The sequence below is a fragment of the Streptomyces sp. SYSU D01066-1 genome, from assembly GCF_054956795.1.
Genome location: NZ_JBUDHV010000011.1, coordinates 140,729 through 197,179, shown reverse-complemented (window position 1 = coordinate 197,179; position 56,451 = coordinate 140,729). Strand labels below are relative to the sequence as shown.

Below are 56,451 nucleotides of genomic sequence, written 5' to 3'. Positions count from 1 at the left end.
TCCACTCGCTCCGCGAGCAGATCCGCGAGCACATCCTGGAAGGGATCATCAGCGGGCGCTGGCAGCCGGGCGAGCGGATCGTGGAGCGGCGGATCGCCACCGAGCTGGAGGTCAGCCAGACGCCGGTGCGGGAGGCGCTGCGGGAGCTGGAGTCACTGCGGCTGATCGAGTCCGCGCCGAACAAGGGCGTACGGGTGCGGAACCTGACGGCGGCCGACCTGGAGGAGAGCTACCCGGTCCGCGCCGGTCTGGAGGCGATCGCGGCGGAGCTGGCGGCGGTGCGGCTGGCGGAGGACTGCTCGGCGCTGGAACCGCACGTCAGCGCGTTGTACGAGGCGGACCGCATCGCCGACGGGACGGCCCAGGTCCGGCACACGGTCGGCTTCCACCGGGAGCTGGTGCGGGCGGCCGGCAACTCGGTGCTGCTGCACACCTGGGAGGGGCTGGGGATCGAGGTGTTCACGGCGCTGTCGATACGGTGGCTGGGCACGGTGCAGCAGTCCTACGCGGAGGAGCACGAGGAGCTGGTCGCCGCCTTCAAGCGGCGCGACCCGCGCATCGCCGAACTGGTCAAGTCGCACGTCCTGGGGTGCGCCCCGCGCCCCTGACCCCCGGGTCCCGCGCGCCCCCGGCCCCCGGGTCCCGCGCGCCCCCGGCCCCCGGGTTCCGCGCGCCCCGGCCCCTGGGGGCCGCGCCCGTGATGTGCCCGCCGGGCACGGAAGGGCGAGCCCGCGCCCCCGGCCCCACGGGGCCCTGGCCTGGGTCCCGAGCTCCCGGCCCCCACGGGTCCCTGGCCCGGGTCCCGCGCCCCCGGCCCCCGGTCCCCGCGCGCCCCTGACCCCTGAGGCGCGCGCCCCCAGGCCCCGATCGGCACAGCCCCGCTCCCCTCCAGGGACACGGGGAACGGCGCGGACGGCCCCCTCCGCCCGCGGCCGCCGCACCCCCGGTCCACCCGAGCTCCACCGCGCTCACCTGCACGTATCCCCCGACGGGACCGTCACCCCGTGCCACCGCCGAAGGCACCCCGTGCCGACTTTCTCGTGATCAAGAGGTTTTGCCCCTCAACCCTTTGATCGATCATCGATCACGGGGTTACAGTCACCGATGGGCGCGCGGCGGAAGCCGCACAGTGTTACCGCACCGGAGCCCACGCCCTGTCCTGCCAAAGACCAAGGGCACCCCGAACCCTTACCGATGAGGGAACCCCCTTCGACTGAGGAAGGCGGCGACATGACCGACCCCCACGCCATCCAGCCGAGCGCGCTCGACCAGCTCCCGGACCGGGACCCTGAGGAGACCGCCGAATGGCAGGCGTCCCTGGACGCCGTCGCGAAGGCGGCCGGCCCCCACCGGGCCGCCTACCTGATGCGGCGCACGCTGGAGCGTGCCGAGGGAGCCGGCGTCGCACTGCCGAAGCTCCTCGAGACGGACTACATCAACACCATCCCCACCTCCGCCGAGCCCGCCGTGGACGGCGACGAGGAGATGGAGCGGCGGATCACCGCCTGGAACCGCTGGAACGCGGCGGCGATGGTGACCCGCGGCAGCAAATACGGCGTCGGCGGCCACATCGCCACCTTCGCCTCCGCGGCCTGGCTGTACGAGACCGGCTTCAACCACTTCTTCAAGGGCAAGGAGGGTGACGGCTCCGGCGACCAGCTCTACATCCAGGGCCACGCCTCCCCCGGCATCTACGCCCGGGCCTTCCTCGACGGCCGCCTGAGCGAGGACCACCTCGACAACTTCCGCCGCGAGTCCGGCGGCAACGGCCTGCCGTCCTACCCGCACCCGCGGCGCCTGCCCTGGCTGTGGGAGTTCCCCACCGTCTCCATGGGCCTGGGCCCGATCTCCGCGATCTACCAGGCGCGGTTCAACCGCTACCTGACCAGCCGCGGCATCAAGGACGTCTCCGAGTCGCACGTGTGGGCGTTCCTCGGCGACGGCGAGATGGACGAGCCGGAGTCGACCACCGCGCTCACCCTCGCCGCCCGTGAGGGCCTGGACAACCTGACCTTCGTCATCAACTGCAACCTGCAGCGCCTCGACGGCCCGGTCCGCGCCAACTTCAAGATCGTGCAGGAGCTGGAGGCCCTCTTCCGCGGCTCCGGCTGGAACGTCGTCAAGACCCTGTGGGGCACCGCCTGGGACGAGCTGTTCGCGCTCGACACCACGGGCGCGCTCGTACGCCGGCTGCGCGAGGTGCCCGACGCGCAGGTCCAGACGTACCAGACCCGCGACGCCGCCTACATCCGCCAGGACTTCTTCGGCAAGGACCCGGCGCTCGTCGAGATGGCGAAGCTGCTGAGCGACGACCAGATCCTGGAGTGCTTCCACTTCTCGCGCGGCGGTCACGAGGCCCGCAAGGTCTACGCCGCCTACCGGGCCGCGCTCGCCCACAAGGGCGCGCCGACCGTGGTCCTGGCCCAGACGGTCAAGGGCCACACCCTGGGCAAGGGCTTCGCCTCCAAGAACGCCAACCACCAGATGAAGAAGCTGTCGGTGGACGAGTTCAAGGAGATGCGCGACCTGCTCGGGCTGCCGATCAAGGACAGCGACTTCGTCGACGGCGTGGTCCCCTACGGCCACCCGGGCGCCGACTCCCCCGAGGTCCGCTACCTCCAGGAGCGCCGCGCGGCCCTCGGCGGTCCGGCCCCGGCCCGCCGCACGCACGCCCTGGCCCCGCTGCCCGCGCCCGCCGAGAAGGCGTTCACCGCCTTCGACAAGGGCTCCGGCTCGCAGTCCGTCGCCACCACCATGGCCTTCGTCCGGCTGGTCAAGGACCTGGTCCGCGACAAGGAGACCGGCAAGCGATGGGTGCCGATCGTCCCCGACGAGGCGCGCACCTTCGGCATGGAGAGCCTCTTCCCGTCGCTCGGGATCTACTCCCCCAAGGGCCAGACGTACGAGCCGGTCGACCGCGACCAGCTGATGTACTACAAGGAGGCCGAGAACGGGCAGATCCTCAACGAGGGGATCACCGAGGCCGGTTCCATGGCCGACTTCATCGCCGCGTCCACCGCGTACGCCACGCACGGCGAGGCGATGATCCCGTTCTACATCTTCTACTCGATGTTCGGCTGGCAGCGCACGGCCGACCAGATGTGGCAGCTCGGCGACCAGCTCGGCCGCGGCTTCCTGATCGGCGCCACCGCCGGCCGCACCACGCTGACCGGTGAGGGCCTGCAGCACGCCGACGGCCACACCCCGGTGATCGCCGCGACCAACCCGGCGTCCCTCACGTACGACCCGGCGTTCGCCTACGAGATCGCCGTCATCGTCAAGGAGGGCCTGCGCCGGATGTACGGCGAGGCCAAGCCGGGTGAGGACCAGAACGTCTTCTACTACCTCACCGTCTACAACGAGCCGATGCCGCAGCCCGCCAAGCCGCAGGGCCTGGGCATCGACGAGGGCATCGTCAAGGGCCTGTACCGCTTCAACACGGCGGAGTCGGCGGGCCTGGCCCCGGCGGCGAACGCCCCGCGCATCCAGCTGCTCGCCTCCGGTACGGCGATCCACTGGACGCTGAAGGCACAGAAGACGCTGGCCGAGGAGTGGGGCGTGGCCGCCGACGTGTGGTCCGCGACCTCCTGGACGGAGCTGCGCCGGGACGCCATGGACGCCGACGCGGCGCTGCTGCGCGGCGAGGAGCGCACGCCGTACGTCCGGCAGGCGCTGCAGGGCGCCGAGGGCCCGGTGCTGGCGGTCTCCGACTACATGCGCCAGGTCCCCGACCAGATCGCGCAGTGGGTCGAGCAGGACTGGTCCTCGCTGGGCGCCGACGGCTTCGGTCTGTCGGACACCCGTGAGGGCGCCCGCCGCCACTTCGGCGTGGACGCCGAGTCCGTCGTCGTCGCGGCGCTGGCCCAGCTGGCCCGGCGCGGCGAGGTCAAGGCGACGGCCGTGAAGGAGGCGCGCGAGCGCTACGGCCTGTAGGCCGGATGTCCCAGGAGGCCCCCGCCGCCGGCGGGGGCCTCCTGCATGATGGGGGCCATGCGTGCCGCCCGCCTGATCAAGATGGTCCTGCTGCTCCAGTCCCGCACGTCGATGACCGCCGCCGAACTGGCCCGGGAGCTGGAGGTGTCCGAGCGGACGGTCGCCCGGGACGCGCAGGCCCTGTCCGAGGCGGGCGTGCCGGTGTACGCGGACCGGGGCCGGGCCGGCGGCTACCGGCTGATCGGCGGCTACCGCACCCGTCTGACGGGGCTGCACCGCGGCGAGGCGGAGGCGCTGTTCCTGTCCGGGGTGCCCGGGGCGCTGCGCGAGATGGGCCTGGAGGACGCGGCCTCGGCGGCCCGCCTGAAGGTCTCGGCGGCGCTGCTGCCGTCCCTGCGCGACGCCTCCCGCACGGCCGCGCAGCGCTTCCACCTGGACGCCCCGAACTGGTTCACCGAGCCGCGCCCGCCCGAACTGCTGCCGGCGGTGGCGGACGCGGTGTGGGACGACCGCCGGATCACGGCGCGCTACCGGCGCGGCGAGGACGAGGCCGAGGTCGGCCGGGAGCTGGAGCCGTACGGGCTGGTCCTGAAGGCGGGGGTCTGGTACCTGTGCGCCCGGGTGACGGACGCGGCGGGCGACGGGGACCCGCGGGCCTACCGGGTCTACCGGATCGACCGGTTCACCTCGGTCGAGCCGGGCGGGGAGCGGTTCGCGCGGGACGAGGGGTTCGACCTGCCCGCCTTCTGGGCGGAGCGGGCTCAGGGGTTCGCGCGGTCGATCCTGCGGGCCGAGGTGGTGGTACGGCTCTCCCCGGCCGGTGCGCGGCGGCTGCCGTACGCCGTGGACCCGGCGGCCGCCCGGCAGGCCCTGGCCGCCGCCGGGCCCCCGGACGGGGAGGGACTGCTCACGGTGGCGCTGCCGGTGGAGTCGGAGGAGGTCGCCCACGCCCAGCTCGGGTCGCTCGGCCCGGAGGCGGAGGTGCTGGCCCCCCGGTCGCTGCGCGAGCGCTTCGCGGCGGACGCCCGGCGGCTCGCCGCCCTGTACGGGCAGGCCGACGACGTCCGGACGGCGATCCGCCGCCCGGACGTGCGCCCCGGCCCGCCGGGGCCGATGCTGGACGCGTGATGGACGAGACGGAGTTCTGGGAGCTGGTCGACACCGCTCGCCGGGACGCCGAGGGCGATCCCGAGGACCAGGCCGGCCTGCTGGTGGAGCTGCTGTGCCGGCTGGACCCGGACGCGGTCCTGGACTTCGCCCGCCACTTCGAGACCCGCTGCGACCGCGCCTGCACCTGGGAGCTGCGGGGCGCCGCCCGGATCCTGCTGGGCGACGCGGGCGACGACGCGTTCGACCGCTTCCGGTGCTGGCTGATCGGCCAGGGCCGGAAGGTCTACGAGGGCGCCGTGCACGACGCGGACGCGCTGGCCGATCTCCTCGACGGCTTCGACGAGGAGGCCGACGGCGACGGCGAGGGCCTCGGCTGCGCGGCCGACGAGGCCTACGAGCAGCTCACCGGCGTGGTCGCCCCGGAGCTGGACATCCCCCCGCCGCCCGCCGGACCGGCGGGCGCCCCGGTCGACCTGGCGGACGACCGGGCCCTGGCGCGGCGGCTGCCCCGGCTGTGGGAGCGGTTCGGCGCCTGAGGACCCGTTCGGCGGGTGAGCGGGCCGGCGCGGATCAGGCGGTGCGGCGGCGGGTCGTGTCCGTCGGGAGGTACGCCTGGGTCTGCTCGGCCTTCAGGGTGCCCGCGTGGTGCTGCGGGGCCGCGTTGGCCTGGTCCAGGGCGGAGGCGGTGACGGCGGCCGGGCCCAGGACCACGGCCGCGGCGGCGGCCAGCGCGGTCCAGGGGCGGCGCAGCGCCTCGGCCCAGGTGCTGGTGCTGGTGCTGTGGTCCTGGCTGTTCTTCATGGTCCCCACCTCCGGTCGGCTTGTGTCACCGACGGTAGGGGCCCCGGCTCTGAGGAGCCTGCGTGACCGCTGTGGCCGTCCTGTGAGGTGCGGGGCGGCCCTGGAGCCGGGCCGCGCGCTCCCGGATCTCGGGGAGCCGGGCGCTGAGCGCGGCGCCGGGGCAGCTGGTCCGGTAGCCGTCGTCGTGCCCGGCGACGGCGGGCAGCGCGGCGGTGGTGCCGGCGGCGTACCGGCTGAGGCCGTTGCTGGAGACCAGGCGGACCCGGCCGCGCGGGTCGGTGCCGGCGGGGCCCAGTTTCCAGGCGGCCAGCGCGGCGATCGCGTCGGTCAGCGCCCGGGGCACCGGCACGCCCTCGGTGTAGGTGCCCAGGGCGGCGATGCCGGCGGTGCGGTGGTTGAAGCCCTGGGTGTGGGCGCCGGTCACGGCCCGGTCGACGCCTCCGGCGCGGCCCTCGTAGACGGTGCCGCAGCGGTCGACGACGAAGTTGTAGCCGAGGTCGTCCCACTCCCGGGCGCCGGTCTGGCCGGTGTAGATGCCGCGCAGGATGCGGGGCGTGTCGGCGCAGTCGTAGCCGTTGGGGCTGTCGGTGTGGTGGACGAAGACGGCGACGACCTGGTCGTCGTAGCGCGGGGGCGGCTGCCGGCGGGCGGCGTCGCCCAGCCAGGACGAGCGGGGGACGATGTCCGGCCGGGGCGCGGTGTACCGGCTCTCCGGCCGGGTGGTGGCGCGGGTGTGCGGGCCGGCCGGCCGGTCCGTGCCGGTCAGGAACAGCGCCAGTCCGACGGCGACGGCGAGGACGGGCAGACAGCCCAGCAGCAGGACGGGGAGCGGGACACGGAGCAGGGCACGGAACGGGACGCGGGCCGGGGCACGGAGCGGGACGCGGGCCGGGGCACGGAGCGGGAGGCGTCCCGCGCGTCGTCCCGCCGCTTTCCGCAGCCCTCGCAGCACACGCATGACACCCACTGTCGGCCCGTCGCGGCCGGTCCGCGACGTGCGCTGTGCCACCCGGTGGAACCATCGTCCCGGTCCGCGGCGTTTCCCCGGACGGCCGCACCTGTGGACGATCACCGACCGCAGGTACGGCACCGGTTGACCGCCGGGCCCTTGCGGCACGTACCGAGGGGGGCCGGGGTCCGAGGGGAGGGCGGCTCGTGTGGATCTGCTCGACATCGTGCCGGCGCTGGTGGTGCCGGCGTACGCGGCCTGCGGGTACCGGCGCGGGCTGGTGGCGGGCTGTGTCGCGCTGGCCGGGTTCGTCGGCGGCGCGGTCGTCGGCGTGTGGGTCCTGCCGTGGGTGCCGGGACATCTACAGCGAGGTCGAGGTCACCCGGGAGATCTACTCGATACGCTCCACGGTCCGTCCGGGCAACTCCGGCGGGCCGCTGCTGACCACCGGGGGCCGGGTGTACGGCGTGGTCTTCGCCCGCTCCACCTCCGACGCCGCCACCGGGTACGTGCTGACGGCCGGCGAGGTGTCCGGCGAGGCCCGGCGCGCGGCGACGGCCACGGCGGCCGTGGACACGGGGGCGCCGGTGACGTCGTAGCGCGGGGCCGCGGGGTCAGCGCAGGAACTTGCCCATCAGCACGTCGTCGACGTACGCGCCGTCCAGGAGGAACTCCTCGGGCTGCACCCCTTCGACGACGAAGCCCTCGGACGCGTAGAGCTTCCGGGCGGGCGTGTTGGGGCCGAGGACGCGCAGCGTGAGGCGGCGGGCGCCCAGGCGGCGGGCCTCCTCGGCGGCGGCGCGGAGCAGACGGCGGCCGATGCCGCGGCCGCGGGCCTCCTCGGCGACGGCGAGGCCGTGGACGGCCCGCACGTGCCGGTTGGAGGCGAGGCCGGTGGGGCGTCCGAGGCGGAGGTAGCCGACGAGGCGGCCGTCGAGTTCGGCGACGAGGTGGGCGTCGGGGCCCGCGTGCGCCTGGAAGAAGGGGGCGCCCGGTTCCGGGCGGGGCGCGACCGCGTGCAGCGGGGACCAGGTCTCCCGGTCGAGCAGGCCCAGCGCCTCTTCGTCGTCGGGCCGAGCGGGCCGTATGCGCGCTTCGGACATGGCGGTCACTCTACGGCAGGGCACCGGCGGCGTCCGCTGCGCCGCTTCCCCGGCGGCGGCAGGATGTCCCCATGGAACCTTCCCGCATCGCGGTGGCCGGCGCGTCCGGTCTGATCGGCAGCGCGCTGGCGCGGTCCCTGACGGCGGACGGGCACGAGGTGGTGCGCCTGGTGCGGCACGCGCCCCGGGGACCGGGCGAGGTCCGCTGGGACCCCGAGCGCGGCCGGGTGGACACGGCCGGGCTGGCCGGCTGCGACGCCGTGGTCAACCTGGCCGGGGCCGGCGTCGGCGACCGGCGCTGGACGGCGGCGTACAAGGCGCGGATCCGGGACAGCCGGGTCCGCGGCACGGCGGCGCTGGCCCGTGCCGTCGCCTCCCTGGACCGGCCGCCGGAGGTCTTCGTGAACGGCAGCGCGATCGGCTTCTACGGGGAGACCGGGGAGCGCGCGGTGGACGAGAGCGCCCCCGCGGGCCGGGGCTTCCTGCCCGAACTGTGCGTCGAGTGGGAGGCCGCCGCCGCACCCGCCCGAAAGGCCGGGGTGCGGACGGTGTTCACCCGCACCGGGCTGGTCGTCGCGCGCGGCGGCGGGGCCTGGGGGCGGCTGTTCCCGCTGTTCAGGGCGGGGCTCGGCGGGCGCCTGGGCGACGGGCGGCAGTACTGGTCGTTCATCGCGCTGCACGACGAGGTGGCCGCGATCCGCCATCTGCTGGCCCGCGGGGACCTGTCCGGCCCGTTCAACCTGACCGCGCCGCGGCCGCGCACCAACCGGGAGATCACCGAGGCGATGGGCCGGGTCCTGCGCCGGCCCGCCCTCCTCGCGGTCCCCGCCCCGGTGCTGCGGACGGTGCTCGGCGAGATGGCCGGGGACGTGCTGGGCAGCGCGCGGGTGGTGCCGGGGCGGCTGCTGGAGTCGGGGTTCCGGTTCGCGTTCCCGGAGATCGACGGTGCGATCCGCGCGGCGCTGTGATCCGCGGTGGCGCGGCGGGGGACGCCGGGCCGGACGGACCCGGCCGTGTGCGACCTGCGTGCGACCGTGCCCTGTCCCCGTGCGACTGTCACCGCCCGGCCGCGTCCCTAGTCTCGATCTGAACTCGGTTGTTCCGAAAGCCAGTTGGGGGCCTTACGCCTCCAGTGGCCGCGTGATCGCGAGGAGGGGCACGTGTGTGAGCCCATGTACCAGGCGGACGTCGTCGTCGTGGGGGCCGGGGTCGCCGGGCTCGCGGCGGCACACCGGCTGACCAGCCAGGGAGTGTCGACCGTGGTCCTGGAGGCGGCCCCCGTGACGGGCGGCCGGACGGCGACCGAGAAGGTCGACGGCTTCCGGCTCGACCGGATCGGGCAGTCGCTGCCGACGTCCTGTCCCGAACTGAGGCTCGTCCCCGGCCTGGACGGACTCGTGCTGCGGCCCTTCGCGCCGGGGGCGCTGGTCCACAGCGAAGGTCTGCACCACCGCGTGGCCGCTCCCTACGGTGCCGGGGGCGCACGGGGCGCACTGCACACCGTACGCGCCCTGGCGAGCGCTCCACGGCCGGTGCCGGGGGCGCGGGGGCCGGTGCCGGGAGCGGGCCGGGCCGGGGCCGTCGCCCGGGCGGCCGGGCGGCAGGCGGTGGCCCGCCGGGTGCGGGCCGGGTCCCCGCTGGGCACCGCCGTCGACCAGGCCCGGCTGACCGCCGCGCTCACCCGGCTCGCGACCACGCCGGTCGAACGGCTGCTGGCCCGCCCGGAGCTGCCCGCGCGGCAGGCGCTCGCCGTCCGCGGGCTGCCCGCCCGCACCGTCGACGGCTTCCTGCGCCCGCTGCTCGCCGCGCTGCTGTGCGACCCGGAGCTGACCACCTCCAGCCGGTGCGCCGACCTGGCGCTGCGCGCCTTCGCGACCGGGCGGCTGGGGCTGCCGGAGGGCGGCGCCGAGGCCCTGCCGGACCTGCTGGCCGGGGCGCTGCCGCCGGGCACCGTGCGCACCGGCGTACGGGTCACCTCGATCGCCGCCAACGCGGTGACCACCGCCGGGCACGGTGTCCTGCGCTGCCGGGCGGTGCTGCTGGCCACCGACGCCCGGGCCGCCGCCGAGCTGCTGCCCGGGCTGCGGGTCCCGGACTTCCACCCGGTGACGGTGGTGCACCACACCACCGACGAGCCCCCGGCGACCGGCACGGCCCTGCTGCTCGACGCCGACCGGGGCGGGCCGGTCGCCCACACGGCCGTGATCAGCGAGGTGGACCCGTCCCGCGCACCGGCCGGCCGCGCCCTGGTGTCGTCCACCGTCCTGGGCCCGCCCCCGCCCGACGTCGACACCGCCGTACGCGCCCACCTGTCCCGCCTCTACGGCACCTCGACCGCGCGCTGGGAGACCCTGGCGGTGCACCACACGCCCGAGGCGGTGCCGGCCATGCGCCCGCCGCACGACCCGCGCCGCCCGGTGCGCCTGCTGGCGGGCCTGTACGTGTGCGGCGACCACCGCGACGCCGGCACCGTCCAGGGCGCCCTCCGCTCGGCGCACCGGGCGGCGACGGCCGTCCTGGCGGACCTGGGCACGCGGGGCTCCCCGCACCGGGCGGAACCCGGCCCGGCTGCCCGGGCGGCGTGACGCTCCGCGCCCCCGGAAGGGGTGCGGAGCCGGATGGGGCGCGAGGCCGGATGGGGCGCGGAGCCGGATGGGGCGCGGAGCCGGATGGGACGCGAAGCCGCATGGGGCGCGAGCGACCACGACGCGCCCGCACCCGGCGGACAGCCCCCGGGGCTACCCCAGGGCCGCGACCTTGTCCCGGTAGCCCCGGACGGGCGCGGCGTCGCGGTACGGCTCCAGCCTCCGCTCGAACTCCCGCACGTACTCCACCGCCCGCACCGACCGCATCTCCGCCGCCTGCCCGGCCGCCTCGGCCCCCAGCTGGCACGCCGCGTCCAGCTCGCCCAGGCCCAGCCGGGCGGTGGCCAGGACCACCCGGCAGAACAGCCGGCCGCGGGCCTGGGCCGCGGGCCGCAGCTGCAGGGACCGCTCGGCCTGCTGGGCGGCGACCCGGAACTGCTGGAGGTCCCGGTGGCAGTGGGCCAGCTCGTCGGCGAGCTGCGCCTCGTCGAAGAACCGCGCCCAGTGCGGCACCTCGTCGCCGGGCCGGGCGGCCTCCATGGCCCGCTCGGCCCGCACCAGGGCCGCGGTGCAGGCCCGCACCTCGCCGAGGACTCCGTACCCGCGCGCCTCGCAGACGTGCAGCAGCGCCTGCACCACGGGCGGCGCGGTGCTGCCGACGCCCTGCTGGGCGACGCGGGCGAGCTGCACCGCCTCGCGCCCGTGCCCGAGGTAGACGGCCTGCCAGCTCATGGTGGCCAGCACGTAGGACCCGTACGGCCGGTCCCCGGCCGCCTGCGCGAGCCGCAGGGCCTGCACGAAGTAGCGCTGCGCGAGCCCGTGCGCGGCGATGTCGTACGAGGTCCAGCCGGCGAGCCGGGTGAGGTCGGCGGCGGCGGCGAACAGCCGGCGGCCGGTCTGCTCGCCGTAGCTGCCGCGCAGCATCGGCTCCAGTTCGTGTTCGAGGTAGCGCACCAGGGCCTGCCGGGCGTGGCCGCCGCCGTAGCGGTCGTCCAGGCTGCGGAAGAGTTCGCCCACCGAGCGCAGCGCGGCGAGGTCGCCGGCGCCGACCCGCACCCCGGGGCCGCGGTCGACCGGGGAGCGCCGCCGGCTGCCGGACTCCGGCCGGGCCGGGTGGCCGGGGACCCCCGGACGGCCCTGGGCGGGGACGCGGACCGGCGGCTCGGCGCGGGCCACCTTGTCGTCGGCGCGGCCGATCAGCCAGTCCCGGCTGGGCACGACGAGGCCCGCCGGGGTGAAGGCGATCTTGCGGAGTTCGGCGTGGCTGCCGGAGTCCTTGCGCCACAGGCCGCTGACGATGTCGACGGCCTCCTCGGGGGTCGCGGCGAACTCCAGGCCCGCGTAGACGGGGGCACAGGCGTCCAGGCCGAGGTCCTGGGCGGTGAGCCGGCGGCCCAGGCGCCGGGTGAAGACCTCGGCGATCAGGGCGGGGGTGGTGCCTCGCGGCTGCTGACCGCGCAGCCACCGGGTGACGGACGTCTTGTCGTATCTGAGGTCCAGGCCGTGTTCGAGGCCGAGCTGGTCGACGCGACGCGCGAGACCCGCGTTGGAGAAGCCGGCTTCGGCGATGAGCGCGGCGAGCTGGCGGTTGGGGGTGCGCTGCGCGGGTCGTTCCGTCATGGTGCGGTGCGGTCTCCTGCCTTCCGGGGCGTTCGAAGTGCCCGGATTGCCTGTGAGCAGCCCTTATGGCCTCGTGATCGGCGCGAATGTAGCGGAGAGTAAGCACCTCATCGCACCCTTCGGCATCCATTCATCCGATCGTGTGAGGATCGGCCGTCCGGCTGACGGCTCCGGGTCCCCGGCGGCACCCCAGGGGGCGGACGTACAGTGGCGGGGGCACCAGCCGTGCCTTACTACGTCCAGGGAGGCGCTTGCCGTGAGTGGGTTGCGGTTCGTCCGTATGGGGTTCGGCGCACAGGCCGTCGAGTACCAGGAGGCGTGGGACGAGCAGCGCCGGGTGCACGCGGCGCGGTTCGCCGACGAGGTCCCGGACACCGTGCTGCTGCTGGAGCACCCGCCGGTCTACACGGCCGGCCGGCGCACGGCGGACAGCGAGCGCCCGCTGGACGGCACCCCCGTCATCGACGTGGACCGCGGCGGCAAGATCACCTGGCACGGCCCCGGCCAGCTGGTGGGCTACCCGATCCAGAAGCTCCCGCGCCCGGTGGACGTCGTCGCGCACGTCCGGCGGCTGGAGGAGGCCCTGATCCGCACCTGCGCCGAGTTCGGCCTGGAGACCAGCCGGGTCGAGGGCCGCAGCGGGGTCTGGGTCCTGGGCGACCCGGTGGAGCGGCGCCCGTCGCTCGGCGGGCTGTCGCTGGACTTCGACCCCCGGCTCACCGACGAGGAGTTCGACCCCCGGCTCAACGGCCCGGAGTACGCGCCCTCCAACGCCGGACAGCGCCGCGAGGACCGCAAGATCGCCGCGATCGGCATCCGGGTCGCCAAGGGCGTCACCATGCACGGCTTCGCGCTCAACGTGCACCCGGACAACAAGTGGTTCGACAGGATCATCCCGTGCGGCATCCGGGACGCCGGCGTCGCCTCCCTGGCGGACGAACTGGGCCGGGACGTCACGATCGGGGAGGTGCTGCCGGTGGTGGAGCGGCACCTGCGGGACGTACTGGAGAACGCGGAGCTCAAGCCGCGCGTGATCGAGAAGACACCGGCCGCCTGAGACGGGAGGCGGGCTTTCGATTGCACGGGCGTACTCTGAAGGCGCCGAAGAATCGAACGCTAGGGAGCCGGTCGTGTCCGCAGTCGCACCCGACGGACGCAAGATGCTGCGCCTGGAGGTCCGCAACAGCCAGACCCCCATCGAGCGCAAGCCCGAGTGGATCAAGACCCGGGCGAAAATGGGTCCCGAGTACACGAAGATGCAGAACCTGGTGAAGGGCGAGGGCCTGCACACGGTCTGCCAGGAAGCCGGCTGCCCCAACATCTACGAGTGCTGGGAGGACCGCGAGGCGACCTTCCTCATCGGCGGCGACCAGTGCACCCGGCGCTGCGACTTCTGCCAGATCGACACCGGCAAGCCCGAGGCGCTCGACCGCGACGAGCCCCGCCGCGTCGGCGAGTCCGTGGTCACCATGGACCTGAACTACGCCACCATCACCGGCGTGGCCCGCGACGACCTGGCGGACGGCGGCGCCTGGCTGTACGCCGAGACCGTGCGCCAGATCCACCAGCAGACCGCCGGGCGCGACGGGGGCCGCACCAAGGTCGAACTGCTGGCCCCCGACTTCAACGCGGTGCCCGAGCAGCTCGCCGAGGTCTTCGCCTCCCGCCCCGAGGTCTTCGCGCACAACGTCGAGACGGTCCCGCGCATCTTCAAGCGCATCCGCCCCGGCTTCCGCTACGAGCGCTCCCTGAAGGTCATCACCGAGGCCCGCGACTTCGGCCTGGTCACCAAGTCCAACCTGATCCTCGGCATGGGCGAGACCCGCGAGGAGGTCAGCGAGGCGCTGAAGCAGCTGCACGAGGCGGGCTGCGAGCTGGTGACCATCACGCAGTACCTGCGGCCCTCCGTGCGCCACCACCCCGTGGAGCGCTGGGTCAAGCCCCACGAGTTCGTGGAGCTGAAGGAGGAGGCCGAGCAGATCGGCTTCTCCGGGGTCATGTCCGGTCCGCTGGTGCGCTCCTCGTACCGGGCGGGGCGGCTGTACCGGATGGCGATCGAGCAGCGTCATTCCGCCGCTCCGCAGCAGGACGGCGCGTTCGTCGCCGCGCAGGCCGTGTGAATTCGAGCACAAGAGGCTACTCGCCGGTAATGGCCGGTACGACGCGGTCCCGGACGTCCTCGCTGATGAGGGCCACGGCCGGGGCCGCGCCGGGGTTCCGGGCCCCGACTCCGGGGCTTCATGGGCGTTTGACCGGCGGGTCACGCCCTGGTAACACCAATCAGTGACGCTGGACTCACGCCACGTACAGCCTTTCCCGACGCCCCGCACCGCCGTCCACCGCCGCCCCGAGGGGGAACTCCACGATGCAGGCCGCGCCCGTCCGCGCCACCGCCGTCCCGTCGTTCACCGCCGCCCTGCGTGCCGTCGAGTCGCTGCTGATGAGCGGTGGCCAGCGCACCGCCCGCCGCAACGCCTGGACCGCCGTCCTGGAGGACCGCCGCCGCGCCAAGGACCGCGTCGAGGCCGAGCGCGTCCTCGGCCAGGCCGCCCAGGCCGCCCAGAGCGCCTCCGTCCGCCTCTGACATCCGCGCCGCGGGGCTCCCCGCGGGCACTGCCTTCGTCGGCGCTCCCGGGGGCACGTAGACTTCGCTCCATGGCGAGGAAGGACAACGCGGCGGACGCCGCGAACCCCGGGCGACTGAAGCAGATCGCTCTGACCTACAAGATGACCCGCAGGGCCGACAAGAAGATCGGTCTTGTACTCGCGGCTGTCGGAATCATCGTCTTCGGTGTCTTCCTCGCGATCGGTTTCCTGATCGGTCACCCCATCTATCTCGGCATCCTGGGCCTGCTGCTCGCCTTCCTCGCGACGGCGATCGTGTTCGGGCGCCGGGCCGAGCGGGCGGCCTTCGGGCAGATGGAGGGCCAGCCGGGCGCCGCCGCGGCGGTACTGGACAACGTCGGCCGGGGCTGGACGACGACCCCGGCGGTGGCGATGAACCGCAACCAGGACGTGGTGCACCGCGCGGTCGGCAAGGCCGGCATCGTGCTGGTCGCGGAGGGCAACCCGAACCGGGTGAAGTCCCTGCTCGCCGCCGAGAAGAGGAAGATGAACCGGATCGTCGCCGACGTCCCCGTGCACGACCTGATCGTGGGCGACGGCGAGGGCCAGGTGCCGCTGAAGAAGCTGCGCACCACCATGCTCAAGCTGCCGCGCGTCCTGACCGGCCCCCAGGTCACCGTGACCAACGACCGGCTGCGCGCCCTGGGCGACCTGATGAGCAACATGCCGCTGCCCAAGGGCCCGATGCCCAAGGGGATGCGCATGCCGAAGGGCGGCGGCCAGCGCCCGCGCTGAGCGCGCGTCCCGCGTGTACGTGAGTGGGGGGGGCCCGGACCCCTCCCCGGGCCCCCCCCCACCGACACCCCGGGCCCCCCCCCACCGGCCAGCCGCCCCCCGCCCCCGCGCTCCGGCCGCGCCCCGCTTCAAGGTGGGGGGGGCCCCCCGCAACCCCCCGGGCCCCCCCCACTCACGTACACGCGGTCCCGCCACTCACGTACACGCGGCCCCCCTCACGCACAGGCGGGACGCGCGCTCATGTACACGCGGTCCCGATCACGTACACGCGGGACGCGCGCTCACGTACACGCGGTCCCGATCAGATCCGGACCTCCACCGTGCGCGCCAGCCGGTCGTGCAGGCCTCGGCCGTCGCGGTCCCAGATCAGCGCGGGGACCGCCACGCACAGCAGCGCCGAGCGGAGCAGGACGCGCGACGGGCTGACCCGGCCGGTGCCCAGCTCGACGACGCGCAGGCCGAAGAGGCGCTTGCCGGGGGTGAAGCCGAGGGTGCCGACGGTCAGGACGCTCAGGACGAAGAAGATGAGCAGCGCCCAGTTGGAGGTCGCCTGCCCATAGCCGTCGGTGATCAGGCCGTATGCGATCAGCAGGCACAGGGCCCAGTCGACGGCCAGCGCGCCCAGCCGCCGTCCCGGACCCGCGATCGAACCCGGTCCGTCCTCCGGCAGGCCGAGGTCCTTGCCCCGGTGTCCGAAGTCGGCGCCCGCCTCCTCCATGGCCGCGCGGGGCCCGGACAGCCACGATCCGATTGCTTGCCTCTTGTCCACGGATACACGGTACTGCGCGCGTTCCGGACCGGTGCCGGGCGGGGTGGGACGGGACGGGACTACGCTGGAACGGAGCCGGTTAACTTCTGCGAAACAAACGGGTCACGCCCGAGAAACCACCCGTCCTTAGGGTCGTGGACAGCGTGTGCCACCCGCACTGGCCGCACGAACGATCTACCACCCCGGCGGGACGGTCGGGAGTAGGAGGAGCTGGATGTTCCAGAACGCCGACGAGGCCAAGAAGTTCATCGCGGACGAGGACGTCAAGTTCGTCGATGTCCGCTTCTGCGACCTGCCGGGTGTGATGCAGCACTTCACGATCCCGGCCGAGGCCTTCGACCCGGCCGAGGAGCTGGCCTTCGACGGCTCCTCGATCCGCGGCTTCCAGGCCATCCACGAGTCCGACATGGCGCTCCGCGCCGACCTGTCCACCGCGCGGGTCGACCCGTTCCGCCGGGACAAGACGGTCAACATCAACTTCTTCATCCACGACCCGATCACGGGCGAGCAGTACTCCCGCGACCCGCGCAACGTGGCGAAGAAGGCCGAGGCCTACCTCGCCTCCACCGGCATCGCCGACACCGCGTTCTTCGGCCCCGAGGCCGAGTTCTACGTCTTCGACTCCGTCCGCTTCGCCACCGGCGCGAACGAGTCCTTCTACCACATCGACTCCGAGGCCGGCGCCTGGAACACCGGCGCCGTGGAGGACAACCGCGGTTACAAGGTCCGCTACAAGGGCGGCTACTTCCCGGTCCCGCCGGTCGACCACTTCGCCGACCTGCGCGCCGAGATCTCCCTGGAGCTGGAGCGCTCCGGCCTGAAGGTCGAGCGCCAGCACCACGAGGTGGGCACCGCCGGCCAGGCCGAGATCAACTACAAGTTCAACACGCTGCTCGCCGCCGCCGACGACCTCCAGCTCTTCAAGTACATCGTGAAGAACGTCGCCTGGCGTAACGGCAAGACCGCGACCTTCATGCCGAAGCCGATCTTCGGTGACAACGGCTCGGGCATGCACGTCCACCAGTCGCTGTGGAGCAACGGCGACCCGCTGTTCTACGACGAGCAGGGCTACGCCGGCCTCTCCGACATGGCCCGCTACTACATCGGCGGCATCCTCAAGCACGCCCCGTCGCTGCTGGCCTTCACCAACCCGACGGTGAACTCGTACCACCGCCTGGTGCCGGGCTTCGAGGCGCCGATCAACCTGGTGTACTCGCAGCGCAACCGCTCCGCCGCGATGCGCATCCCGATCACCGGCTCCAACCCGAAGGCCAAGCGCGTCGAGTTCCGCGCGCCCGACTCCTCCGGCAACCCGTACCTGGCCTTCTCGGCGCTGCTGCTCGCGGGCCTGGACGGCATCAAGAACAAGATCGAGCCGGCCGAGCCGATCGACAAGGACCTCTACGAGCTGGCCCCCGAGGAGCACGCGAGCGTGGCCCAGGTCCCGACCTCGCTGGGCGCCGTCCTCGACCGCCTGGAGGCCGACCACGAGTTCCTCCTCCAGGGCGACGTCTTCACGTCCGACCTGATCGAGACGTGGATCGACTTCAAGCGCACCAACGAGATCGCCCCGCTCCAGCTGCGTCCGCACCCGCACGAGTTCGAGCTGTACTTCGACGTGTGACCGGCGCCTGAGCCATGCCGGCGGCCCTCGTCCCCTTCCCGGGGACGGGGGCCGCTGTTGTGTGCGCGGACTCCGGTCACCTGGTTCGCCGGCGCGGTCGGCCGGGACGAGGCGGGGGGGGTGGGACCGGGGGTGCCCGGACGGGCCGGGCGGGAGCGGGAGTCCGGCCCGAGGCGGGCGGGGCCGCCCGCGAGGAGCCGTCCGCCCGGGCCCCGACGCCCGCCGCGCGGCGGAAGGAGCACCCCGCCCGGAGCGGTGCCCTTCCCGACCGGTGCCCTTCCCGACCGGTGCCCTTCCGGAGCGGTTCCCTTCCCCACCGGTGCCCTTCCCGACCGGTCGGGACCCGGTGCGGGGGTGCCGGTCGTCCCGGCGGGCGACGGCCGTGGTGTTCGGGCGCGTCACCGCGGTGACCGTGCCGCTCGGGTACGCCGGCTTCCGCCCGTGCCGATCGCGGCCACGCGGCGGGCCGGCCCCCGGTCACCCGGCCCGGGCGACGGCGGCCGTCGGTGAGGTCCGGGAGGCGCGGAGGGCCGGCGCCGTTCCCGCGGCGGCGGTCACCAGGACCAGGGCGGTGAGGACCGCCGCGAGTTCCCCCGCGGGGAGGCGGAACGGGGCGCCGGCCTCGGCGACCCGGACCACCAGCCAGGAGTACGGCACGCCGAGCGCCAGGCCGAGCACCCCGCCCAGTACGCCGTGGAGCGCGCACTCGACCGTGACCATGCGGTGCACGGCCGCTCCGCTGAGCCCCAGGGCCCGCAGCAGCGCGAACTCGCGGCCCCGCTCGACGACGGTGAGGCTCGCCGTGGTCGCGACGCCGGTGACCGCCACCAGGACGGTCAGGCCCAGGACCATGATCACGGCCGTGGCCGTCGTCCGCAGGTCCTCCGCCTCCCCGGCCGCCGCGGCCGAGTCCTCGGCGATGACCCGGCCCTCGCCGCGCTCCGGTCCGGTCAGGGTCTCGGTGATGGCCCGCTGGGCGCGTATCCGCCCCTGCGCGCTGTCCTCCGCGGCGTCGGCGGTGACGGTGGTGGGCGCGGGGCCGGCCCCCATACGGGTGAGGTCCGCGGCGGGGACGAAGAAGTTCCCCCCGTAGGGGCCGGCCCCGGGCAGCGTCGCCGCCACGGTGAGGCGGACGGAGCGGCCCCTCACCGTCAGCGTCACCCGGTCGCCGGCCCGGACGCCGAGCCGGTGGGCGTGGTCGGCGTCCACGACGGCGCGGGCGGGGCCGAGGCGGTCGAGGGAGCCGGCGCGGGCGGTCAGGTCCGCCCCGGAGCGGACGGTGCCGAGGTCGAGGTCGGAGACGGTGACAGTGCGGGCGTCCTCGACCGCCTCCACCGTGCGGAACGCGGTCACGCCGGCCAGTTCGGGGCGGGCGGCCAGGCCGGCGGCGAGCGACCGGTCCAGTGTCTCGCCGTCCCTCGGGTACAGACGGAAGTCGGCGGGTGCCGCCACCGCCTGCCGGTAGCGCTCGTAGGCGTCCAGGGAGGCGAGACAGGTCAGGGTGGCGCCGACCAGGCAGACGCCGAGGGCGACCACCACCGAGACCGAGGCGGCCCGGCCCGGCGCTCCCCCGACGCCCGCGACCGCGAGCCGGCCGGCCGCACCGGTGCGGCGCAGGGGCACGGCCAGGGCCGACAGCACCGGCCCGACCAGCCGGGGGCCGAGGGCGATCAGTGCCAGGAAGGCCAGGGCGCCCGAGAGCACGACGACGGCCAGCGCCGCGAAGCGGTCGTACTCCGCGTCGCCCGGCCGGGGCAGCCCGTCGTACTGCCGCCAGGCGAGGAGCGCGGCGCCCGCCGCGCACACCAGGCCCAGCAGGGTGCGGACGGAGCCGCCCGCCTCGGCCCGGCCGAACGCGGCGCCGCGCAGGGCCTGCAGCGGGGAGACCCGGGAGGCGCTCAGGGACGGGGCCAGGACCGCCAGGACCGCCAGCACACCGGTGCCGAGCACGGTGAGGACGGCCTCCGCCGGTGGAATCCCCGAGGGGGCGGACAGGTCGTGGCCGAACCGCCCGGCGACCGCGGGGACGAGCCGGCCGCAGCCCCAGGCCGCCAGCACACCGGCCGCGCCGGCCAGCAGGCCGACCACCGCCCCCTCGACGACGAGCGCGGCGGCGAGCCGCCGCGAGGTCGCCCCGACGGCGCGCAGCAGCGCCAGCCGGCGTACGCGCCGGGCGAAGACGATGCGGAAGGTGGAGGTGGCGACGAGCACGGCCGCGCCGACCGCGACCCCGAGGAAGACGGTGATCAGCTCCAGGACATCCTCCGCGTCCGTCACCGCCGCGTCGGCCTCCTCCTGCCGCACCTCGTCCCCGGACCGCACCCGCGCGCCGGGCAGCGCCTGCCGGATCCGCCCGGCGGGGTCCGCGGACGCGGAGCCGGACCCGGAGGCCGGGGCCGTGTCGGTGCGGACGTCGACGCGGGAGTAGCCCGACAGGCCGAGCAGTTCCCGCAGCAGGGGGCCGGGGGCGTAGCCGGTGGGCCCCGCCGCGTCCGTGGCGGTGCCGCGGACGATGCCGCTGACCTCGACGGTCACCCGCTCGGTGCCCTCGCCGTCGGACGCGGGCCGCAGCAGGGCGAGCGACGATCCGGGGGCCAGGCCGTAGGCCCGCGCGGCCTCGGTGTCGACGGCGAGCCGGCCCGGCCCGGAGGGGTACGCGCCCTCGATCAGCCGTACGTCCGACAGGGCGCCGGTGCCCGGGTCCGCGGACAGTTCGAGGTAGCGTTCGACGGCGCTGCCGTCCAGCGGGGCGCCGCCGTCGAGCCGGCCGACGGCCTCGGTGACCCCGGGCGCCTCGCGGATCGCGCGGAGCCCGGCCTCGTCGATGTCCTCGCCGTCGTCGCCGGACGTGACCACCAGCGTCGCCGCCTCGGGCGTGCCGCGGAACCCGTCGACGACGGTCGCGGTGATGATCTGCTGGGCCATGACGGCGCCGAAGACGGTGAACGCCGCGATCAGCAGCGACAGTCCGGTCGCCGCGAACCGTCCGGGCCGCCGCAGCAGCTCCGCCACCTGGGAGCCCAGGACGGTCGCGCGCCACGGGCCCCTCATCGCCGCCTCCCCGTGACGCCGGCGGCGAGGGCGGCGGCCCGCCGGGAGGGGACGGTGTGCTCGTCGCCGCGGACGCGTCCGTCCGCGAGGGTCAGCACCCGGTCCGCGTACTGGGCGGCCGCGGGGTCGTGGGTGACCATCACGACCGTCTGGCCGAGGTCGTCGACGGACCGGCGCAGCAGGGTGAGGACTTCGGCGCCGGTCCGGGAGTCGAGGTTGCCGGTGGGTTCGTCGGCGAAGACCACGGCCGGCCGGGACACCAGCGCCCGGGCCACGGCGACCCGCTGCTGCTGGCCCCCGGACAGCTCGGACGGGCGGTGCGCCAGCCGGTGGGCGATGCCGAGGACCTCGCAGAGGTGGTCCAGCAGGGCGCGGTCCGGGCGCCGGCCGGACATGGTGACGGGCAGCACGATGTTCTCGTAGGCGGTCAGCTGCGGCAGCAGGTTGAACGACTGGAAGACGAACCCGATCCGCTCCCGGCGCACCCGGGTCAGCTGCCGGTCGGACAGCCCGGTGATCTCCGTTCCGTCCAGGACGACCCGGCCGGAGGTGACGGTGTCGAGTCCGGCGACGCAGTGCATCAGGGTCGACTTCCCCGACCCGGAGGGGCCGACGACGGCGGTGAACCGGGCACGCCGGACGGCGACGGACACCCCGTCGAGGGCCCGTACCCCGGCGCTGCCCTGGCGGTAGGTCTTCACCAGGGCGGTGGCGGTGATGACGTCGTCCGGTGTGCCGCCGGGGGCGACGGTGTGGACAGCCATGGGGCGGTTCCCGCGACCCGGGTCAGGAGCCGAGCCGCGGCATGGACAGGGTGACGCCGGAGGCCGAGCAGTGTCCCTGCGCCGCTTCCCGGAGCTGCTCCAGCTCCTTGGCGGACGGCGCGGCGGAGGGGTTCTTGGCGGTTTCGAGGGCGTACCCCTCGTAGTTGGAGATCTTGGCTTCCAGGTAGCCGTCCTTCATCCGGGCGCGGCGCTCGTCGCCGGTCTTCTCCCACCACTTCCGCGCGTCCGCCGCGGACCCGGTGGAGATCCGCTCGGCCTCGGTGATGATGCGCTGCGCCAGCTCGCAGTCCTCGGCGGAGGCCTGGCTGAGTTCATTGCGCTCCTGCCACCAGTAGCCGGCCCCGGCGACCAGGGCCGCGGCGATCACGGCCGTGGCGGCGCCGATGACGACGCGGGTCCGCCTGCGCTTGTCCTTCGTGGTGGCGGTGGCGGTGGTGGGCGTGGTGGCGGGCGTGGTGTTCATCGGGTCCTCCAGTGTGTGTCTTCCCGGCCGCGTTCGGCGGCAGTGAGAAGTCTGGAGTTCGGCGGCCTGCCGGACATCGGCCACTGATCCGAGATCGGGGGCGGCGGATCTGGCCCGCCGGGCGGGGTGGTTCCTGCACCCCCGGGGGCAGAACCCGGGGGTGCTTCTGCACCCTCAGGGGGAGGGGCGGACCAGCCCGGACTGGTAGGCGAACGCGACGGCCTGGGCACGGTCGCGCAGGTGCAGTTTGGCCATGAGGTTGCCCAGGTGCGTCTTGACCGTGGCCTGCGCGACGTAGAGGTCCGACGCGATTTCGGCGTTGGACAGTCCTCGGGCGACCAGCGTGAGCACGTCGCGTTCGCGGGCGGTGAGCACGTCCAGCCGTCCGGCCTGTTCGTTCGCCGGTGCCAGCCGGTCCGCGACCCGGTCGAGGAGCAGCCGGGTGATGCGGGGCGCCACCACCGACTCCCCCGCGGCCAGGACCCGGATGGCGTTCACGACCTCCGTGGCGGGGGCGTTCTTCAGCAGGAAGCCGCCGGCTCCGGCGCGCAGCGCCGCGAAGGCGTCCTCGTCGTTGTCGAAGGTGGTCAGCACCAGCACCCCGGGCGGGTCGTCCCGCAGCATCAGCTGCTCGGTGGCCTGGATGCCGTCCATGACGGGCATGCGGATGTCCATGATGACCACGTCCGCCTCGACCTCGCGCAGCAGGTCGAGGGCGCGCGCCCCGTTCTCCGCCTCCCCGACGACCTCCATGTCGTCCTGACCGGCCAGCACCATGGAGAATCCGGCCCGGATCAGCGGCTGGTCGTCCACCACGGCCACCCGGATCGGTCTGTCCGCCCGCGTCATCACGTCGTCCTTGCTCCGTCGCTTCGTCCTGGTCGGAAATTCGTCGCTTCGTCCTGGTCGGAACTTCGTCCCGGTCGGAACTTCGTCACTTCGTCCTGGTCGGGATCGAGGCACGTACCTGCCATCCGCTGCCGAGCCGGGGGCCGGCCTCGAAGGTGCCCCCGGCGAGTTCCACCCGCTCCCGCATGCCCACCAGTCCGTTGCCTCCGAAGTGACCGCCGACGCCGCGGCCGGCGAGGGTGCCCGCTCCGTCGTCGACGACGCTGATCAGGAGGGTGCCCCGCTCCTCGTGGAGCCGGATGTCGACACCGGCCCCGGCTCCGGCGTGGCGGAGCACGTTCGTGAGGCACTCCTGGACGACGCGGAAGGCCGTCATCTCCTCCGCCGGCGCCAGCCGTCCCTCGCCGACCTCGATGGACACGTCCACGCTCAGCCCGGCGGCCCGCGCGCGTCCGGCGACGACCTCGATCTCGTCGAGGGTGACCAGGCGCCGTGGCGGACCGTCGTCGGCGCGGTCCTGGTCGCCCTCGCGCAGCACCCGGACGATGCGGTGCATGTCGTCGATGGCGTCCCGGCCGGTGGCGGCGATCGTCCTCAGCGCGGACCGGGCCGTCTCCGGCGACTTGCGCAGCACGGACTCGGCGCCGTCGGCCTGGAGGATCATCACGGCCAGGCTGTGCGCGACCACGTCGTGCAGTTCACGGGCGATGTCGGCCCGCTCCCGGGCCGCGGCCAGCCGGACGCGCTGCTCCTGTTCCCGCTGGATGCGCAGGGCGCGGTCCGCCTGGCTCTCGGCGTAGAGCCGCCGCGTCTTCAGGGAGAAGGCCGTGAGCCAGACCGTCAGCGTCAGTCCCCAGAAGGTCAGCAGCGCCTGGACGTCGGCCGACGGCTCGATGCCGAGGGGCGGCACCCCCACCGCCTCGACCACCGGGGCCAGCAGCACCACGCCGCCCGCGAGATACGGCGACCAGGTGGTCCGGGAATGGTGGACGACCGACACCATGGCGAACAGCACGGCCACGTCGTACGCGGCGGGCGCCGACGCCAGCGGGAGTTCGGGCAGCTCGTCCAGGGCGAACTGGACGACGCTCAGCGCCAGGACGGCCGCCAGCACCGCGCCGGGGAACCGCCTGCGGGCCGGCAGGCACAGTGCCATCAGCGTGCCCAGGACCAGGTCGTAGTCCTGGCCGTAGCGACTCGCCGCCGCCCAGACCACCAGCGCCATGGCGATGTCGCAGGCCCGGGCGACGGCGCGGCCGTACCGGCCGGACGGCACCGTCCACGACGACGGGACCGGGACCGCCCTCTCCTCAGTCAACCGTCGTACCTCTCTCCTGCGGCGGGGCGCGGCCACACGGCCGGCCGGCACAAGTGCCGCCGCGCCACGAGGACTTCGCGAGGGCTCCGCGACGACTCGCGGCGACTTGGCGGCGAGGGGGTCCCCTCACGCGCCCATACTGCCTCAGCGCGGGACCGGTGTGCGGCGGCACAGCGGCGCCGGGCGCCCCGTGGATCGGGGACGCCCGGCGCCCAGGGCGGGGTTCAGCGGTCGCAGCGCATGAACGCGCGCACCATGCGGCACGTGGCGGCCGACGGCGGGTGGACGCCGATCAGCCGCGCCGTGCTGCGGATCTCCTCGTCGCGGGCCTGGTCGGGCAGGTAGACGCCGGAGTCGAGCAGGGCGATGGCGAGCCGCATCGCCTTGAGCCGGCGGTTGTGCGTGACGTACCACTCGCGCGGGCGGCCCGCCGGGAGCGGGCGCTTCTCCACCGGGGCGCAGGGCAGTTCCAGCGGTACGGGGCGCTTCGCGGTGGACTGGGTGGGCAGGGGCTTCGGCTTCAGTGCGGCAGCGGGCACGGGCATCCTCCTGTCGCGGTCGGGGTCGCACGGGGGCCTCGGCGCCTCCGGCGATTCCCTCGAACACTGCTTCAATTCTACTGCCGGGCACTGACAAAACCCCCTGGCCAGCAGGGCTTTCGGGGGTGCGGGGGCCGGTGTGGCGAACGGGTTTCCAGAGCGCGCGGGCTACCGTGTCGGCATGGAGATCTGGATCAATCCCGCCTGCTCGAAGTGCCGCAGCGCGATCAGCGTGCTGGACGCCGAGGGGGCCGACTACACGGTCCGCCGCTACCTGGAGGACGTGCCGAGCGCGGACGAGATCCGCGAGGTCCTCACCCGTCTCGGTCTCGAACCGTGGGACATCACCCGCATGCGGGAGGCCGCCGCCGGGGAGCTCGGGCTGAAGGAGTGGCCCCGGGAGGCCGGCTCGCGCGAGCGCTGGATCGCGGCGCTCGCCGAGCACCCGGAGCTGATCCAGCGGCCGATCATCACCGCGGACGACGGCACGGCCGTCGTCGCCCGCACCGACGAGGCGGTCCGGGACGCGCTGTCGCGGCAGTAGGCGCCGGGCCTCGCGCGGGCGGCGGTCCCCGCCCGCGCCCCTCCCCCGCGTGTCGCATACGAGCACCGGCCCCGGCGCCGGGACCCCGCGCCGTTCCCCGCGCCGCGCCGACCCGGCGGTACCCCCAGGGGACCCCCGAGGGACCCCCGGGGGACCCCTCACACCGTGAGCCGCGCCACACCACCCCCAGGTAACACGGGGTTCACAAACGGGCAATGGCCGGGAAACCGCCCGTTGACAGGCTGCCGGGCATCACCGCGGCGCTCCGGTGCGGCAGCGCCCCAGCACCAGCACCCGCACGTGCGCCCAGACCCACCCGAAGGATGTGTCCCCGTGACCTTCAAGGCCGAGTACATCTGGATCGACGGCACCGCGCCGACGGCCAAGCTCCGTTCCAAAACGAAGATCATCACGGGCGCCCCGGCCGGTCTGGACGCCCTGCCGATCTGGGGCTTCGACGGTTCCTCCACCAACCAGGCCGAGGGCCGCTCCTCGGACTGTGTGCTCAAGCCGGTCTTCACCTGCCCGGACCCGATCCGCGGCGGCGACGACGTGCTCGTCCTGTGCGAGGTCCTGGACACGGACATGGTCCCGCACCCGACCAACACCCGCGCCGCGCTGGCCGAGACCGCCGAGCGCTACGCCGCGCAGGAGCCGATCTTCGGCATCGAGCAGGAGTACACCTTCTTCAAGGACGGCTACCCGCTCGGCTTCCCCAAGGGCGGCTTCCCGGCCCCCCAGGGCGGCTACTACTGCGGTGTCGGCGCCGACGAGATCTTCGGCCGTGACGTCGTCGAGGCCCACCTGGAGAACTGCCTGAAGGCGGGCCTGGGCATCTCCGGCATCAACGCCGAGGTCATGCCCGGCCAGTGGGAGTTCCAGGTCGGCCCGCTCGCCCCGCTGGAGGTCTCCGACCAGCTGTGGGTGGCCCGCTGGCTGCTCTACCGCACCGCCGAGGACTTCGACGTCGCCGCCACCCTGGACCCCAAGCCGGTCAAGGGCGACTGGAACGGCGCGGGCGCGCACACCAACTTCTCCACCAAGGCGATGCGCGAGGGCTACGACGCCATCGTCACCGCCGCCGAGTCGCTCGGCGAGGGCTCCAAGCCGCTGGACCACGTCAAGAACTACGGCGCCGGCATCGACGACCGCCTCACCGGCCTGCACGAGACCGCCCCGTGGAACGAGTACAGCTACGGCGTCTCCGACCGCGGCGCCTCGGTCCGCATCCCCTGGCAGGTCGAGAAGGACGGCAAGGGCTACATCGAGGACCGCCGGCCCAACGCCAACGTCGACCCGTACGTGGTGACCCGCCTCCTCGTCGACACCTGCTGCGCGGCCCTGGAGAAGGCCGGCCAGGTCTGACCGGCTCCCCCCTCACGACCGATCCCAGGGGCGTCCACCGTCGCGGTGGACGCCCCTGTGGTGGTTCAATGGGGGCATGGCCAGCCTTCAGAAGCAGCACGCGCCGGGTCGCCGTGACCTGGAGCCCTTCTGGCCGTCCCGTCAGCACCACGACTTCGACCGGGTGTGTTGTCGCGCCTTCCCCGCGCGCGGCCCCGTGAAGCCGTAACCCCGGCCTCCGGCCGGCGCGCACGCCGTACGTCCGCGATGCGCGCGACCCCGCATGGACTCGCGCCCGTCGCCCTTCCGACGAACCCTCGCGCGAAAGAGCTGACCCCTCATGGCGACCACCTCCCCTTCCCTCGCTTCCGTCCCGCACGGCACCCGGTACCGGCTGCGGGCCGTCGACCGGGACGAGACGATCGACGTCGCGGACCTGCTGCCGCCCGGCGCCACCTGGCTGCCCGCCCCGCCGCACGCCCTGCCCGCCCTGCCGGGCCGGCCGCCGATGGTCGGGTACCTGGTGCTCGTACCGGCCGACCGGCAGCCGCCGTTCACCGCGCCGGAGGAGCCGGACACCACCGACGCCGACCCGCTGGTGCGGATCGACACCGCGCACCGCACCGCCTCCGTCGCCGGACGCGAACTCGACCTGACCTATCTGGAGTTCGAACTGCTCGCCCACTTCGTCGCCCACCCGCACCGGGTGCACACCCGCGACCAGCTGGTCTCCACGGTGTGGGGGTACGGCCACGTGGGCGACGGCCGCACCGTCGACGTCCACGTCGCCCGGCTGCGCCGCAAGCTGGGCGCCGAACACCGCGGCGCGATCCAGACCGTGCGCCGCGTCGGCTACAAGTACACGCCGTCGTCCGGGCGTTGAACCGCCCTCCCGCGGCCGGGGACCTGCCCGGCACCGCCCCCGGCCCCGGGCTCGGTGGCGCGCGGTGCCGGACCGGGCCGGCCGCACACCGCCGGCCTCCTCGCCAAGCCCGGCCCGAAGGTCCCCGACGGCGGCGGCCGGCGGGTCCCGGCGGCGCCGGCCCCTCCCGGCGGGGACCGGTGACCGCCGTGCCGGACGTCGGTCACCGGGACGGTTGAACACCCGTGGGACGCCTTGCGTATGGAAGGGCGCCGCTTCACTCCTGTCGGGCGCCTCGATGCCCCGCAAGGAACAGAGGAGTTCCATGGGACGCAATACAAGAAAACGCCGTACGCCACTGGCCACCAAGGTCATGGCCGGGACAGCGGCCCTGGCGCTCGGTGGGGGCGGGCTGGTCTGGGCCAATTTCTACGCGTCGGCGCACGAGAAGGACGACGGCCACGCCCGGACCCGGGCCGCCACCGCCCGGGTCGCCACCATCCAGTGCCCGGACGTCGGCCAGAGACTGCGGAACGTGCCCAGGGGGGCGCGCGCCGGGGTGGACCGGGAGCTGGCCCGGCTCGACCAGCAGATCACCGAGGCGTACGCGCGCCTCGCCGCCACCCGCCAGGCGCAGGACGGCGATCCCGGCTTCGTGCAGAACGCGATCCTCGGGCCCCTGAAGTCCAAGCGGACCGCGGTCCTGGACCGGATCGGCACCGACATCCGCCGGGCCGGCGGCCAGGCCCCGCGGGGCCTGGGCCGGTTCGCCGGCTGCAAGGGCATGGGCGCCGACCAGCCGAACGACGGCAACGGGAACGGCAACGGCGGCCAGGGCGACGGCGGGCAGGGCCAGGAGCCGGACCCGGAGGAGAGCCAGGCGCCCGACGACAACGGCAACGGCGCGACCGGGCCGGTGGCCGACGACTTCGTCGACATCACCACCGTCGAGCCGAACGGATTCCCGGGCCCCAACGGCCTGGCCGCCAACGGGGACACCGGCTCCACCGGCACCTTCACCACCGTGTGCGGCGTCAACGAGAACGACCTGCACAACAGCGACAACCTGATCGTCGCCCCCGGCGTGGACAACGGCGCCCACCACACCCACGACTACGTCGGCAACCAGGGCAACGACGCCTTCGCGAGCGACGACGACCTGGCCGCCGCCGACACCTCCTGCCAGAACCAGGGCGACAGGTCGACGTACTACTGGCCGGTGCTGCGGCTCCAGGACGGCACCGAGGAGTTCGACGCCGGTGACCTGGGCGGCGGCGCCGAGGGCAACGTCGGCAAGATCCTCAAGGCGCGGCAGGCCGAGATCAGGTTCGTCGGCAACAAGCAGGGCGACGTGGTGGCGATGCCGAAGTTCCTGCGCGTCATCACCGGCGACGCCAAGGCGTTCACCAACGGCCTCGCCAACGCCAACACCGCGTGGAGCTGCACCGGCTTCGAGGACCGCCAGCTGACCGACAAGTACCCGCTGTGCCCGGACGGCAGCCAGGTGGTGCGCACGGCCAACTTCCAGTCCTGCTGGGACGGCCAGAACATCGACAGCGCCAACCACCGCGACCACGTCGCCTTCGTCCAGGCCGACGGCGGCTGCCCCGGCGGCTTCCAGGCCATCCCGCAGCTCCAGGTCCGCCTGGTGTACGACGTGCCCACCCCGACCGTGAAGAACGGCCAGGTGAAGAACGCGTACGCGGTGGACGGCTTCCCGGAGCAGCTGCACAAGCCGATCACCGACCACAACGACTTCATCAACGTCATGGACGAGGAACTGATGGACGAGGTCGTGCGGTGCATCAACAGCGGTGAGGACTGCGAGTAGACGTCCTCGTCCCCCTGAGGGCCGGTGGCGGGTCTCCCGTCACCGGCCCTCCCCGTTCAGTGACCGCTGTGACCGCCGTGACCGCCGTGGTCGGCGCCCTGCTCCAGGGTGCCGCCGAGCGAGGCGCGCAGGCCCGCCACCACGTCCTCGTGGCCGACGGCCACCCACTTACGGCCGACGAGGTAGTAACCGCCGTAGTCCTTGGCCGTGTTGATCCACTCGCGCTGGCCCCGGTCGGTGGCGAAGGTGGCCAGGACGTACCGCTCCTTCCCCTGCTCGCAGACGGCCTGGCGGATCTCGTCGGCGTCGGTCTGCAGGTCCGGCTCGCAGCGCGCCTCGGCGGCCAGGTGCTCCAGGCTCCCCGTCGCCGTCGGCGGCACGGCCGCCGCCTCGCCGTCCGCGCCTGCGCCACAGCCGGTCAGCGCGAGCAGCGCCACCGCGCCGGCGCACGCGAGCACCGTTCGTCGGGTCAGCCTCATGTGTTCCTCCGGTCCCTTCCGGCGCCATGCCGCACGGGCCCCGGCCGGGGCCCTCGCCCTCGGTACGTCCGCGCGGCGCGAAGTACTCAGGGACGGAGGGCACTCGGTGTGCGAGGGTGGTGCCCGTGAACGCCGGCTGGGACGACCGTGTCACCGCCGCCCGGTCCGCCTTCGAGGACGATCCCGGCCAGGACCCGGCGGCTTTCCGCGCCGTGATCGACGCGCTGGCCGCCGAGCTGCCCGGGGACAGTCCGCTCGGCCCCTTCGAGCGGGCCCGCGCCTGGGACTCGGCCGGCCGGTCCGACCGCGCCGTCCCCCTGTACCGGCGGGCGCTGGCGGACGGGCTGGGCGAGGTCGGCGCGTACAAGGCCCGCCGGGCGAGGATCCAGCCGGCCAGCTCCCTGCGGAACACGGGCCGGGCCGCCGAGGGCATGGAGCTGCTGACGCCCGGACTGGACGCGCCCTCCGACGAGTTGGACGACGCCGTACGAGCCACCCTCGCCCTGTGCCTGTCCTCCCTCGGCCGCGACCGCGAGGGCCTGGCCCTGGTGCCGGGCGCGCTCGCCCCGCACCTGCCGCGCTACCGGCGCTCGACGGCCGCCTACGCGCGGGCGCTGGTGGAACCCTGAGGGGTCCCGCGGCCCGGTGACCAACCGCCCGCCGGCTCGTTTCGCTGGATGTGCAGTCACAGGATGCAGCCCCGCGCCCCGCACCGTTTGCCGGCGACCCGGTCGTCGACGTCGGACAGGCCGAGGCCGCGCTCGTCGAGCACTATCCCCGGCTGGCCCGGCTCGCCTACCTGGTGCTGCCGCCCACCCTGAGCCGGACCCGGCGCGTCCTGACCGCGCACGCCCTCGTCCAGCGCGCCCTGCCCCGCGACCGCACCCCCGCCCCCGCGGCCCCGGCCCGGTCCGCCGGCCGCGCGGCCGACCCGGGGTACGTCCTGGTCCGGCAGCGGGTGGTGCGCACGGCGCTGGAGGCGGGCCTGCCGCCGCGGCGCCGGGCGTGGCCCAGGCGCTCCCAGCTGCCGCCGCCGCTCCCTCGGGTCTGGGGCCTGCGCCTCTTCCCGCACCCCGGCGGCGCCGACGGACTCGCCCTGGACCGGGCCCTGTCCGCGCTGTCCGGCCCGGCGCGGGCCGCGTACGCGCTGCGCGGCCTGGAGGAGCTGTCCGACGCCGGGGTACGGCAGGTGCTCGCCGCCGCGGGCGTCGCCGACGGGGCGGCGGCGCTGGCCGAGGCCGGTTCGCTCCCCGCCACCCGGGAGTGGTACGCGCTGCTGTCCTCCCCCGAGTTCGACCCCTGCTCGCTCCAGGCGCGGCCGACCGACCTGATGCGCCGCCGCCGGCGTCTGCGGATGGCGCTCGCCGCCGGGGCGGCGCTGGTGGCGGGCGGGGCGCTGCTCGGCCCGCCCGGCGACGGCCGGGGTCCGGACGGCGCCGCCGCACCGCCGTACACGCACAACGCGTCGGCGCGGGCCGCCCTGGACCCCGGCAGGCTCACCGAGGTCTCCCCCACCGCCTGGCGGACCTCCGCGCGCACCGACTTCTCCGTGTGGCCGGCCCGCGGCGACCGCACCGGCGACCGGGGGCTGCTGCGCCGCGCCCTGGCCGTCTGGGCCCGCCCCGGCGACACCGTCCGGGTCTCGACGACGCCGGGCACCCCGTCCGGCGGCCCGCCCGGCCCGCCCCAGCTGCTGTACGCGGGCACCGTCGACGCCGCCCGCGTCGTGCTCCTGTACGACGGTCTGCGCGTCGTCCGCTACGCCGAGCCGAGGGACTCCGCCGCCGGGGCCGCCCTCGACCTGGCGCGGGCCGACGGGGCCGGACGGGACGGGGCGACCGCGGTGGTCCTGGGCCGGACGGACGGCGACGTGCGCTATCTGACCGCGCCGTGGGTGACGAAGGCGGCCGAGCGGGACCTGACCGAGCCGGACGCCGACGCGACGGAACTGCCCCTGACGGACGGGGTGACGGCCCCGCTGGCCGGCCCGGTCCAGCGGCCGGGCGACTGCGCCTCCTGGAACGCGCTGGAGCTGACCGACGGCTCCACCACCCGCCTGGTGAGCGACCTCGGCGAACTGGTCCCGGCCCGCCTCACCGCCGGGCGTCCCGGCGCGGCCGGGGAGGTGTCCGGGGCGAAGGAGCGGCGGGCCTGGGCGCCGTACGCCTGCTCGCTGGGCGCGGTGCGCGGGCAGGGGGTGCGGACGGTGAACGCCTGGGAGTTCGCGAAGCAGCGGCTGCCGCACGCGACCGGGACGGCGACCTGGGTGTGCACACGGGCGGAGACCTGGCGGGGCACCGGGGCGAGGGTGCTCGTCCAGTTCCACACGCCGGGCGGCCGGTACGGGACGGTGGCGGCGAAGGCCGTGGACGTGCCGGAGTGCGGCGAGCGCGCGCCGCGGGTGCTGGCCGGGGTGCTGTGGAAGTCGGCGGAGAACGGCTGGTACCTGCTGGCCGCGGGCAGCGAGGCGGTGTCCTCGGTCCGGGCGACCGGCGGCATCGACGCCTTCGCCGACGGCAACGTACTGGCGGCCGAGGCCGAGCAGGGGGCGCGGGCCGGACTGACGGGCACCCTGGAGGACGGCCGGACGGTGGACGGCCTGCACTAGGCACTTGCGATCTGCGCCAGGCACTTCCGACCTGTACTAGGCACTTGTGATCGGCGTGTCCGGTGCCGGCCGTCCTTCCCGTCGGGGGTGGGCGGGCCGCCCCTAGGTGAGGCGTCCGGCCGCGTTCGCGGCCGGCGCGGGCCCGTCGGCGTCGGACCGGTGGGCCGCGTGGCGCGTTTGCAGGTCCGCCAGGTAGTCGGGGCCGGTGTGGTGTCGGTCCTGGGCGCCGTGCCGGTGGAGTTCCATTCGGCCGTCGGCGTGCAGGCGGACCGTGGTCGTGGCGTGCCGCTCCCGGCCGTCCGCCGCCGGGTGCGGGCCGTCCGTCTCCGCTGCGGCCAGGACGGCGACGCCGGCCGGGAAGGTGGCCAGGGCGTCGGCGGTGGTGGCGACCGGCGGGCGGCCGGTGCGGTTGGCGCTGCTGACGTACAGCAGCGGCGACCGGTCCAGCAGGGGCCGCAGCGGCTGCCAGCGCGCCCCGAACAGCAGCATCCAGCCGTCCTTGATCGCCGGGGCCGCCCAGGACGGCGTACCGGCGCCGTCGTGCACCGGCACCAGCACGGTGAGGTGCTCCCGCGTCAGCAGCCACCGGGCCGTCGCGCCCTGCTCGGGCCCCAGCTTCCAGACGTCGTCGAGGGCGTCCAGCGTGTCGGGGTGGTGGGCCCACAGGGCGACCGGCTGGTCGCCGGGGCGGCCCTTGGCCTCGTTGACCGTCCGGGCGCGGCGGGCGGTGACGACGTGGGTGAGCGGCGCCGGGTTGGGCAGGACCACGGCCGCGCCCTCGTCCAGCGCCCGCCCGGCCTCGGCGAGCGACACCGGCGCGCGGTCCGCGCGGTCTGCCGCCGGGCCCCTCACGCGCCGACCCGCTGGGTGTGGACGAGGCCGTCGAGGAAGTCGGCGAAGGCGGCGTCGTCGACGACGGCCCTGCCGGTGCGGAAGGCGCGGGTCTTGACCCAGTTCATCGCCGCGCGGGTCTGCTCCTTGTCGAGCCGGTGGCCGAGGCGGTCGGCGGCGGCGGTGATGACGCGGGCGCTGGCCAGCTGCGTCAGCAGGACCTTCGGCTGGATGCCCAGCACCTCGGTGGGGTCGTAGGGCTGGAAGAGCTGCGGGTGGACGAAGGGCGTGCCGGTGGAGATGGTGCCCACTCCGGTGCCGACGATCGGGGTGGTGACGCTGATCGGGACCTCGGTCTCCTCGGACACCATCCGGGCGATCGCGGGCAGCCGGGTCAGGTCGGGGGCGGTCCACCAGGGTGTCGCGTCGGTCTTCAGGAACTCCTCGCCGTGCCGGGCGAGCAGGAACAGCAGCTGTTCGGTGGCGACCAGGCCGGCCCGCTCCGCTATGCCCAGCCAGGAGCTGGACACCACGCGCACCCCGGCGGCCAGTGCCTGCAGGGTGTTGGCCAGCCCGAGCCCGAGGTCGTTGTGCAGGTGGGTGGCGAGCACCACGTCCTCGTCCGTGCCGGCCCGCACGGCGGCGAACATGTCGTGGCAGGCGCCGGGGAGTTGGGCGCCGACCGTGTCGGCCAGGATCACCAGGCCCGCGCCGGCGGCGGTCATGGCCTGCGCGTAGTCGCTCATCAGGGAGGTGTCGGCCCGGGAGGCGTCCGCCAGGCAGATGTCCACCGCGACCATGTCGTCCAGGGCGCGGGCCGCCTCGACCAGCTCGACCCCGCCCCGCAGGGCCTCCTCGGCCGTCTTGTGGACCATCACCTGCGCCATCGCCTCGGACGCCGGGACCACCACCATCACCCGCGCGTGACGGCTGCCGCGCACCGAGGCGACGGCCTGCTCGACGTCCCGGAGCGCGCCCCGGCACACCGCGGCCACGCTGACCGTCCCCTCGGCCTCGGCCGCGACCTGGCGCACGGCCTCGAACTCCTCGTCGCACACCGCGGGGAAGCCGGCGGCGAACACCACGTGGCGCGGCCCGTCCGCGCCGAACACCCGCCCCGTCTCCTGGGCCAGCCGCACCCGGAACCGGGGGGTCATGAGTGTCTTGGCCTGAGCGCCGTCGCGCGCGGATTCCTCCCACACGACCACCCGGCCGGCCTGAGCCGACTGACGCACCACATCCATCGAAGCCTCCTGGGCCGAATTCGTCACGCTCAAAGGTGATCACGTAAATGGTTACGAACTGAGGTCGTTCGGTTACCAAGCGGTGAAGACAGCGATGGGAATCGGCCAGTGTGATCAATTCCCGCGCATGGGGTGAGCATCGTGTACGGGAGAGGTGAACACCGGGCCACGAGCGCTTCGTTCGGAGATGGAATCCGATCGGTAAGGTGTTCGTATGACTACCGGGGTGCGCCGCAGGATGGGTGTCGAGGAGCGGCGGCAGCAGCTGATCGGGGTCGCGCTCGACCTCTTCAGCCGCCGCTCTCCCGACGAGGTCTCCATCGACGAGATAGCGTCGGCCGCCGGCATCTCCCGGCCACTGGTCTACCACTACTTCCCCGGCAAACTCAGCCTGTACGAGGCCGCGTTGCGGCGTGCCGCCGACGACCTGGCGGGCCGCTTCGTGGAACCGGCCCAGGGCCCGCTGGGCGCCCGGCTGCTGCGGGTGATGGGCCGCTTCTTCGACTTCGTCGAGGAGCACGGGCCGGGCTTCTCGGCCCTGATGCGCGGCGGCCCGGCCGCCGGCTCCTCCACGACGAACGCGCTCATCGACTCCGTACGGCAGGCCGCCTACGAGCAGATCGTCGCGCACCTGCGGGTGCCACGGCCGCCGGCCCGGCTGGAACTGGTGGTGCGGTCCTGGATCTCGCTGGCCGAGTCGACGGCGCTGCTGTGGCTGGACGGGCGGCGGGTGCCGCGCGCGGAGCTCCAGGTCCAGCTCGTGCACGACCTCGGGGCGCTGATGGCGGTCGGCGCCGCCCACGACGAGGAGACGGCCGCCGTGCTCCGGCGCGTCCTGGCGGACGAACCGGCCGACGGCCCGTTCAACGACCTCGTGCGGCGGCTGATCAGCCTGGCGTCCTAAGAACCGCTGTCGAACTTCCGGTAGGAGGCGTCCAGTTCGCGTACCTCCGCCGAGGCGTGCAGCGGGAGACCGGTCTCGATGTGGTCGCGCAGCAGGCCGAGGACGGCCTCGGTGAGCTCGGCCTTGGTCTCCTCGGTGCGGCCGGGCAGCAGGCCGATGGTGACGTGCACGACGGCGTGGCCCTCGGTGTCCGGGCCGACCGTGGTGACCTGGGTGGGGCGGAACTGGGTCTTGCAGGCCGGGGGCCGGGCCGCCGCGATCTCCACCACGGCGGCGTGCAGGGCCTTGGCGAACCCGGGCCGGTCGAAGCCGTCCGTCAGCTGCTCGGAGTGGTCGACGGTGATCTGCGGCATGGGTGCTCCTGTCCGAGGGGGCCGGGTCAGGAGCACCTTAACCGCAGTACCGGTCAGCCGGCCCGGGTGAAGACGGCCACGGTGCGGCCGGGGACGGTGAACGCGCCCCCCGCGCACGACGCCCGCTTCACGACCGGGTCGGCCCCGGCCGCCTGCACCGGGTGCAGCCGGTAGCCGGTGCCGGCCGCCGCGGCGATCCGCTGCTCCTGGCTGTCCGGGGTGGCGTTGAGGACGACGACGAGGTCACCGAGGGTCATGGTGATCACGCCGGGGGTCTCGTCGTCCGTGCCGGACAGCGGGAAGGCGAGCGCCGACTGCACCTGCTCGGCGGTGGCCAGGGAGAACGCCCGCTCCGTCGTACGGATCCTCAGCAGGTCCCGGTAGGCCGCCGAGGTGGCCCGGATCTGCGGGCAGCCGACCTCGACCGCGGTGAGCAGCGGCTCGGCGTAGGGCCACTTGGCCTCGTTGTCGGCGGCCATCGGCAGGCCCCGGCCGAAGCCGTTGCCGTCGGCGCAGTCCCAGTGGACGGCGTTGAACCAGTCGCCGCTGTCGTAGGAGTTGCGGTCCAGGGACTTGGAGCGCAGCAGGTCGGTGCCGGCCTGGGAGAGCGCGGGACCCTGGGAGAGGGCGGCGGTCGCCATCGCGAGGACCTGCATCCGGGCCCGGTCGTCGGCAAACGTGCCCGCCGGCAGCTTGTAGGCGAGCGCGTCGAACAGGGACTCGTTGTCGTGGGCGTCGGCGTAGGCGAGGGCGTCGCCGGGGGCCGCGGCGTATCCGGCGGGGGCGCCGTTGTAGTCGACGTCGGAGCCCTTGACCTCCCGGCCGCCGGAGTCGGTGAAGGTGTAGTCGGCGAGGTTGCCGGTCAGCCCGACCTTGATCAGGTCCTGGTAGTGCAGGAGGCGGGCCTTCTGCTCGGCCGGTGTCCCGTTGCCCGCCGAGCCGTTGGGGTCGGTGTAGAGGCCGGAGGCGAAGCCCTGCACGCCGGGGTCCTCGTCGAAGGGGCCGCCGCCGCGCACGGCGTCGCGGGCGCGGTCGGAGAAGGTGGCGACGCCGGTGCCGGCCATGTTCTTCTGGGTGGCCTGGACGAAGCGGGCGTCGTCGGCGACCTCGCCGAAGTTCCAGCCCTCCCCGTACAGGATGATCTTCTTGCCGTCGACGCCGTCCTTCTCGGGGGTGAGGGCGTCGAGGGCCTTGCGGACCGCCAGGATGTTGGCCTTCGGGTGGTGGCCCATGAGGTCGAAGCGGAAGCCGTCGACCTTGTACTGCTTGGCCCAGGTGACGACCGAGTCGACGACGAGCTTGCCCATCATGGCGTTCTCGGTGGCGGTGCCCGCGCAGCAGGTGCTGGTGGCCACCGAGCCGTCGGCGAGCAGCCGCTGGTAGTAGCCGGGGACGATCCGGTCCAGGACGCTGGTCTTCGCCTGGCCGCTCGCCGCCGTGTGGTTGTAGACGACGTCCATGACGACCCGCAGGCCGTCCTCGTTGAGCGCCTTGACCATCTTCCGGAACTCGACCGTACGGGCCGTGCCGTCTGGGTCGGTGGCGTAGGAGCCCTCGGGGACCGTGTAGTGGTACGGGTCGTAGCCCCAGTTGTAGGCGTCCTTCGCCGCCGCCTTCGCCACGCACTCCTGCTGCTTGGCCGAGTCGGCGGGCAGGGCGGCGAGGTCGCAGTCGACGGTGGCCTGGTCGGACGTCTTCTCGGGGATCGTCGCGATGTCGAACACCGGCAGGAGGTGCACGTACGAGGTGCCCGCCTCCGCCAGCTCCCGCAGGTGCTTCGATCCGTCGCTGTCCCGGTCGGTGAAGGCCAGGTAGGTGCCGGGGTTGGACGCCGTCCTGTCCTCGACGGAGAAGTCGCGGACGTGCAGCTCCTGGATCTGGGCGTCGCGCAGGGGGACGGCGGCCGGTTTCTCGTACGTCGTCCAGCCGCGGGGGGCCAGGGACCGGTCCGCGAGGTCGACGACGAGGCTGCGCTCGGAGTCGGTGGTCAGGGCGACCGAGTACGGGTCGGTGACCTTGTTGGTGACGACCTCGCCCGCGTCGGGCGCCCAGACCTTCACCACGTACCGGTACGGCTTGTTCTTCCAGGACCTCGGGCCGGTGACGGACCAGACGCCGGTCCGGTCGTCCCGGTGCATGGCCTTGAGCTTTCCGTCCAGCTCCAGGGTGACGTTCTGGGCGGTCGGGGCCCAGACGGAGAGGGTGGGGCGGCCCTCGCGGTCGAAGACCGGGCCGAGGTCGGCCTGCGTGGCGCCGGGGTGGAGGTCGTCGAGGGCTCCGGCGGTCTGCACGCCGGTGGCCGCGAGGACCGCGCCGTTGGCCGCCAGCTGCGAGGCGACGACCTGCCCGCGCAGGGCCTCGCGGACCCGGTCGCGGTCGCGGGGGTCGACGGACCAGGCGGTGTACTCCTTCAGGTGCGGGTACTTCGCCTTCTGGGCGTCGGTGAGGGTGGTCCTGGTCAGGCGCAGCCAGCGCTCGTCGGTGCTGGTCAGGGCGCCGTCCTCGGCCTTGATGGAGCCGGTGGCGGAGTAGCGCAGCTGGGTGGAGGCGGCGGCGTCGGAGCCGGTCCAGGCGACGGTGTCCCGGCCGATCCAGACCGCCTCGGAGGTGGTGAGGTCGACGGCCGCGGCCGATCCCGCCGGCTGCGGCAGCAGGTACTTCTCCTCGCCGCTCACCAGCCACACCTCGTGGCCGTCCGCCTTGAGGTCGAGGGCCTGGTCGGTGGGGAGGTCCTTCTCGTCGCCGTTGTGCAGGATGTAGCCGAGACTGCCGGCACCCTCGGTGAGCGGTACCTCGAAGACCGCGCCATAGGAGTCGGTCCTCACCGGCCGGAGCGGCTTCGACCAGTCGGTGGGGTTCGCGGCACCCGACCAGACGTGCAGTCCCCAGCCGTCGTAGTCGCCGTCGGCGCGGTGGTAGTGCAGGACGGCCTTGGTGGTGTCCTGCGCCGGGTACTCGGGCCGCTCGGTGGTGACGGTCTCCTCGCCCTGCTCGATCCAGACCTCGCCGGTCCGCGTGACGTCGATGGTGCGGTCGGCGGTGACGTCCTTGTTCCCGTCCCGGTCGACGACGAGGAAGGAGACGCTGGAGGCGCCGGGCTTCAGTTTGACCCAGGCGAAGGCGCCGTAGGCGTCCCGGCCGGTGAAGGGGTGGCCGGCCGGCCAGGTGGTCGCCTCGCCGTCGGCGAGGTCGCCCCAGGCGTACAGGTTCCAGTCGTCGTAGTTCCCGTCCTCGCGCTTGTAGTGGACGACCGCGTAGTCGCGGGAGGCGGCGGTGGGGGGTTCCTCGGCCGGCGGGGTGCCGGTGGTGGAGGCGGCCGTGGCGCTCGCGGTGCGGCCGGCCGAGTCGACGACGACCGCCTTGTAGCGCAGGGCGGTCCCGGCGGGGGTGTCCTCGGCGAGGGTGTCGGTGACCTTGTAGGGGGCGTGGTCGGCGGAGCCGAGGGTGCGCCACTTCCCGTTGCCAATCTGGGCGGCGAAGACGACCCGGTTGAGCTGCCCGCCGCCGACGCCGGCCGTCAGCTCCACGGTGCCGGTGGCGCCGGGGCCGGGGGCGTCGAGGGTGATGGTCGGCTCGGTGGCGGGGGCGGCGAGCCGGCCCGCCGCCTTGAGGACGACCGCCGAGCCGGCCGGGACGGTGACGGTGAGCTTCGCGTCGGCGTCCGAGGTCGGGTGCTGCTCGCTGCCGTGGACGGAGTCGAAGCGCATGTCCGCCGAGCCGGTGGCGAAGGTGGCCGTCTGCTCCGTGCCGGCGTTGTTGAAGGCGACGACGTACTCGGTGCCGGTGGCCGCGTCCGTGCGGGAGACGGCGTAGACACCGGCGCCGTCGGCAGCGTACCGCTCGGTCTGGACGCCGTCGGTGAGCGCCGGGTGGGCCCTGCGGAGCTCGGCGAGGGCGCTGATCTGCCGGTAGAGCGGCGCCTGCGTGTCGTAGGCGTCCTCGGCGTGGGTGCGGTCGGTGCCGATCAGGTCGTCGTCGAGGTAGTCGGCGGTGCGGGAGGCGAACATCGTCTGGCGGGCGTCCTTGTCGCCGCCCGCGCCGGTGAAGCCCTGTTCGTCGCCGTAGTAGACGACCGGGTTGCCGCGGCTGAGGAACATCAGCTCGTTGGCGAACTCGGCCTTCTTCAGCAGTTCGGCGTCGGTGGCGTCCGGGTCGTCCTGCTTCAGGAAGGAGCCGATGCGGCCCATGTCGTGGTTGCCGAGGAAGGTGACCTGCTCGTAGGCGTTGGCGGCGCCGGTCGTGTACTTGTAGTCGTCCGCGAAGACCGACGCCAGCTTCCGGGCGCTGCCGCCCTGGGAGGCGTAGGCGCGGGCCGCGTCCTGGAAGGGGAAGTCGAGGGTGGCGTCGAGGCGGCCCTGGGTGACGTACGGGGCGGTGACGGCGGTGTCGGCGGAGTAGACCTCACCGAACATGAAGAAGTCGTCGCGGCCCTTCTTCGCCGCGTACGCGTCGAGGGCGGTGGCCCACTGGGTCCAGAACTCCATGTTCACGTGCTTGACGGTGTCGATCCGGAAGCCGTCGATGTCGAAGTCCCGCACCCAGCGCCGGTAGATCCTCTCCATGCCGGTGACGACCTCGGGCCGCTCGGTCCACAGGTCGTCCAGGCCGTTGAAGTCGCCGTGGCCGGCGGACTCGCCGGCCCAGGTGGAGTCGCCGCGGTTGTGGTACATCGTGGGGTCGTTGAGCCAGGAGGGCACCTTGGCGGCGGCGCTCGTGACCTTCGGCGTGTACGGGAAGGAGTCGGCGTCGGTCTTCGGGAAGGTGCCGGACCCGTCCGCGTGGCCGGCGTCGTCGAAGGGTTCGCCGTCCTTCGTCAGGTAGGGGAAGGCGCCCTTGGCGAGGTAGTCGTGGGACTGCTCCTCGTGGTCGACGACGTCGGCGGTGTGGTTGGTGATGACGTCGAAGAAGACCTTCATGCCCTTGGCGTGCGCCTTCGAGATGAGGGTCTGAAGGTCCTCGTTGGTCCCGAAGTGCGGGTCGACCTGGGTGAAGTCGGTGATCCAGTACCCGTGGTACCCGGCGGACGCGTCGGCCCCCGTGCCCTGCACGGGCCGGTTCTTGAAGAGGGGCGCCATCCAGATGGCGGTGGTGCCCAGGCCCTTGATGTAGTCGAGCTTCCGGGTCAGGCCCTTGAGGTCTCCGCCCTGGTAGAAGCCCTTGTCGGTGGGGTCGTGGCCGGTGGCGAGACGGGAGCCGGTGAGACCGCCCTTGTCGTTGCCGGTGTCACCGTTGGCGAAACGGTCCGGCAGGACGAAGTAGAACTGCTCGCGGGTGAGGTCGTGGCGGGCGGCCGTCCTGGCGAGCTGGGCGTCCGACGGGGGTGGCGGGGGGCTCGCGGCGGTCGCGGCGAGGGGCTGGACCAGCGTCGCCGCCAGGGCGGCGACGGTGACGGCCGCGATCCGTGCGGTGCGTGTGCCGCGGGCACGGGCGGTGCGGCGCCTGCCCGGCGCCGGGCGTCTCGGTATCACCGGTGGAACTCCTTGCTGACGGCGGCTCGTTCGCGGGTCCGACCCCGGCGAGAAGGTAACCTCGCCGCAAGGGTTGCAGCAAGGGTCGTGAAAGTAACGGAAAGACATTTCACGACCCTTGCCGCGGGACTCCGGGACGTGGGCTCAGCAGCTCGACTTGCCCGCGTACAGCGCCAGCGCGGTGTGGGCGCCGAGGGTGGCGGTGAACTGGCCGGAGCCGTTCACGGTCACCGTCGTGCCGCTCTGGACGTCGCAGTACGTGCCGGCGGACAGGGACGTCTGGTAGGTGCGGGTCAGCGAGGCGCCCTCGTGGTTGATGGCGACGTACCCCTTGGCACCGCGTCCGAAGGCGATGGCGTCGCCCCCGTTGTCCCACCAGTTGGTGACGGACTCCCCGCGCACGGCGTTGCGGAAGGCCACCATCGACTTGATCTCCGGCCAGGCGTGCTGGCACTTCCAGCCGTCCTGCCAGCAGGCGTTGACCTGGCCGTTGTTGGGCGGGCCGGCGTCCGTGCTGGACCACTCGTAGCCGCTGTTGACGTCGGGCGCCCCGTAGGGCCAGGCCAGCATGAAGACGTTGGCGAGGGTGTAGGTGGCGTTGTCCTTGTAGCTGAGGGTGGAGCCGCCCCGCTCGGTGTCGTGGTTGTCGACGAAGACACCGGAGACGCCGCTGCTCAGGTACCCCCAGCTCTCGCCGTAGTTCTTCAGGTAGGCGAGGTTCTCGTTGTTGAAGACGCGCTTGAGGTCGTAGGCGTAGCGGAACTCCTGGACGTCCCCGTTGCCGGTGTACTCGGTGGGCTGGACGGCCTCCCCGCTGCCGTAGATGACCTCCTGCTTCCAGTAGACGGAGGGGTTGCTGAGCCGGGACTTGATGTTGGCGAGGTCGGCGGCCGGGATGTGCTTGGCCGCGTCGATCCGGAAGCCGTCGACGCCGAGGGAGAGGAGTTCGTTGAGGTACCCGGCGATCGTCTTGCGGACGTACTCCTCGCCGGTGTCGAGGTCGGCGAGCCCGACGAGTTCGCAGTTCTGCACGTTGGCGCGGTCGGTGTAGTTGCTGATCTGCGCGGTGCAGTCGTCGAAGTCGTAGGACGAGTACAGCCCGGGGTAGTCGTACTTCGTGTACGCCGATCCGCCGGTTCCGGTGCCGCTGCCCGCGGACATGTGGTTGACGACGGCGTCGGCGACGACCTTCACACCGGCCGCGTGACAGGTGTTCACCATGGACTGGAACGCGGCCCGGTCACCGAGCCGTCCGGCGATCTTGTAGCTGACCGGCTGGTACGAGGTCCACCACTGGGACCCCTGTATGTGCTCGGCGGGCGGGGAGACCTGCACGTAGCCGTAGCCGGCGGGGCCGAGGGTGTTGGTGCACTCGCGGGCGACCGAGGCGAAGTTCCACTCGAAGAGGACGGCGGTGACGTCCTTGGCGCCGGGCGGGGACGCCTGCGCCGTGGTCGCTACGGTCGGGTTCATGACAAGGGCAGCCGCGGCGAGGGTGGCTGCGCCGAAGAGGAGGGATCTGCGTGCCATGTGGGGGCCCTTCTTCGTTGAAGGCTCTTGCTGCAAGGTTTCTGAAACCTTGCGGTGACGCAGATGTTAAAGGCCCGCTTCCTGAAAAGGCAGCGGGCCGTCGGAAGTTGATGCGAAAAGTTACGGCGTGCCGAGCAGTCCCGCCCGTACCCGCTCGTCGGTCAGCAGGCTCAGCGTCCCCGGCTCGTCGGCGAACACGTCCTTCGCTCCTGGGACCAGGGCCTGATGGAACATGGCGTGCACCACGTCGGCGGTCGGCTGCTCCCAGACGGTGTTCTTCCACTCCAGAACGCGTTCGGCATCGCCCTGGTCGTGAGCGCGCAGCCACTCCTTGATGAGCGGCGGCGTGATCCGGTAGGCGTTGCGCCGGCCCCGCACCAGCACCCCGCGGTTGAGCTGGAACACCTCGCAGGTCGCCTGTCCCTTCGGCGTCAGCGGCAGGTACGTGCCCGCGGCGAGCGACAGGTGGAGGTGCGCGGCGGGGTCTTCGTCGCTGGGGTCGATCAGCAGGGGCGAGCCCGTGGAGTCCACCGGGAACGCCTCCCGCTTGTGGTGGCTGTTGCACAGGGAACAGGCCAGCAGGTGGTTGCGCCAGTCGAAGGTGCGCAGCGGGGCGCGGCTCAGCGGCTCGAAGTGGTCGATGTCCGTGCCCTGGCTGTCACCGCAGTACATGCACCGCTCGATGCCGGGGGCCATCGCGGCCAGGGTCTCGCTCAGCACGGTGTGCACATGACGGCGTACCGTGCTGTGCTTCCACAGGGTCCGGGCGCGGTCCACCGGCTTGCCGGCCTCGGCTATCTCCTGAGTGCAGTGGTCCATACGCCGTCGCGTCGGCTGCGGCAGTTCGGTGCGGTGGATCCTGATCATGACGGCCGCTCGCCCTCCGCCCGGTCGCGCAGCCGTGCGGCCACCTCGTCGACCCGGGTCGCCGGGGAACTCACCAGCTTCCGCTTCAGCTGCCGGTAGCGCATGCGTTGTTCGTCGCTCGCCTCGCCGCGCAGCACGCTCATCTCCAGCGCCACCAGTTCGCCGCGCTCGCGCTCGGCCTGCTCGGAGTAAGGCGTGTCGAGACCGAAGAGGTACGACAGCACGGCGTCGTCCCCGCTGCCGTAGACGACCCGGTCGTACACGTCCGGCGGCACCCGCTCCACCTGCCCGTCCTCCTCCGCGCCCGGCAGCCGGACGAGGCCCCCCGGATCGGCCGACTGGCAGATGTACGGGCTGTGGGTCGTGACGATGAACTGGATAGCCGGGAAGTGGGAGGTGAGCCAGTCGCCGATCCGTCGCTGCCAGGAGACGTGCAGATGGGCGTCGACCTCGTCGATGATCACGACGCCCGGGTAGTCGGCGATCGCGGTCCCGGACCCCTCGTCGCGGTACACGAGCAGTTCGCCGTAGGCGTCGTAGATCTGCTTGAGGATGTCCACCACGAGCGCGGCCACGGTCCGGAAACCGTCGCTCATCTCTTTCAGCGGAAAACGCCGGTCCCGCTGCACCACCCACAGGCCCTCCGAGTCGACGTCGTCGATCCGGCAGCCGTCGGGGAGCAGGCCGTCACCGAGGATCTCCAGTGCGGCGGTGCGCAACTCGTCGGCACCCTCGCGTCGTTCGAGCGCCCTCAGGTGCTGTTCGATCAGCCAGGTCACCCCCTCCGCGAGGGAGGCGTCCTCGTTGAACAGGCTCGCCTGCCGGGCCACCGGCCCCGACGCCAGCATGAGGCGCTGCGCGTCCCCCGAGCCTCCGACCAGCCGCCGGAACGGCCCGTAGGCCGCGCAGAACCAGCCCTCCGTGTTGTCGGCCCAGGGACCGCGCTGCGCGGTGACCGTCCTGGGGCCGGCGTAGGTGACCGCGTCCAGGGACGGCTGTACCGCCCTGCCGGGCTTTCCCCTCGCGACGCCCGGATCGGAAGGGAGGGTCCACTTCAGTCCCGCCCAGAACGGTCCCGACGGCCGGCGTCCCTGTGTGAAGCGGTCGAGCGGCTCGTGCGCCAGCTCCACTTCGGCGTATGCCTCGCGTTCGCCGTGCGTGACCCAGTTGTCGAACACCGGCATCAGACTGCGGGCGACGGCGGGACCGCTCAGGGCCAGCGACACCGCCCTCAGCAGGGTGGTCTTCCCCGATCCGTTGCGGCCTGCGAGCACCGTCCATCCGGCGTGCGTACCGTCCGGCCGGACCAGTTCCAGGTCCACCTCGTCGAAAGACTTGATGTTGTGCAGGTTGACCCTGGAGAGATACATGTTCCGATCCGCCCGATCCGCCGCGTGCCTGTTCCGCCACGTCAGCCTAGAACCGTACGTGACGGCCGACTGCTGGTACGCGCGGATCAAGGTGGCGTCCGGCCGGGTGCAGCCGGTCAAGGCGCCGGTCTCCGTGGACCGGAGGCGGCTCGCCGCAGCGGAGCGTCTCGTGGACAGGCGCGTCCGCAAGGACCGTGAGGGGCCTGCTGTTCGGAGCACGTGACCCCTGATCAGGCCAGACACGATCCTCACCACCGACGGCCGCTTGCCGCGCATCCACCGCGGCCGGCGTGGGCCGGCGGCCGTCCGGCCGACCGTGGGGCTTTCCGACGGTGCCGAGGCGGCCCGACAGCCACCCCCGGACACGACACCCGTCACGGGAAACGTGAACACTTCCTACCTCATCGTCCTCCCCTCGCTCGTTTGAGCGTTCTCCTGACATTCGCCCCCCACCTGCTCACGTCCTCCGGCGAGGGGCACATGACGTCGGCGGCCACCGGGGAAGTGAACCCGAGAGGACGTCCCGTGCGACTCGCTCCAGCGGAACGCCTCTTCGACCGCCGCCGCGTCCACGGAGACCACCGGTGTCCCGCACCGGAACGCGTACACGCTTGATCCCCTGCACCACGGAGCGGGACGCGACCCGGATCAACCCGCTCCCGGCCGGGCGGGGCGCCCCCGCACGACGGTATGCGCGGCGTCCGGGCCGGCCACCAGGCGCCGGGCCAACTCGGTCAGACCGTCCGTCCGCAGCACCCGGCCGCCGAACCCCGGCAGGGGGACGTGCAGGGGCTCGGTCCAGCGGGCGGGGATCGCGTCCGGGCCGTAGCGGGCGCCCGCGAGCCCTCCGGTGACCGCGGCGACGGTGTCCGTGTCACCGCCGAGGTCGATCGCCGCGCGGACCGCCTCCACGAAGCTCCCCGTCGTCCGCAGGGCCCAGACGGCCGAACCCAGGCAGGGCCAGACGGCACCGTTGAACTCGGTCGCCAGGTCGGGGTGCCAGTCGGCGTCCAGGACGGTCGCGTAGCGCGGGCGGTGGTCGGGGTGGACCAGGGCCAGCGCCTCGGGAACGGCGTCGAGGGGATCGGCGCCCTCCAGTGCCTGCCGCACCAGTTCGTGGAAGACGGCGGTGCCCTCCCAGGCGGCCCGGTCGCCGTGGGTGAGGGCGGCGATGCGGCGGGCGGCGTCCATCGTGGCCGCCTGGCCGGCCCCGGCGAAGCGGACGGCGGAGGTGGCCGCCCGCATGAGCGCTCCGTTGCCCGCCGCGCGCCGGTTGACCTGGAAGTGGACGGCCGCGGCCTGGTCCCACGGCATGCCGTTGGTCAGCACGTCCTCGGTCTGCAGGCCGATGTCCTTGGGCTCGGCCACCGCCCAGCGCCGGAAGCGGTCGAAGACGTCCGGCAGGTCGAGCCCGCCCCGCTCCAGCAGCGACTCCCCCACCAGGACGGCCATCTGCGTGTCGTCCGTGGCCTCCCCCGGCTCCCAGCCACCGCCCCCGCACATCTCGCCGGACCCCGGCTCGGGAAACCGGGCGGAGAAGACACCCTCGGGACCGAACTCGAAGGGCGCGCCGAGCGCGTCGCCCACCGCCGATCCCACGACGGTGGCGACAGCCCGCCGCACGCGGCTCACCGGTGCCGGCGTCTTTACGAGCTGACCTCTCGCACGCCGGATATGAACGCCGCCCAGGCGGCCGGAGCGAGCAACAGCACCGGCCCCGCAGGGTTCTTGCTGTCCCGGACGGGGACCGTGCCGGGGATGTTGTCGGCGAGTTCGAGGCAGTCGCCGCCGCCGCCATTGCTGTAGGTGCTCTTGCGCCAGCTCGCGGCTGTCAGGTCGGGTCGGTTACCGCGCATGTCTCGTACTCCTTCATGGCCTGCCGGATCAGGACCGCCGACGCCTCCGGCGGCAGGGCTTGCGCTTGGAGGAGATCGTAACGATAGGAGTGACGGGCGACCATGGTCCGGTCCTCCACCAATTCGCCCGAGTGGTCCCCTTCCAAGTAGGCGACGTCCGGTGCGGACGCGAAGGACAGAAGGGTGAGCGAACCTCCCAAGGCCGAGTGCGCCCCGGCGGCGAACGGAAGCAACTGCACCTCGATGTTGGGTGTCGCGGCGGCCTCCAGCACGACGGCCAACTGCTCCCTCATCACCACCGGCCCTCCCACCGGCCGTCGGATCACCGACTCGTCCAGCACCACCCACAGCAGCGGCGGCCGTGACCTGCGGAGCAACGTCTGCCGACCGAGCCGGGCCGCGACGCTCTCCTCGATCTCCTCCGCCGTGCACCAGGGCTGCCCCAGTCGCAGTACCTCGCGCGCGTACCTCTCGGTCTGGAGCAGTCCCGGGACGCTGTGCGCCATGTACTTGTGCATGGCGTTCGCCTTGGCCTCGTACTCCACGTACTTCCGCGCCCAGTCCGGGATCGGCGTCCGCCTGATGTGGTCCCACAGGTCGACCAGGTCACCGTCGGCCCTGAGGATCACGTCCAGCTTGGCGTTGACCTTCTCGGACGGGATCTCGTTGCCCAGCTCGTACTGGGCGATCCGGCTGTGCGCGATGGGGATGAGCGCCCCGAGCCGCCGTTGCGTGAGCCCGGCCTGCAAGCGCAGCTTGCGCAGCTTCTTGCCGTACAGCGCCGCCAGCGACGTGGACGGGTCGAGATCCTTCGGCGCGGGCATGGGCGTCCCCCGTTTTCGATCCGGTGCCACGAAAACCGTTACGCCTGGTGAGCGTAGCGTCACGCACCGATGCTTGATGCCGAAAAGCACGACCACCGCACAGAAGGGGCACCGCCCGCATGGAACAGGAAAGCCGCACAGCACGCATCCGGGACGCCGAGGCGGCCAAGGACGAGCTGGCTCGCGCGCTGGCCGACGTCGGTGTGCTGCTGCCGTCGCTGGGGCTGGACACCGTCTCGCTGGCCAGCGAGTACCTGCCGCCCCTGGTGGATCTCGGGCGCTGCAACCCGGGTACCGCGCGGAAGATGGCGGCGGTCCTGCGCGAGAGCCGCACGAACGAGCTGACGGCCAGGGTGCGCGAGCTGAACCGCAGAAGCGGTCCCCTGCCCGGTCACTAGTGTCCCGCGCCAGGGTTGAAGGGGGTGCCCGGGCGGGGGCGGTTCTGGGCGGGGATGTGCTGCCCCCCGTCCGGCTCGATTCAGGTCCGTTCCTCCAATTCTGCCCCGACGGTCAGCCGGAGTTCTCCGGTCAGGGCCTGGTCGAAGCCCTCCTCGATCCGCCGCAGGGTGATGGTGCGGGACGCCTTCAAAGCGGTCGCGTCCGTTCCGCCGGACAGTTCGAGGCGAACGTGAGCTCGTGGTTCGTCGTAGCTGTCCGGCAGGAGCAAGTTGACCAGAAACTGGTCACCGTAGCGGCGCGGCACACCGCTTCCGCAGTGGTCGGCCGCACACAGCCGATAGGCGGAGTCCTCGTCGTAGGGCAGCGCGCCGGCCTGCCAGGTGACGGCGACCTGGGGGATGAGGTCGAGCAGTTCACACGGCCCGCGGTCGCCGCCGCAGCCGGTCAGGGTCCACAGGACTGCGCCGACGGCGGCGACGCGCAGCGGTCGGCTCACCACTTCTTCGAGATCTGGGCTGTCACGTGTCCGTTCTCCGGCTCCTGGTGGTGGACGGGGCGGGCTTCACGCGGCCCCTGGGAGGAGGAACTCCCCGAGGTCGTTTCCATCGCGCCCCAGGAGGTGCTGCCCCGGGTCGGAGACCGCATGCGGCGACGGTTCATGGCCGCTCTGCGAGCGACGGACGGCCGGCCCGCCGCTTCCGGGCGAGGTTACCGGAAGCGGCGGGCCCTCGGGCAGGGCCGGTGATCAGGCCGTCGTCCACCACACCGTCGTGTCCGCCGGCACCTTCGCCTCGCCGTCGGCCTCGGTCACCTCGTCGCTGGAGAGCAGCACGCGCCCGTGCGCCGGCACCGTCACCGACTCGCCGGTCGTGTTGGCGACGCACACGAACTCGCCGCGCCGGAAGGCGAGGACGCCCTCCGGGGCCCGCAGCCACTGCACCGCGTCGCCCGCACCCAGGTCGGGATGGTCGCGGCGGACGGACAGGGCCGTGCGGTACAGCTCCAGGGTGGAGCCGGCGACGCCGGTCTGCGCCTCGACGCTCAGCTCGCCCCAGCCCTCGGGCTGCGGCAGCCAGCTGCCGCCGGTGCCGAAGCCGTACGACGATCCGGCGCGGGTCCACGGGATCGGCACCCGGCAGCCGTCGCGGAAGCCGTCCTGGCCGGCGCCGCGGAAGTAGGCGGGGTCCTGGCGGACCTCGTCGGGGAGGTCGGTGACGTCGGGGAGGCCGAGTTCCTCGCCCTGGTAGACGTAGGCCGAGCCGGGGAGGGCCAGCATCAGGAGGGTGGCCGCGCGGGCGCGGCGCAGGCCCAGTGCGCGGTCGCCGGGCAGGCGGATCTGGGTGCCCAGGCCCGCCGGGTTGGCGAAGCGGGTGGTGTGGCGGGTGACGTCGTGGTTGGACAGGACCCAGGTGGAGGGGGCGCCGACCGGGCGCATCGCGTCCAGGGTGCGGTCGATGACGCCGCGCAGCTCTTCCGCGTCCCAGTGGGTGCTCAGGTACTGGAAGTTGAACGCCTGGTGCAGCTCGTCGGGGCGGACGTAGTGCGCGGTGCGCTCGACGGTCGGGGTCCAGGCTTCCGCGACGAAGATCCGCTCCCCGCTGTACTCGTCGAGGATGCGCCGCCACTGGCGGTAGATGTCGTGGACGCCGTCCTGGTCGAAGAACGGCATGACGTCGTTGCCCAGCAGCTTCAGCTGGTCGTGGTCCCCGAGGTCGGGCAGGCCCGCCGCCTTGACCAGGCCGTGGGCGACGTCGATGCGGAAGCCGTCGACGCCCATGTCGAGCCAGAAGCGCAGGATCGAGCGGAACTCGTCGCCGACCGCCGGGTGCTCCCAGTTGAAGTCGGGCTGCTCGGGGGCGAAGAGGTGGAGGTACCACTCGCCGGGGGTGCCGTCGGGTTCCGTGACCCGCGTCCACGCCGGGCCGCCGAAGATGGACTCCCAGTCGTTGGGCGGCAGTTCGCCGTTCTCCCCCTTGCCGGGGCGGAAGTGGTAGCGGTCGCGGCACGGGGAGCCGGGGCCTTCCGCCAGGGCGCGCTTGAACCACTCGTGCTGGTCGGAGGAGTGGTTGGGGACCAGGTCGACGATGACGCGCAGGCCCAGTTCGTGGGCGTCGCGGATCAGCGCGTCGGCGTCCAGGAGGGTGCCGAACATCGGGTCGACGGCCCGGTAGTCGGCCACGTCGTAGCCGGCGTCGGCCTGCGGCGAGGCGTAGAAGGGGCTGAGCCACACCGCGTCCACGCCGAGGTCGCGGAGGTAGGGCAGACGGGTGCGGACGCCTTCCAGGTCGCCCATGCCGTCGCCGTCGCTGTCGGCGAAGCTGCGCGGGTACACCTGGTAGATCACCGCGTCCCGCCACCAGTCGCGGTGCCGGGTGGCGGTGGCGACGGCCGATGCGGTCCGGGGGGTGGGGGCCTGGGCTGCGGAGTGCTGCTGGCTCATGTCGTCCTTGCTGCGTAACGGGTACAGGGGAGCGTGGGCGAAAGGGAGGCGGTCGCGGGTGCTGCGGGGTCGGACGGACACACCGCGACCGCCACCCGTACGAGGGAGGGACTCAGCCCTTCGTGCCGCCCGCCGTGAGGCCGGTCACCAGGTTCTTCTGCACGAGGTAGAAGAAGGCCGACACCGGTATCGCGATCAGCACGGCGGTGGCGGCCATCAGGTTGCGCTGGGCGTCGTGCTCGCTGACGAAGCTCTGCAGTCCGACGGCGAAGGTGTACTTGGTGTCGGACAGCATGAACGTGGAGGCGAAGGCGACCTCGCCGAACGCCGTGATGAAGCTGTAGAAGCCGGCCACCGCCAGGCCCGGCCGGGCCAGCGGCAGGATCAGCCGGAAGAACGTGCCGAACGGCGACAGCCCGTCGACGCGGCCCGCCTCGTCGATCTCGAACGGGATGGTGTCGAAGTACCCCTTGAGCAGCCAGGCGCAGTACGGCACCGCGGTCGAGCAGTAGACGAGCACCAGGCCCAGGTAGCTGTCGATCAGCCGCAGCTCGGAGAGGATCTGGTACATCGGCACGATGAGTACGGCGATGGGGAACATCTGCGTCAGCAGCAGCACCCACATCAGCTTGCGGTACCCGGGGAAGCGCATCCGGGAGACCGCGTACCCGGTCGTCGCGGCGACCAGGACGCCGATGACCGTGGTGCCGAGCGAGACGATCAGCGAACTCTTGAGCCATTCCCAGAAGTTGGTGTGCTGGAGGACGAACGCGTAGTTGTCGAACGTCATCTTCCCCCAGATCTCGCCGGGGTGCAGGTAGTCGTCCTTGTCCGGGCCGAGGGAGAGGAAGAGCAGCCAGGCGACGGGGAAGAGGGCGATCAGGGAGGCGGTGATCAGGACGGCGTGCGAGGCGAGGGCGCTGCCCGTGCCACGCCGGCCGCGCCGCACCGCGCCGCGGGGGGCGTCGGCCCGCTCTGCCGGACCGGTCGCCGGGGTGGGGACGGTGGTGGTGGTCATGGTGGGTGCCTCAGATCGCGAGCTGCTGCTCATCGCGGTTCAGCCAGCGGCGGTAGAAGGAGGTGAAGACGATCAGGACGGCCAGCAGCAGGATGCCGTAGGCGGCGGACTGCGCGAACTCGCGCGGCTGCTGTCCGAACCCGAGCTGGTAGGCCCAGGTGACCAGGATCTGCGCGTCCGGCGCGGTGTTGCCGAAGAGCAGGAAGATGATGGCGAACTGGTTGAAGGTCCAGATGACGCCCAGCAGGACGACGGTGGAGCTGACCGACCTGAGTCCGGGCAGCGTCACGTGCCGGAAGCGCTGCCAGGCGTTCGCGCCGTCCATCTCGGCGGCCTCGTACAGCGAGGAGTCGATCGACTGGAGCCCGCCGAGCAGCGAGACCATCATGAACGGCACCCCGCACCAGGTGTTGACCATGATCGCGGCGAACCGCTGCCAGAAGGTGTCCTCCAGCCACAGCGGCGTCGGCAGGCGCAGGGACTCCAGGGCGGAGTTGACGATGCCGGAGTCGGCGAGCATGAACCGCCAGCCGAAGACGGTGACGAAGGTCGGCACGGCCCACGGCAGGACCAGGATCAGCCGGTAGAGGGTGCGCCCGCGCAGGTCCTTCTGGTTGAGCAGCAGGGCCAGGCCCAGGCCGACGCAGTAGTGCAGGGTGACGCAGGCGGCGGTCCACACCACCGTCCAGACGAAGTGCGACCAGAAGCGGTCGTAGGCCGTCTCGCCCCACAGGATGTCGGCGTAGTTGTCGAGCCCGACGAACTCGTACGTCGCCTCGATCTCGTTGACGCCGATGGTGCGCGCGGAGTTGAGGCTGTTGGCGTCGGTGAGGGTGAGGTAGAAGCCGTAGGCGAGCGGGTAGAGCACCAGGACGCCGAGGACGATCACGACCGGGGCGATCATGGCGTAGGCGTACCAGTGTCTGCGGTACCCGTGCTTCAGACGCGTGCCCAGCCCGGGCCGCGGCGTGCGGTCACCGCGGCGCTTGCCGGTGGCGCGGTCGATGGCGACTGTCATGGTTCGACGACCTTCTCGGAATCCTGCGGATCAAGATCTGGGGCTCGGGCCGGTGGCCGCCGGGCCCCGCTCCCCCCGGGGCGGGACTCCGGCGGCCACCGGGGCCGGCTCACTTGCTGAAGTCGGGCACCAGCTTGGTGAACGCCGTCTCGATGTCGCCCAGCCCGTCGTCCAGGGACTTCTTGCCGCTGGCGATCAGGGGCAGTTCGTCGTCGAGCGGGGTCAGCAGGGAGCTGTACTCGGGCAGTGCCGGGCGCGGCCGGGCGCTGGAGAGGACGGTCTGGTAGCCGGTGATGCCCGGGTCGGCCTTCACCTTCTCCGTGTACGCGTCGTCCCGGGTGGGCAGCGTGGAGTTCTTCAGCGCGGTGGTCTCCTGCGCCTTGGCGGAGGTCATGAAGTTCACGAACTTCAGCGCGGCCTTCTGGTGCGCCTCGTCCGAACCGGCGTACACGGAGAGGTTGTGGCCGCCGGTGGGAGCCCCCGCCTCGCCCGTGGAGCCGGCCGGGACGGTCGCGATCCCCAGGTTCTCCTTGTCCTTGAAGGCGGAGCCCTTGTAGAAGTTGGTGATCTCCCAGGGGCCCTCGATGATCGCGGCGACCTCGCCGTTGACGAAGGCGTCCTGCTTGTGGGCGTAGGCGTCGGCGGTGACGTCGGCCTTGCCCAGGCCCTTGCCGTCGAACAGGCCCAGCCAGGTCTGGTACGCCTTCTTCGCCGCGGCGGAGGTGACGGTGATCTTCTTGGCCTCGGTGTCGACGAGGTCGGTGCCCTCGCCGAAGAGGAACGGCTGGCCGTAGTACCCGGCGGTGGAGCCCTGGTACCCGTCGACGCCGGTCTTCTCCTTGATGGTGGCGGCGGCCTTCTTCAGGTCGTCCCAGGTCTTCGGCACGTCGACGCCGGCCTTCTCGAACAGGGCCTTGTTGTAGACCAGCGCGAGCGTGTCGGTGACCAGCGGGACGCCGTACACCTTGCCCTCGTACGTGGCCTGCTCGATCAGATTGCTCTGGAACGCGTCCTGTTCGGCGAGGGCCTCGGTGCCGTCCAGCGGCAGGAAGAAGCCCTTCTTGGCGAAGGCGGCGGTCCAGCCGACGTCCGTGCGCAGCACGTCCGGGGCGCCCGAGGCGCCGGCGGCGGTGTCGAACTTGTTCTGCGCCTGGTCGAAGGGGACGTTGACGAAGTTGACCTTGATGTCCTCGTTGGCGGCCTCGAACTCCTTGACCAGGGCCTTGTACGTCGGCGCCTCGTTGGTCGCGTTGGAGGTGTCCCAGTAGGTGATGGTCACCGGGCCGTCGGCCGAGTCGCCGCTGTCGCTCCCGCCGCAGGCCGTCGCCGCGAGGGCGAAGGACGCCACCAGCGCGGTGGCCGCTATGCCACGCCGCATGAGTTCTCCTTGAGGGTGAAAGCCCGTGAGTGCAGGAGGGGTCCCGTCCGCCGCTCCTGTCGACTTGCCGACTGCGCCGTTGCTGCCGCCGCCGGGCGACGTGAACGTAACAGCGATGAAAGCGTTCCGAAAGACCTTGCAGAAAAAAAGTGCAAGGCGTCGCCGACGTTATCCGGGCGTGACCAGTCAGCGACCGCCGTGAGACGCTTGTTTATGGGGGTCGACCGCTCCGGAGCCGGCTGTGCAAGACTCTGCAAGTTCTTGCCGTCAATTTCTTGAGGGAGCGCGATGACGCAGCAGCCCGCGCGGGGGCGTCCGACAAGTCGCCCACGGCGGCCGATCGGTGGGCAAGCGGCGCACCGCCCGGTACAGTCCACCCCTGTGACCACACGGCTTGCCGACATCGCCGCCCAGGCGGGGGTGAGCGAAGCGACCGTCAGCCGCGTCCTCAACGGCAAGCCGGGCGTCGCCGCCACCACCCGCCAGTCCGTACTGGCCGCCCTGGACGTCCTGGGCTACGAGCGCCCGGTACGCCTGCGCCAGCGCAGCGAGGGCCTGGTGGGCCTGATCACCCCGGAGCTGGAGAACCCCATCTTCCCGGCCCTCGCCCAGGTCATCGGCCAGGCGCTGACCCGGCAGGGGTACACCCCGGTCCTGGCCACCCAGACCCCCGGCGGCTCCACGGAGGACGAGCTGACGGAGATGCTGGTCGACCGCGGGGTGGCCGGCATCATCTACGTCTCCGGCCTGCACGCCGACACCAACGCCGACATGCAGCGCTACGAGCGGCTGCGCGCGCGGGGCGTCCCCTTCGTCCTGGTCGACGGCTTCTCCCCCAAGGTCCAGGCCCCGTTCATCTCCCCCGACGACCGCGCGGCGATGAACCTGGCCGTCACGCACCTGGTCTCCCTCGGCCACACCCGCGTCGGCCTGGCCCTGGGTCCCAAGCGCTTCGTGCCGGTCCAGCGCAAGACGGAAGGCTTCGTCCGCGCCGTACAGGACCTGCTGGGCCTCGCCGCCGACCAGATCGAGACAGAACTGATCCAGCACTCCCTCTACACCCTGGAGGGCGGCCAGGCGGCCGCCTCGGCCCTGATCGACCGGGACTGCACGGCGGTGGTCTGCGCCAGCGACATGATGGCGCTCGGCGCGATACGCGCGGCACGGCAGCGCGGGCTGGAGGTCCCGCGGGACGTCTCGGTGGTCGGCTTCGACGACTCCCCGCTGATCGCCTTCACCGACCCGCCCCTGACCACGGTCCGCAAACCGGTCCCGGCGATGGGGCAGGCCGCCGTACGCACCCTGCTGGAGGAGATCGGCGGGACCCCGGCCCCGCACAGCGAGTTCGTGTTCATGCCGGAACTGGTGGTCCGCGGCTCGACGGCCTCGGCCCCCCAGGGGCGCCGGCGCGGCTGAGTCCTCCTCAGGGCGGAGCGGACGCCCTCCGCCCGGTGTAGAACGTGCGTCCAGAACCCGACGGGGGGATGATCGGTCGCGGAAAGCTTTTCTGGCAGACTCTGTGCCTATGGGTGACACGACCGTGACGACGACGGAAAGCCGTATAGAGGCTGTTCCGCAGCAGGTCACGGCCGCGCCCCGGCGGCCCCTGCGGGACCGTCTGCGCACCCCGCGCCGGCCCCGCCTGTGGTTCGAGATCCTCCTGATCGCGGTCAGTTACTGGCTGTACTCGCTCGTGCGCAACGCGGTGCCCGAGCAACGCGGTCAGGCGCTGCGCAACGCCGACTGGATCTGGCGGCTGGAACACCAACTCGGCATCGCCGTGGAACAGTCGTTCAACCATGCCGTGAACTCGGTGACTTGGCTGATCGTCGGCATGAACTACTACTACGCGACCCTGCACTTTGTGGTCACCCTCGCCGTCCTGGTGTGGCTCTTCCGCAGCCATCCCGGCCGCTACGCGGCGACACGGCTCGTCCTGTTCGCGACGACGGGGGTCGCGCTGGCCGGTTACTACCTGTATCCGCTCGCCCCGCCCCGGCTGATGAACGGCGGCGGCTTCATAGACACGGTCATGGTCCACGAGACCTGGGGGTCGATGGCCTCCGGCGACCTGAAGAGCATGTCCAACCAGTACGCCGCGATGCCGTCGATGCACATCGGGTGGTCGCTGTGGTGCGGGCTGACGGTCTTCGCGCTGGCGTCCGTGCCGTGGGTGCGGGTGCTGGGACTGCTGTACCCGGCGGCGACGCTGGTCGTCATCGTCGCGACGGCCAACCACTTCTGGCTGGACGCGGTGGGCGGGCTGCTGTGCCTGTGCTTCGGGTACGGGGTCGCCGCCGCGTGGTACGGGAGAGTGCCGTACGCGCTGCCGCGGGTACCGGGGCCGCGCGGCGGTGACGGGGACGGTACGGGGACGGGGCGGGCTCGGGACTGACGGGGCGCCGTCGGCCGGACCGGGGCCCG

At 73.1% G+C, this 56,451-nt stretch carries 49 protein-coding genes and 1 pseudogene (1 of these 50 running past the window's edge); 22 read left to right on the top strand and 28 right to left on the bottom strand.

The window, feature by feature from the left end:
• The 4 genes from ACY1JF_RS14220 to ACY1JF_RS14205 all read left to right on the top strand — a co-directional run.
• A protein-coding gene (locus ACY1JF_RS14220) for a GntR family transcriptional regulator (RefSeq protein WP_462705452.1) crosses the window boundary here: on the top strand, positions 1 to 608 show its 3' portion. Its footprint begins 16 nt before the window's first position; 608 of the gene's 624 nt are visible here — the last part of the coding sequence; its start codon lies off the left edge, out of view; its stop codon occupies positions 606 to 608.
• Positions 609 to 1,230: 622 nt separating this feature from the next.
• Positions 1,231 to 3,933: a pyruvate dehydrogenase (acetyl-transferring), homodimeric type gene (gene aceE / locus ACY1JF_RS14215; RefSeq protein WP_462705451.1), complete on the top strand. Its 2,703-nt coding sequence runs from the start codon at positions 1,231 to 1,233 to the stop codon at positions 3,931 to 3,933.
• A gap of 57 nt (positions 3,934 to 3,990) precedes the next feature.
• Entirely contained in the window at positions 3,991 to 5,061 is a 1,071-nt protein-coding gene (locus ACY1JF_RS14210; RefSeq protein WP_462705450.1) for a helix-turn-helix transcriptional regulator, read from the top strand.
• The gene (locus ACY1JF_RS14205) at positions 5,061 to 5,579 is read left to right on the top strand and encodes a DUF4240 domain-containing protein (protein ID WP_462705464.1); all 519 of its coding nucleotides are present in this window, start codon (positions 5,061 to 5,063) and stop codon (positions 5,577 to 5,579) included. The genes ACY1JF_RS14210 and ACY1JF_RS14205 overlap by 1 nt, the downstream gene beginning before the upstream one ends.
• A gap of 34 nt (positions 5,580 to 5,613) precedes the next feature.
• Here ACY1JF_RS14205 and ACY1JF_RS14200 read toward each other — a convergent pair whose 3' ends face one another.
• Positions 5,614 to 5,844, bottom strand: a complete 231-nt coding sequence (locus ACY1JF_RS14200) for a hypothetical protein (protein WP_462705449.1) — start codon at positions 5,842 to 5,844, stop codon at positions 5,614 to 5,616.
• A gap of 25 nt (positions 5,845 to 5,869) precedes the next feature.
• The gene (locus ACY1JF_RS14195) at positions 5,870 to 6,802 is read right to left on the bottom strand and encodes a peptidoglycan recognition protein family protein (RefSeq protein WP_462705448.1); all 933 of its coding nucleotides are present in this window, start codon (positions 6,800 to 6,802) and stop codon (positions 5,870 to 5,872) included.
• A gap of 359 nt (positions 6,803 to 7,161) precedes the next feature.
• Between ACY1JF_RS14195 and ACY1JF_RS14190 the strand changes: the two are divergent.
• A pseudogene (locus ACY1JF_RS14190) lies at positions 7,162 to 7,392 on the top strand (MarP family serine protease); the annotation flags it as partial.
• Between the two features lie 15 nt (positions 7,393 to 7,407).
• Here ACY1JF_RS14190 and ACY1JF_RS14185 read toward each other — a convergent pair.
• The gene (locus tag ACY1JF_RS14185; RefSeq protein ID WP_462705447.1) at positions 7,408 to 7,896 is read right to left on the bottom strand and encodes an N-acetyltransferase family protein; all 489 of its coding nucleotides are present in this window, start codon (positions 7,894 to 7,896) and stop codon (positions 7,408 to 7,410) included.
• 71 nt (positions 7,897 to 7,967) lie between these two features.
• On the opposite strand from ACY1JF_RS14185, the gene ACY1JF_RS14180 reads away from it, so the two are divergent.
• Both ACY1JF_RS14180 and ACY1JF_RS14175 read left to right on the top strand, forming a co-directional pair.
• The gene (locus ACY1JF_RS14180; protein WP_462705446.1) at positions 7,968 to 8,864 is read left to right on the top strand and encodes a TIGR01777 family oxidoreductase; all 897 of its coding nucleotides are present in this window, start codon (positions 7,968 to 7,970) and stop codon (positions 8,862 to 8,864) included.
• 192 nt (positions 8,865 to 9,056) lie between these two features.
• Entirely contained in the window at positions 9,057 to 10,481 is a 1,425-nt protein-coding gene (locus tag ACY1JF_RS14175; RefSeq protein WP_462705445.1) for an NAD(P)/FAD-dependent oxidoreductase, read from the top strand.
• Between the two features lie 153 nt (positions 10,482 to 10,634).
• Here the strand turns inward: ACY1JF_RS14175 and ACY1JF_RS14170 are convergent, their stop codons facing one another.
• The gene (locus ACY1JF_RS14170) at positions 10,635 to 12,101 is read right to left on the bottom strand and encodes a regulator (RefSeq protein WP_462705444.1); all 1,467 of its coding nucleotides are present in this window, start codon (positions 12,099 to 12,101) and stop codon (positions 10,635 to 10,637) included.
• Between the two features lie 256 nt (positions 12,102 to 12,357).
• Here ACY1JF_RS14170 and lipB point away from each other — a divergent pair, with 256 nt between their 5' ends.
• The 4 genes from lipB to ACY1JF_RS14150 all read left to right on the top strand — a co-directional run bounded on the left by lipB (position 12,358) and on the right by ACY1JF_RS14150 (position 15,461).
• Positions 12,358 to 13,158, top strand: coding sequence for a lipoyl(octanoyl) transferase LipB (gene lipB / locus ACY1JF_RS14165; protein ID WP_462705443.1), 801 nt, complete (start codon positions 12,358 to 12,360; stop codon positions 13,156 to 13,158).
• Positions 13,159 to 13,231: 73 nt separating this feature from the next.
• Entirely contained in the window at positions 13,232 to 14,221 is a 990-nt protein-coding gene (gene lipA, locus ACY1JF_RS14160; RefSeq protein WP_462705442.1) for a lipoyl synthase, read from the top strand.
• Between the two features lie 245 nt (positions 14,222 to 14,466).
• On the top strand, positions 14,467 to 14,685 hold the full coding sequence (locus ACY1JF_RS14155) for an SCO2195 family GlnR-regulated protein (protein WP_462705441.1): 219 nt from the start codon (positions 14,467 to 14,469) through the stop codon (positions 14,683 to 14,685).
• A 71-nt stretch (positions 14,686 to 14,756) separates the two neighbouring features.
• The gene (locus tag ACY1JF_RS14150) at positions 14,757 to 15,461 is read left to right on the top strand and encodes a DUF4191 domain-containing protein (protein ID WP_462705440.1); all 705 of its coding nucleotides are present in this window, start codon (positions 14,757 to 14,759) and stop codon (positions 15,459 to 15,461) included.
• A 301-nt stretch (positions 15,462 to 15,762) separates the two neighbouring features.
• On the opposite strand, the gene ACY1JF_RS14145 is transcribed toward ACY1JF_RS14150, so the two are convergent.
• Positions 15,763 to 16,230, bottom strand: coding sequence for an RDD family protein (locus ACY1JF_RS14145; RefSeq protein WP_462705439.1), 468 nt, complete (start codon positions 16,228 to 16,230; stop codon positions 15,763 to 15,765).
• 214 nt (positions 16,231 to 16,444) lie between these two features.
• Here ACY1JF_RS14145 and glnA point away from each other — a divergent pair, with 214 nt between their 5' ends.
• Positions 16,445 to 17,854: a type I glutamate--ammonia ligase gene (gene glnA / locus ACY1JF_RS14140; RefSeq protein ID WP_462705438.1), complete on the top strand. Its 1,410-nt coding sequence runs from the start codon at positions 16,445 to 16,447 to the stop codon at positions 17,852 to 17,854.
• A gap of 477 nt (positions 17,855 to 18,331) precedes the next feature.
• Here glnA and ACY1JF_RS14135 read toward each other — a convergent pair whose 3' ends face one another.
• The 6 genes from ACY1JF_RS14135 to ACY1JF_RS14110 form a co-directional block, all read right to left on the bottom strand.
• Positions 18,332 to 20,905, bottom strand: a complete 2,574-nt coding sequence (locus ACY1JF_RS14135; protein WP_462705437.1) for an FtsX-like permease family protein — start codon at positions 20,903 to 20,905, stop codon at positions 18,332 to 18,334.
• A complete protein-coding gene (locus ACY1JF_RS14130) occupies positions 20,902 to 21,606 on the bottom strand; it encodes an ABC transporter ATP-binding protein (RefSeq protein WP_462705463.1) in 705 nt (234 codons plus the stop codon). The genes ACY1JF_RS14135 and ACY1JF_RS14130 overlap by 4 nt, the downstream gene beginning before the upstream one ends.
• An 85-nt stretch (positions 21,607 to 21,691) precedes the next feature.
• On the bottom strand, positions 21,692 to 22,153 hold the full coding sequence (locus ACY1JF_RS14125; RefSeq protein WP_462705436.1) for a hypothetical protein: 462 nt from the start codon (positions 22,151 to 22,153) through the stop codon (positions 21,692 to 21,694).
• A 174-nt stretch (positions 22,154 to 22,327) separates the two neighbouring features.
• Positions 22,328 to 23,002 carry a response regulator gene (locus ACY1JF_RS14120; protein WP_462705435.1) on the bottom strand — a complete coding sequence of 225 codons (675 nt, stop codon included), beginning with the start codon at positions 23,000 to 23,002 and terminating at the stop codon, positions 22,328 to 22,330.
• 85 nt (positions 23,003 to 23,087) lie between these two features.
• Positions 23,088 to 24,320 (bottom strand): sensor histidine kinase, encoded by a 1,233-nt coding sequence (locus ACY1JF_RS14115; RefSeq protein ID WP_462705434.1) that lies wholly within the window; start codon positions 24,318 to 24,320, stop codon positions 23,088 to 23,090.
• Between the two features lie 224 nt (positions 24,321 to 24,544).
• Positions 24,545 to 24,859 (bottom strand): hypothetical protein, encoded by a 315-nt coding sequence (locus ACY1JF_RS14110; RefSeq protein WP_462705433.1) that lies wholly within the window; start codon positions 24,857 to 24,859, stop codon positions 24,545 to 24,547.
• 181 nt (positions 24,860 to 25,040) lie between these two features.
• Between ACY1JF_RS14110 and ACY1JF_RS14105 the strand changes: the two genes are divergently transcribed.
• From ACY1JF_RS14105 to ACY1JF_RS14090, 4 genes are all read left to right on the top strand, one after another.
• Positions 25,041 to 25,403, top strand: a complete 363-nt coding sequence (locus tag ACY1JF_RS14105) for an arsenate reductase family protein (RefSeq protein WP_462705432.1) — start codon at positions 25,041 to 25,043, stop codon at positions 25,401 to 25,403.
• Positions 25,404 to 25,736: 333 nt separating this feature from the next.
• Complete coding sequence (gene glnII, locus ACY1JF_RS14100) at positions 25,737 to 26,768, top strand: glutamine synthetase (protein ID WP_462705431.1); 1,032 nt, start codon at positions 25,737 to 25,739, stop codon at positions 26,766 to 26,768.
• A gap of 319 nt (positions 26,769 to 27,087) precedes the next feature.
• Complete coding sequence (locus tag ACY1JF_RS14095; protein ID WP_462705430.1) at positions 27,088 to 27,630, top strand: winged helix-turn-helix domain-containing protein; 543 nt, start codon at positions 27,088 to 27,090, stop codon at positions 27,628 to 27,630.
• A gap of 304 nt (positions 27,631 to 27,934) precedes the next feature.
• Complete coding sequence (locus ACY1JF_RS14090) at positions 27,935 to 29,440, top strand: DUF1996 domain-containing protein (protein WP_462705429.1); 1,506 nt, start codon at positions 27,935 to 27,937, stop codon at positions 29,438 to 29,440.
• Positions 29,441 to 29,496: 56 nt separating this feature from the next.
• Here ACY1JF_RS14090 and ACY1JF_RS14085 read toward each other — a convergent pair whose 3' ends face one another.
• Positions 29,497 to 29,919, bottom strand: a complete 423-nt coding sequence (locus tag ACY1JF_RS14085) for a hypothetical protein (RefSeq protein ID WP_462705428.1) — start codon at positions 29,917 to 29,919, stop codon at positions 29,497 to 29,499.
• A 125-nt stretch (positions 29,920 to 30,044) separates the two neighbouring features.
• Here ACY1JF_RS14085 and ACY1JF_RS14080 point away from each other — a divergent pair, with 125 nt between their 5' ends.
• Together ACY1JF_RS14080 and ACY1JF_RS14075 are read left to right on the top strand one after the other, a co-directional pair.
• The gene (locus ACY1JF_RS14080; RefSeq protein ID WP_462705427.1) at positions 30,045 to 30,548 is read left to right on the top strand and encodes a tetratricopeptide repeat protein; all 504 of its coding nucleotides are present in this window, start codon (positions 30,045 to 30,047) and stop codon (positions 30,546 to 30,548) included.
• 50 nt (positions 30,549 to 30,598) lie between these two features.
• A complete protein-coding gene (locus ACY1JF_RS14075) occupies positions 30,599 to 32,527 on the top strand; it encodes a hypothetical protein (protein WP_462705426.1) in 1,929 nt (642 codons plus the stop codon).
• 102 nt (positions 32,528 to 32,629) lie between these two features.
• Here the strand turns inward: ACY1JF_RS14075 and ACY1JF_RS14070 are convergent, their stop codons facing one another.
• Together ACY1JF_RS14070 and ACY1JF_RS14065 are read right to left on the bottom strand one after the other, a co-directional pair.
• Positions 32,630 to 33,340, bottom strand: coding sequence for a hypothetical protein (locus ACY1JF_RS14070; protein ID WP_462705425.1), 711 nt, complete (start codon positions 33,338 to 33,340; stop codon positions 32,630 to 32,632).
• A 35-nt stretch (positions 33,341 to 33,375) separates the two neighbouring features.
• Positions 33,376 to 34,602: a 2-isopropylmalate synthase gene (locus ACY1JF_RS14065; RefSeq protein WP_462705424.1), complete on the bottom strand. Its 1,227-nt coding sequence runs from the start codon at positions 34,600 to 34,602 to the stop codon at positions 33,376 to 33,378.
• A gap of 214 nt (positions 34,603 to 34,816) precedes the next feature.
• Here ACY1JF_RS14065 and ACY1JF_RS14060 point away from each other — a divergent pair, with 214 nt between their 5' ends.
• A complete protein-coding gene (locus ACY1JF_RS14060) occupies positions 34,817 to 35,506 on the top strand; it encodes a TetR/AcrR family transcriptional regulator (protein WP_462705423.1) in 690 nt (229 codons plus the stop codon).
• Here ACY1JF_RS14060 and ACY1JF_RS14055 read toward each other — a convergent pair.
• From ACY1JF_RS14055 to ACY1JF_RS14020, 8 genes are all read right to left on the bottom strand, one after another.
• A complete protein-coding gene (locus ACY1JF_RS14055; protein ID WP_462705422.1) occupies positions 35,503 to 35,859 on the bottom strand; it encodes a 5-carboxymethyl-2-hydroxymuconate Delta-isomerase in 357 nt (118 codons plus the stop codon). The genes ACY1JF_RS14060 and ACY1JF_RS14055 overlap by 4 nt on opposite strands.
• Positions 35,860 to 35,912: 53 nt before the next feature.
• Positions 35,913 to 41,327 (bottom strand): pullulanase-type alpha-1,6-glucosidase, encoded by a 5,415-nt coding sequence (pulA, locus tag ACY1JF_RS14050; protein ID WP_462705421.1) that lies wholly within the window; start codon positions 41,325 to 41,327, stop codon positions 35,913 to 35,915.
• 144 nt (positions 41,328 to 41,471) lie between these two features.
• Complete coding sequence (locus ACY1JF_RS14045) at positions 41,472 to 42,857, bottom strand: alpha-amylase (RefSeq protein WP_462705420.1); 1,386 nt, start codon at positions 42,855 to 42,857, stop codon at positions 41,472 to 41,474.
• Positions 42,858 to 42,977: 120 nt separating this feature from the next.
• The gene (locus ACY1JF_RS14040) at positions 42,978 to 43,724 is read right to left on the bottom strand and encodes an HNH endonuclease (protein WP_462705419.1); all 747 of its coding nucleotides are present in this window, start codon (positions 43,722 to 43,724) and stop codon (positions 42,978 to 42,980) included.
• A complete protein-coding gene (locus ACY1JF_RS14035) occupies positions 43,721 to 45,094 on the bottom strand; it encodes an AAA family ATPase (protein WP_462705418.1) in 1,374 nt (457 codons plus the stop codon). The genes ACY1JF_RS14040 and ACY1JF_RS14035 overlap by 4 nt, the downstream gene beginning before the upstream one ends.
• 648 nt (positions 45,095 to 45,742) lie before the next feature.
• Complete coding sequence (locus ACY1JF_RS14030; RefSeq protein ID WP_462705417.1) at positions 45,743 to 46,726, bottom strand: ADP-ribosylglycohydrolase family protein; 984 nt, start codon at positions 46,724 to 46,726, stop codon at positions 45,743 to 45,745.
• 14 nt (positions 46,727 to 46,740) lie between these two features.
• A complete protein-coding gene (locus tag ACY1JF_RS14025) occupies positions 46,741 to 46,950 on the bottom strand; it encodes a DUF397 domain-containing protein (protein WP_462705416.1) in 210 nt (69 codons plus the stop codon).
• Positions 46,926 to 47,774, bottom strand: a complete 849-nt coding sequence (locus ACY1JF_RS14020) for a helix-turn-helix domain-containing protein (RefSeq protein ID WP_462705415.1) — start codon at positions 47,772 to 47,774, stop codon at positions 46,926 to 46,928. Before ACY1JF_RS14020 ends, ACY1JF_RS14025 begins: the two co-directional genes overlap by 25 nt.
• Positions 47,775 to 47,893: 119 nt before the next feature.
• On the opposite strand from ACY1JF_RS14020, the gene ACY1JF_RS14015 reads away from it, so the two are divergent.
• A complete protein-coding gene (locus ACY1JF_RS14015) occupies positions 47,894 to 48,172 on the top strand; it encodes a hypothetical protein (RefSeq protein ID WP_462705414.1) in 279 nt (92 codons plus the stop codon).
• An 80-nt stretch (positions 48,173 to 48,252) separates the two neighbouring features.
• On the opposite strand, the gene ACY1JF_RS14010 is transcribed toward ACY1JF_RS14015, so the two are convergent.
• From ACY1JF_RS14010 to ACY1JF_RS13985, 6 genes are all read right to left on the bottom strand, one after another.
• A complete protein-coding gene (locus ACY1JF_RS14010) occupies positions 48,253 to 48,669 on the bottom strand; it encodes a hypothetical protein (protein WP_462705413.1) in 417 nt (138 codons plus the stop codon).
• Complete coding sequence (locus tag ACY1JF_RS14005; RefSeq protein ID WP_462705412.1) at positions 48,666 to 48,818, bottom strand: hypothetical protein; 153 nt, start codon at positions 48,816 to 48,818, stop codon at positions 48,666 to 48,668. Before ACY1JF_RS14005 ends, ACY1JF_RS14010 begins: the two co-directional genes overlap by 4 nt.
• A gap of 100 nt (positions 48,819 to 48,918) precedes the next feature.
• Positions 48,919 to 50,613 carry a glycoside hydrolase family 13 protein gene (locus ACY1JF_RS14000; RefSeq protein WP_462705411.1) on the bottom strand — a complete coding sequence of 565 codons (1,695 nt, stop codon included), beginning with the start codon at positions 50,611 to 50,613 and terminating at the stop codon, positions 48,919 to 48,921.
• Positions 50,614 to 50,725: 112 nt separating this feature from the next.
• Positions 50,726 to 51,631, bottom strand: a complete 906-nt coding sequence (locus tag ACY1JF_RS13995) for a sugar ABC transporter permease (protein ID WP_462705410.1) — start codon at positions 51,629 to 51,631, stop codon at positions 50,726 to 50,728.
• Positions 51,632 to 51,641: 10 nt separating this feature from the next.
• Positions 51,642 to 52,649 carry a carbohydrate ABC transporter permease gene (locus tag ACY1JF_RS13990; RefSeq protein WP_462705409.1) on the bottom strand — a complete coding sequence of 336 codons (1,008 nt, stop codon included), beginning with the start codon at positions 52,647 to 52,649 and terminating at the stop codon, positions 51,642 to 51,644.
• A gap of 109 nt (positions 52,650 to 52,758) precedes the next feature.
• On the bottom strand, positions 52,759 to 54,027 hold the full coding sequence (locus ACY1JF_RS13985) for an extracellular solute-binding protein (protein WP_462705408.1): 1,269 nt from the start codon (positions 54,025 to 54,027) through the stop codon (positions 52,759 to 52,761).
• A gap of 381 nt (positions 54,028 to 54,408) precedes the next feature.
• Between ACY1JF_RS13985 and ACY1JF_RS13980 the strand changes: the two genes are divergently transcribed.
• Together ACY1JF_RS13980 and ACY1JF_RS13975 are read left to right on the top strand one after the other, a co-directional pair.
• On the top strand, positions 54,409 to 55,443 hold the full coding sequence (locus ACY1JF_RS13980) for a LacI family DNA-binding transcriptional regulator (protein ID WP_462705407.1): 1,035 nt from the start codon (positions 54,409 to 54,411) through the stop codon (positions 55,441 to 55,443).
• 109 nt (positions 55,444 to 55,552) lie between these two features.
• Entirely contained in the window at positions 55,553 to 56,422 is an 870-nt protein-coding gene (locus tag ACY1JF_RS13975; protein ID WP_462705406.1) for a phosphatase PAP2 family protein, read from the top strand.
• Positions 56,423 to 56,451 lie beyond the last annotated feature (29 nt).

Bases quoted from the DNA above. Each gene is read 5' to 3' on its own strand.
- aceE (WP_462705451.1), top strand. From the start codon at position 1,231: ATGACCGACCCCCACGCCATCCAGCCGAGCGCGCTCGACCAGCTCCCG.
- ACY1JF_RS14210 (WP_462705450.1), top strand. From the start codon at position 3,991: ATGCGTGCCGCCCGCCTGATCAAGATGGTCCTGCTGCTCCAGTCCCGC.
- ACY1JF_RS14205 (WP_462705464.1), top strand. From the start codon at position 5,061: ATGGACGAGACGGAGTTCTGGGAGCTGGTCGACACCGCTCGCCGGGAC.
- ACY1JF_RS14200 (WP_462705449.1), bottom strand. From the start codon at position 5,844: ATGAAGAACAGCCAGGACCACAGCACCAGCACCAGCACCTGGGCCGAG.
- ACY1JF_RS14195 (WP_462705448.1), bottom strand. From the start codon at position 6,802: ATGCGTGTGCTGCGAGGGCTGCGGAAAGCGGCGGGACGACGCGCGGGA.
- ACY1JF_RS14185 (WP_462705447.1), bottom strand. From the start codon at position 7,896: ATGTCCGAAGCGCGCATACGGCCCGCTCGGCCCGACGACGAAGAGGCG.
- ACY1JF_RS14180 (WP_462705446.1), top strand. From the start codon at position 7,968: ATGGAACCTTCCCGCATCGCGGTGGCCGGCGCGTCCGGTCTGATCGGC.
- ACY1JF_RS14170 (WP_462705444.1), bottom strand. From the start codon at position 12,101: ATGACGGAACGACCCGCGCAGCGCACCCCCAACCGCCAGCTCGCCGCG.
- ACY1JF_RS14155 (WP_462705441.1), top strand. From the start codon at position 14,467: ATGCAGGCCGCGCCCGTCCGCGCCACCGCCGTCCCGTCGTTCACCGCC.
- ACY1JF_RS14150 (WP_462705440.1), top strand. From the start codon at position 14,757: ATGGCGAGGAAGGACAACGCGGCGGACGCCGCGAACCCCGGGCGACTG.
- glnA (WP_462705438.1), top strand. From the start codon at position 16,445: ATGTTCCAGAACGCCGACGAGGCCAAGAAGTTCATCGCGGACGAGGAC.
- ACY1JF_RS14135 (WP_462705437.1), bottom strand. From the start codon at position 20,905: ATGAGGGGCCCGTGGCGCGCGACCGTCCTGGGCTCCCAGGTGGCGGAG.
- ACY1JF_RS14125 (WP_462705436.1), bottom strand. From the start codon at position 22,153: ATGAACACCACGCCCGCCACCACGCCCACCACCGCCACCGCCACCACG.
- ACY1JF_RS14120 (WP_462705435.1), bottom strand. From the start codon at position 23,002: ATGACGCGGGCGGACAGACCGATCCGGGTGGCCGTGGTGGACGACCAG.
- ACY1JF_RS14105 (WP_462705432.1), top strand. From the start codon at position 25,041: ATGGAGATCTGGATCAATCCCGCCTGCTCGAAGTGCCGCAGCGCGATC.
- ACY1JF_RS14095 (WP_462705430.1), top strand. From the start codon at position 27,088: ATGGCGACCACCTCCCCTTCCCTCGCTTCCGTCCCGCACGGCACCCGG.
- ACY1JF_RS14090 (WP_462705429.1), top strand. From the start codon at position 27,935: ATGGGACGCAATACAAGAAAACGCCGTACGCCACTGGCCACCAAGGTC.
- ACY1JF_RS14085 (WP_462705428.1), bottom strand. From the start codon at position 29,919: ATGAGGCTGACCCGACGAACGGTGCTCGCGTGCGCCGGCGCGGTGGCG.
- ACY1JF_RS14065 (WP_462705424.1), bottom strand. From the start codon at position 34,602: ATGGATGTGGTGCGTCAGTCGGCTCAGGCCGGCCGGGTGGTCGTGTGG.
- ACY1JF_RS14060 (WP_462705423.1), top strand. From the start codon at position 34,817: ATGACTACCGGGGTGCGCCGCAGGATGGGTGTCGAGGAGCGGCGGCAG.
- ACY1JF_RS14055 (WP_462705422.1), bottom strand. From the start codon at position 35,859: ATGCCGCAGATCACCGTCGACCACTCCGAGCAGCTGACGGACGGCTTC.
- ACY1JF_RS14045 (WP_462705420.1), bottom strand. From the start codon at position 42,857: ATGGCACGCAGATCCCTCCTCTTCGGCGCAGCCACCCTCGCCGCGGCT.
- ACY1JF_RS14040 (WP_462705419.1), bottom strand. From the start codon at position 43,724: ATGATCAGGATCCACCGCACCGAACTGCCGCAGCCGACGCGACGGCGT.
- ACY1JF_RS14035 (WP_462705418.1), bottom strand. From the start codon at position 45,094: ATGTATCTCTCCAGGGTCAACCTGCACAACATCAAGTCTTTCGACGAG.
- ACY1JF_RS14025 (WP_462705416.1), bottom strand. From the start codon at position 46,950: ATGCGCGGTAACCGACCCGACCTGACAGCCGCGAGCTGGCGCAAGAGC.
- ACY1JF_RS14020 (WP_462705415.1), bottom strand. From the start codon at position 47,774: ATGCCCGCGCCGAAGGATCTCGACCCGTCCACGTCGCTGGCGGCGCTG.
- ACY1JF_RS14015 (WP_462705414.1), top strand. From the start codon at position 47,894: ATGGAACAGGAAAGCCGCACAGCACGCATCCGGGACGCCGAGGCGGCC.
- ACY1JF_RS14005 (WP_462705412.1), bottom strand. From the start codon at position 48,818: ATGCGGTCTCCGACCCGGGGCAGCACCTCCTGGGGCGCGATGGAAACG.
- ACY1JF_RS14000 (WP_462705411.1), bottom strand. From the start codon at position 50,613: ATGAGCCAGCAGCACTCCGCAGCCCAGGCCCCCACCCCCCGGACCGCA.
- ACY1JF_RS13995 (WP_462705410.1), bottom strand. From the start codon at position 51,631: ATGACCACCACCACCGTCCCCACCCCGGCGACCGGTCCGGCAGAGCGG.
- ACY1JF_RS13990 (WP_462705409.1), bottom strand. From the start codon at position 52,649: ATGACAGTCGCCATCGACCGCGCCACCGGCAAGCGCCGCGGTGACCGC.
- ACY1JF_RS13985 (WP_462705408.1), bottom strand. From the start codon at position 54,027: ATGCGGCGTGGCATAGCGGCCACCGCGCTGGTGGCGTCCTTCGCCCTC.
- ACY1JF_RS13975 (WP_462705406.1), top strand. From the start codon at position 55,553: ATGGGTGACACGACCGTGACGACGACGGAAAGCCGTATAGAGGCTGTT.